Annotated in this window: 50 protein-coding genes and 1 pseudogene (1 of these 51 cut by a window edge); 24 read left to right on the top strand and 27 right to left on the bottom strand. The window is 53.9% G+C overall.

The window, feature by feature from the left end; all coding sequences use genetic code 11:
• The 3 genes from DK872_RS27630 to DK872_RS20080 all read right to left on the bottom strand — a co-directional run.
• On the bottom strand, positions 1–406 hold a 406-nt coding region (locus DK872_RS27630; protein ID WP_237656226.1), incomplete at its 3' end, for an iron-containing alcohol dehydrogenase.
• Positions 407–469: 63 nt separating this feature from the next.
• Positions 470–994, bottom strand: a complete 525-nt coding sequence (locus DK872_RS20075) for an NAD(P)H-dependent oxidoreductase (RefSeq protein WP_161518756.1) — start codon at positions 992–994, stop codon at positions 470–472.
• A 241-nt stretch (positions 995–1235) separates the two neighbouring features.
• Positions 1236–2333 carry an alpha/beta hydrolase gene (locus DK872_RS20080; RefSeq protein ID WP_035885729.1) on the bottom strand — a complete coding sequence of 366 codons (1098 nt, stop codon included), beginning with the start codon at positions 2331–2333 and terminating at the stop codon, positions 1236–1238.
• Positions 2334–2718: 385 nt separating this feature from the next.
• Here DK872_RS20080 and DK872_RS20085 point away from each other — a divergent pair, with 385 nt between their 5' ends.
• The 3 genes from DK872_RS20085 (at position 2719) to DK872_RS20095 (ending at position 6467) form a co-directional block, all read left to right on the top strand.
• Positions 2719–3633, top strand: coding sequence for an AraC family transcriptional regulator (locus tag DK872_RS20085; RefSeq protein WP_161518757.1), 915 nt, complete (start codon positions 2719–2721; stop codon positions 3631–3633).
• 299 nt (positions 3634–3932) lie between these two features.
• Positions 3933–5105 carry an NAD(P)-dependent alcohol dehydrogenase gene (locus DK872_RS20090; RefSeq protein ID WP_007375025.1) on the top strand — a complete coding sequence of 391 codons (1173 nt, stop codon included), beginning with the start codon at positions 3933–3935 and terminating at the stop codon, positions 5103–5105.
• 159 nt (positions 5106–5264) lie between these two features.
• On the top strand, positions 5265–6467 hold the full coding sequence (locus DK872_RS20095) for an MFS transporter (RefSeq protein ID WP_202626111.1): 1203 nt from the start codon (positions 5265–5267) through the stop codon (positions 6465–6467).
• 83 nt (positions 6468–6550) lie between these two features.
• On the opposite strand, the gene DK872_RS20100 is transcribed toward DK872_RS20095, so the two are convergent.
• Genes DK872_RS20100 through DK872_RS20110 form a run of 3 tightly spaced genes read right to left on the bottom strand, consistent with a single transcriptional unit; the run spans position 6551 to position 9278 of the window.
• On the bottom strand, positions 6551–7546 hold the full coding sequence (locus DK872_RS20100) for a DUF2891 domain-containing protein (protein ID WP_161518758.1): 996 nt from the start codon (positions 7544–7546) through the stop codon (positions 6551–6553).
• A 26-nt stretch (positions 7547–7572) separates the two neighbouring features.
• Complete coding sequence (locus tag DK872_RS20105; protein ID WP_007375022.1) at positions 7573–8559, bottom strand: DUF979 domain-containing protein; 987 nt, start codon at positions 8557–8559, stop codon at positions 7573–7575.
• Positions 8556–9278 carry a DUF969 domain-containing protein gene (locus tag DK872_RS20110; protein ID WP_007375021.1) on the bottom strand — a complete coding sequence of 241 codons (723 nt, stop codon included), beginning with the start codon at positions 9276–9278 and terminating at the stop codon, positions 8556–8558. The genes DK872_RS20105 and DK872_RS20110 overlap by 4 nt, the downstream gene beginning before the upstream one ends.
• Positions 9279–9531: 253 nt before the next feature.
• On the opposite strand from DK872_RS20110, the gene DK872_RS20115 reads away from it, so the two are divergent.
• A complete protein-coding gene (locus DK872_RS20115; protein ID WP_079517934.1) occupies positions 9532–10080 on the top strand; it encodes a winged helix DNA-binding protein in 549 nt (182 codons plus the stop codon).
• Between the two features lie 34 nt (positions 10081–10114).
• Here DK872_RS20115 and DK872_RS20120 read toward each other — a convergent pair whose 3' ends face one another.
• On the bottom strand, positions 10115–11071 hold the full coding sequence (locus DK872_RS20120; protein WP_007375018.1) for a D-2-hydroxyacid dehydrogenase family protein: 957 nt from the start codon (positions 11069–11071) through the stop codon (positions 10115–10117).
• A gap of 35 nt (positions 11072–11106) precedes the next feature.
• The gene (locus DK872_RS20125; protein WP_007375017.1) at positions 11107–12006 is read right to left on the bottom strand and encodes a LysR family transcriptional regulator; all 900 of its coding nucleotides are present in this window, start codon (positions 12004–12006) and stop codon (positions 11107–11109) included.
• 190 nt (positions 12007–12196) lie between these two features.
• On the opposite strand from DK872_RS20125, the gene DK872_RS20130 reads away from it, so the two are divergent.
• From DK872_RS20130 to DK872_RS20140, 3 genes are all read left to right on the top strand, one after another.
• Positions 12197–13174, top strand: a complete 978-nt coding sequence (locus tag DK872_RS20130; protein ID WP_007375016.1) for a nitronate monooxygenase family protein — start codon at positions 12197–12199, stop codon at positions 13172–13174.
• Between the two features lie 155 nt (positions 13175–13329).
• Entirely contained in the window at positions 13330–14364 is a 1035-nt protein-coding gene (locus DK872_RS20135) for a HoxN/HupN/NixA family nickel/cobalt transporter (protein ID WP_035885734.1), read from the top strand.
• A 24-nt stretch (positions 14365–14388) separates the two neighbouring features.
• Positions 14389–14790 (top strand): cell envelope integrity TolA C-terminal domain-containing protein, encoded by a 402-nt coding sequence (locus DK872_RS20140; protein WP_007375014.1) that lies wholly within the window; start codon positions 14389–14391, stop codon positions 14788–14790.
• Positions 14791–14843: 53 nt separating this feature from the next.
• Here the strand turns inward: DK872_RS20140 and DK872_RS20145 are convergent, their stop codons facing one another.
• The gene (locus tag DK872_RS20145; protein ID WP_071920780.1) at positions 14844–16307 is read right to left on the bottom strand and encodes an aspartate aminotransferase family protein; all 1464 of its coding nucleotides are present in this window, start codon (positions 16305–16307) and stop codon (positions 14844–14846) included.
• Positions 16308–16320: 13 nt separating this feature from the next.
• Positions 16321–17703, bottom strand: a complete 1383-nt coding sequence (locus DK872_RS20150) for a diaminobutyrate--2-oxoglutarate transaminase (protein ID WP_186298798.1) — start codon at positions 17701–17703, stop codon at positions 16321–16323.
• A 689-nt stretch (positions 17704–18392) separates the two neighbouring features.
• Between DK872_RS20150 and lysC the strand changes: the two genes are divergently transcribed.
• The 4 genes from lysC to DK872_RS20170 all read left to right on the top strand — a co-directional run bounded on the left by lysC (position 18393) and on the right by DK872_RS20170 (position 22462).
• Positions 18393–19754 carry a lysine-sensitive aspartokinase 3 gene (gene lysC, locus DK872_RS20155; RefSeq protein WP_007375011.1) on the top strand — a complete coding sequence of 454 codons (1362 nt, stop codon included), beginning with the start codon at positions 18393–18395 and terminating at the stop codon, positions 19752–19754.
• Positions 19755–19955: 201 nt separating this feature from the next.
• Positions 19956–20246, top strand: a complete 291-nt coding sequence (locus DK872_RS20160) for a VF530 family DNA-binding protein (protein ID WP_035885737.1) — start codon at positions 19956–19958, stop codon at positions 20244–20246.
• A gap of 4 nt (positions 20247–20250) precedes the next feature.
• Positions 20251–21549 (top strand): glycoside hydrolase family 10 protein, encoded by a 1299-nt coding sequence (locus DK872_RS20165; protein ID WP_035885738.1) that lies wholly within the window; start codon positions 20251–20253, stop codon positions 21547–21549.
• 40 nt (positions 21550–21589) lie between these two features.
• Positions 21590–22462, top strand: coding sequence for a hypothetical protein (locus DK872_RS20170; RefSeq protein ID WP_007375007.1), 873 nt, complete (start codon positions 21590–21592; stop codon positions 22460–22462).
• Between the two features lie 32 nt (positions 22463–22494).
• Here DK872_RS20170 and DK872_RS20175 read toward each other — a convergent pair whose 3' ends face one another.
• From DK872_RS20175 to yahO, 4 genes are all read right to left on the bottom strand, one after another.
• Positions 22495–23055 (bottom strand): RNA polymerase sigma factor, encoded by a 561-nt coding sequence (locus DK872_RS20175; protein WP_035885830.1) that lies wholly within the window; start codon positions 23053–23055, stop codon positions 22495–22497.
• Positions 23056–23060: 5 nt separating this feature from the next.
• Positions 23061–23510: a hypothetical protein gene (locus DK872_RS20180; RefSeq protein WP_035885741.1), complete on the bottom strand. Its 450-nt coding sequence runs from the start codon at positions 23508–23510 to the stop codon at positions 23061–23063.
• A gap of 110 nt (positions 23511–23620) precedes the next feature.
• The gene (locus DK872_RS20185) at positions 23621–24913 is read right to left on the bottom strand and encodes a hypothetical protein (RefSeq protein WP_071920778.1); all 1293 of its coding nucleotides are present in this window, start codon (positions 24911–24913) and stop codon (positions 23621–23623) included.
• 424 nt (positions 24914–25337) lie between these two features.
• Positions 25338–25613 (bottom strand): DUF1471 family periplasmic protein YahO, encoded by a 276-nt coding sequence (gene yahO / locus DK872_RS20190; protein WP_007374995.1) that lies wholly within the window; start codon positions 25611–25613, stop codon positions 25338–25340.
• Between the two features lie 219 nt (positions 25614–25832).
• On the opposite strand from yahO, the gene tehA reads away from it, so the two are divergent.
• Positions 25833–26786, top strand: a complete 954-nt coding sequence (tehA, locus tag DK872_RS20195) for a dicarboxylate transporter/tellurite-resistance protein TehA (RefSeq protein ID WP_007374994.1) — start codon at positions 25833–25835, stop codon at positions 26784–26786.
• 42 nt (positions 26787–26828) lie between these two features.
• On the opposite strand, the gene glgX is transcribed toward tehA, so the two are convergent.
• From glgX to bla, 5 genes and pseudogenes are all read right to left on the bottom strand, one after another.
• Entirely contained in the window at positions 26829–28895 is a 2067-nt protein-coding gene (glgX, locus tag DK872_RS20200) for a glycogen debranching protein GlgX (RefSeq protein WP_007374993.1), read from the bottom strand.
• A 54-nt stretch (positions 28896–28949) separates the two neighbouring features.
• Complete coding sequence (gene treY / locus DK872_RS20205) at positions 28950–31460, bottom strand: malto-oligosyltrehalose synthase (protein ID WP_161518759.1); 2511 nt, start codon at positions 31458–31460, stop codon at positions 28950–28952.
• On the bottom strand, positions 31457–33238 hold the full coding sequence (gene treZ / locus DK872_RS20210) for a malto-oligosyltrehalose trehalohydrolase (RefSeq protein ID WP_035885746.1): 1782 nt from the start codon (positions 33236–33238) through the stop codon (positions 31457–31459). Before treZ ends, treY begins: the two co-directional genes overlap by 4 nt.
• A gap of 117 nt (positions 33239–33355) precedes the next feature.
• Positions 33356–33439 (bottom strand): annotated as a pseudogene (locus DK872_RS20215) (formate dehydrogenase cytochrome b556 subunit); the annotation flags it as partial.
• A 17-nt stretch (positions 33440–33456) separates the two neighbouring features.
• Positions 33457–34326, bottom strand: coding sequence for a class A beta-lactamase (gene bla, locus DK872_RS20220; protein WP_007374990.1), 870 nt, complete (start codon positions 34324–34326; stop codon positions 33457–33459).
• Between the two features lie 44 nt (positions 34327–34370).
• Between bla and DK872_RS20225 the strand changes: the two genes are divergently transcribed.
• On the top strand, positions 34371–35315 hold the full coding sequence (locus tag DK872_RS20225) for a zinc-dependent alcohol dehydrogenase family protein (protein ID WP_161518760.1): 945 nt from the start codon (positions 34371–34373) through the stop codon (positions 35313–35315).
• A 1-nt stretch (position 35316) separates the two neighbouring features.
• Here DK872_RS20225 and DK872_RS20230 read toward each other — a convergent pair whose 3' ends face one another.
• The gene (locus DK872_RS20230) at positions 35317–36141 is read right to left on the bottom strand and encodes an SDR family oxidoreductase (RefSeq protein WP_007374988.1); all 825 of its coding nucleotides are present in this window, start codon (positions 36139–36141) and stop codon (positions 35317–35319) included.
• A 97-nt stretch (positions 36142–36238) separates the two neighbouring features.
• On the opposite strand from DK872_RS20230, the gene DK872_RS20235 reads away from it, so the two are divergent.
• Complete coding sequence (locus DK872_RS20235) at positions 36239–37129, top strand: LysR family transcriptional regulator (RefSeq protein WP_007374987.1); 891 nt, start codon at positions 36239–36241, stop codon at positions 37127–37129.
• Positions 37130–37142: 13 nt separating this feature from the next.
• Here DK872_RS20235 and DK872_RS20240 read toward each other — a convergent pair whose 3' ends face one another.
• Positions 37143–37679: a hypothetical protein gene (locus DK872_RS20240; protein WP_144135470.1), complete on the bottom strand. Its 537-nt coding sequence runs from the start codon at positions 37677–37679 to the stop codon at positions 37143–37145.
• A gap of 275 nt (positions 37680–37954) precedes the next feature.
• On the opposite strand from DK872_RS20240, the gene DK872_RS20245 reads away from it, so the two are divergent.
• A complete protein-coding gene (locus tag DK872_RS20245; RefSeq protein WP_161518761.1) occupies positions 37955–38683 on the top strand; it encodes a metallophosphoesterase in 729 nt (242 codons plus the stop codon).
• Between the two features lie 33 nt (positions 38684–38716).
• On the opposite strand, the gene DK872_RS20250 is transcribed toward DK872_RS20245, so the two are convergent.
• Entirely contained in the window at positions 38717–39880 is a 1164-nt protein-coding gene (locus tag DK872_RS20250; protein WP_071920770.1) for a DUF4365 domain-containing protein, read from the bottom strand.
• A 399-nt stretch (positions 39881–40279) separates the two neighbouring features.
• Here DK872_RS20250 and DK872_RS20255 point away from each other — a divergent pair, with 399 nt between their 5' ends.
• Positions 40280–41320, top strand: a complete 1041-nt coding sequence (locus DK872_RS20255; protein WP_079517951.1) for a 3-oxoacyl-ACP synthase III family protein — start codon at positions 40280–40282, stop codon at positions 41318–41320.
• 58 nt (positions 41321–41378) lie between these two features.
• Here DK872_RS20255 and DK872_RS20260 read toward each other — a convergent pair whose 3' ends face one another.
• Genes DK872_RS20260 through DK872_RS28045 form a run of 3 tightly spaced genes read right to left on the bottom strand, consistent with a single transcriptional unit; the run spans position 41379 to position 42956 of the window.
• The gene (locus tag DK872_RS20260; protein ID WP_035885749.1) at positions 41379–41876 is read right to left on the bottom strand and encodes a cupin domain-containing protein; all 498 of its coding nucleotides are present in this window, start codon (positions 41874–41876) and stop codon (positions 41379–41381) included.
• 27 nt (positions 41877–41903) lie between these two features.
• Positions 41904–42815: a LysR family transcriptional regulator gene (locus tag DK872_RS20265; RefSeq protein ID WP_072438760.1), complete on the bottom strand. Its 912-nt coding sequence runs from the start codon at positions 42813–42815 to the stop codon at positions 41904–41906.
• Positions 42816–42872: 57 nt separating this feature from the next.
• The gene (locus tag DK872_RS28045; RefSeq protein WP_369878865.1) at positions 42873–42956 is read right to left on the bottom strand and encodes a hypothetical protein; all 84 of its coding nucleotides are present in this window, start codon (positions 42954–42956) and stop codon (positions 42873–42875) included.
• Between the two features lie 355 nt (positions 42957–43311).
• On the opposite strand from DK872_RS28045, the gene DK872_RS20270 reads away from it, so the two are divergent.
• Both DK872_RS20270 and DK872_RS20275 read left to right on the top strand, forming a co-directional pair.
• A complete protein-coding gene (locus tag DK872_RS20270) occupies positions 43312–44631 on the top strand; it encodes an MFS transporter (RefSeq protein WP_007374980.1) in 1320 nt (439 codons plus the stop codon).
• A gap of 14 nt (positions 44632–44645) precedes the next feature.
• Positions 44646–46118, top strand: coding sequence for an amidase (locus DK872_RS20275; protein WP_107146142.1), 1473 nt, complete (start codon positions 44646–44648; stop codon positions 46116–46118).
• A gap of 131 nt (positions 46119–46249) precedes the next feature.
• Here DK872_RS20275 and DK872_RS20280 read toward each other — a convergent pair whose 3' ends face one another.
• Both DK872_RS20280 and nifJ read right to left on the bottom strand, forming a co-directional pair.
• Entirely contained in the window at positions 46250–47092 is an 843-nt protein-coding gene (locus DK872_RS20280; RefSeq protein ID WP_007374978.1) for a haloacid dehalogenase-like hydrolase, read from the bottom strand.
• 302 nt (positions 47093–47394) lie between these two features.
• A complete protein-coding gene (gene nifJ / locus DK872_RS20285; protein ID WP_072438754.1) occupies positions 47395–50907 on the bottom strand; it encodes a pyruvate:ferredoxin (flavodoxin) oxidoreductase in 3513 nt (1170 codons plus the stop codon).
• Positions 50908–51293: 386 nt separating this feature from the next.
• Between nifJ and nifH the strand changes: the two genes are divergently transcribed.
• The 6 genes from nifH to nifE form a co-directional block, all read left to right on the top strand.
• Entirely contained in the window at positions 51294–52175 is an 882-nt protein-coding gene (gene nifH / locus DK872_RS20290; protein WP_035885754.1) for a nitrogenase iron protein, read from the top strand.
• Positions 52176–52202: 27 nt separating this feature from the next.
• The gene (gene nifD, locus DK872_RS20295; RefSeq protein ID WP_007374973.1) at positions 52203–53651 is read left to right on the top strand and encodes a nitrogenase molybdenum-iron protein alpha chain; all 1449 of its coding nucleotides are present in this window, start codon (positions 52203–52205) and stop codon (positions 53649–53651) included.
• 55 nt (positions 53652–53706) lie between these two features.
• Positions 53707–55269 carry a nitrogenase molybdenum-iron protein subunit beta gene (gene nifK, locus DK872_RS20300; protein ID WP_007374972.1) on the top strand — a complete coding sequence of 521 codons (1563 nt, stop codon included), beginning with the start codon at positions 53707–53709 and terminating at the stop codon, positions 55267–55269.
• Between the two features lie 40 nt (positions 55270–55309).
• Entirely contained in the window at positions 55310–55528 is a 219-nt protein-coding gene (gene nifT / locus DK872_RS20305; RefSeq protein WP_007374971.1) for a putative nitrogen fixation protein NifT, read from the top strand.
• A gap of 11 nt (positions 55529–55539) precedes the next feature.
• The gene (locus DK872_RS20310; RefSeq protein WP_007374970.1) at positions 55540–56202 is read left to right on the top strand and encodes a NifB/NifX family molybdenum-iron cluster-binding protein; all 663 of its coding nucleotides are present in this window, start codon (positions 55540–55542) and stop codon (positions 56200–56202) included.
• Between the two features lie 156 nt (positions 56203–56358).
• Positions 56359–57671, top strand: partial view of a nitrogenase iron-molybdenum cofactor biosynthesis protein NifE gene (nifE, locus tag DK872_RS20315; protein WP_007374969.1) — the 5' portion only. 61 nt of this gene lie beyond the right edge of the window; 1313 of the gene's 1374 nt are visible here — the first part of the coding sequence; its start codon is at positions 56359–56361; the stop codon falls past the right edge of the window.

Consider the following 57671-nt stretch of genomic DNA (forward strand, 5'->3'; position numbering starts at 1 on the left):
TCAGTACACAACCTACCGGTAAAGCCCTTTTCACTACGCTCCCGTAACTTTTAACAATATCCCAGGCATCACCGTCATAGCACGCAGCCGCCGCGACAAATTTGGTGCCGTCAATAACTGATCCCCCACCCACTGCAAGCAGAAAATTGACACCTTTATCCTTAACAAGCGCAACAGCTTCCATCAACGTTTCATAATGTGGATTAGCCTGGACTCCTCCGAACTCATAAACCGTATAGTTTTTCAGCGAATCCCGTACCTTTTTCAGCGTGCCATTACGGTTAACACTCCCTCCGCCGTAAACAATCATTACGGTTTTATCACCCGGAATTTCATTACCAATTGAGGAAATCTGATCATGGCCAAAAATAATTTTGGCCGGGTTATGAAAAATAAAATTTTGCATAATTAGACCTTGTCAATACATGCGGATAAGTAAATAAAATCGCGTCTATTTCGCTTATAGCACTCAGGCAGATAAATGGCCGACTAACTCGCTACTCAAATGATTCATTCTTTCGGGAGAAACATTCACGGCATTATAAATCACCAGTGGCTGGAGATATTTCATTCCTACATATAGTGCAGAGGCTTTCATCGGAGCCAGTACGTCAGCCATGCTACTTTTAATAAGTCCGTCTGCTGAATACATTTGCTCCGCGGCACCGGCTGAAGTGACTACCATCATTTCCTTGTTCTTCAGTGCATGACCATCAGGACCAAATGCCCACCCATAACTCCAGACCTCGTTTAAATAAGATTTGAGATTGGGGGTAAGGTTAAACCAGTGTGTCGGATACATAAATATGACCCTGTCAACGCCATCATACGCATCTTGTTCTTCAGCAATATTAAATACGATGTCCCGTGTAGCATAAATAGCTTCGAGATCCCGGACAACAACATTCACCATCGATTCTGCTGTTTCTTTTAGCGCTTTAATAACATGGGAATATTCGGGATAAGGATGAGAAACAATCACTAAGGTTTTCATATTGATACCTTTTATCAATCAATCTTCAATTCATTAATTGATGACATAAAATTATCTATTACCCGCTATTAACTCATGATAAGTTAATAGCGGACTGAATATCCATACGGTAATACCTTCCCCCACATTTAACGCATGAATATTTTTAATGCGCTCTGCCATCTGAGTATCGTAGATTATAACAATGCAATGGCCTATATTTTCGGCCACCGCATCAGAGAACACCGGAAGGTATTATTGCTTATTTGTTAAGGTATTTATTAAAGAATGCTGTTATATCATTGAACGGGATTTTATCCATACGATCATACAAATCAACATGAGTGGCATCTTTAACAATCAGAAGCTCTTTTGGCTGATTCGCCGCTTCATATGCCGTTTTGGAGAAATAAAGCGAATGCGCTTTTTCACCATGAACAAACAGGACAGGACGCGGAGAGATTTCCTTAATATAGGTCATCAGGGGGAAATTCATGAAGGACATCGGTGTGGTCATTGACCATGAATTTCCTGAGTTGACCGCACGTGGGTGGTATCCACGCTTTGTCATGTAGTAGTCCGCATACTCCACCAGAAACTGCGCTTCGCCACCTTTGAGTTTATTGTAAGGAGGCTGATAGGCAGGTTTACCGTTTGCCGCATCTTCCCAGCGCTGAAGGCTCAGTTTCTCAAGCGTCTGCTCACGTTGTTCCGGGGTTACGCTGTCATTGTAGCCTTTCGACATAACCCGGCTCATATCATACATGGTGCTGGCAACAACGGCTTTTACGCGTTTATCAACGGCAACCGCGTTCAGTGCAATCCCGCCCATGCCACAGATACCGATTACACCGATACGTTCACGATCCACATAAGGTTGTAGCCCAATGAAATCGACCGCAGCCATAAAATCTTCGGTATTAATATCCGGCGAGGCTATATTGCGCGGTTCCCCGCTGCTTTCCCCGGTATAAGACGGATCAAAAGCCAGCGTCACGAATCCTCGCTCTGCTAACGTTTGCGCGTAAAGGCCAGAAGCCTGCTCTTTTACCGCGCCAAAAGGCCCAGAAATAACAATGGCAGCAAGTTTTTTGTTACCGCGATCTTTTGGAAGATACACATCTGCGGCCAGCGTAATGCCATAACGGTTTTTGAAAGTAACTTTTTGGTGATCCACTTTATCACTCCTTGGGAATGTTTTATCCCACGTCTGTACCAGACGTACTGGAGAAGCTGCTGTACCTGGCGCAGGCTGGGCGACCGCAGATTCTGCTGAAATCATGGCCAGCGCTCCGGCAAGGAGTGCGCCATTAAAAAAGCGCTTTGAAGATTTTATTGTCATGGTATTAAAACCTTTCATTCGTTGATAAGGAGGGCTATTTTTAAATCGCACGCATGAGTATTTCAGTCACAACATCCTGCGGATAAACACTGGTGATACCAAACGCCTTAATATTAATCTGGACGTTCTCTACGATGGCAGCGAGTTTTCTTCGGATTATCTTCCTTGCATTTGAATGCGTTCTTTTTCATCCCCGACTTAAATAGTGCAGTGTGATGAAATGGCTTACCGGTGAGGGTCTCATTCCGGTATTGCTATTTTGGATAGCTCTTAGGAAATGTGTTATTAAAATACTATGAGTTTTTTGCCTGATCCTATTAGCCTGTCGTGAAAGTGTATATTCCAGTTTTTTAAACTGATAAGTTAATGTCGTAAAGACGTGGCAAATGAGAGGCATTTCAAAATGGTTTTGGACAAATCGGTTGAAGATTTACTCGGGACGCTTTCCCGGGATATCGCGCAGCGCACGCCTAGTACCGGTGATTTCCCCACAGCAGTAGAAGGACTGGAATTATTCCGGCGGAACGAACCTGCTTCTCCAGTAAGCTGCCTGGTCCCTCCCAGTGTCGTTCTGGTGGTCGATGGTGCGAAAATCATGTGGATTGGGGGGGAGCCTTATAAATATGATGTGGAAAAATTCCTGATCACGTCTCTCGACTTGCCCGCAAGTTCAGAAGTGCTTAAAGCATCGTCATCCCGGCCCTGCGTCGGTATAGCCTATCAACTCGATCAGCGCGTATTGATGGAGTTAATTGCACAGGGAGGCCTGCCGCCAGCCAAAAAAAGAGACACCGGGGCAGGAGTCGGAATAGGTACCGTTACTGATGTTCTGTTAGAGCCTTTCTGCCGTCTGCTTTCATTGCTTGACGAGCCAGAAGCAATCCCGGTTCTTGGCCCACTTATTCAGCGGGAAATACATTACCGGCTTCTGATGAGTGACCAGTCCGATCATCTCAGGCAGATTGCGGCCGTAGACGGTAATGGCTACCGTATCGGCAAAGCTATTGACTGGTTAAAGACCAATATTGCATCGCCTTTACGTATCGAGGAACTTGCGAGTCGGGTGCAAATGAGTACGCCCTCTTTTCATCACCATTTCAGGCAACTTGCTGGAATGAGTCCACTCCGTTACCAGAAATGGCTGAGACTCAATGAGGCAAAACGACTGATGCTGAATGAGCACTATGATGTCACTACTGCAGCATTTGCTGTCGGTTATGAAAGCTTATCCCATTTCAGCCGTGAATATACGAGGATGTTTGGGTTATCCCCTAAAAGGGATATCACTGTTCTGAGAAAGTCAGTCAGTGAGCTTTAATATCCCACCGAACTATTGCCACGAACTGCATGTTTAACATAGCGCTATTGTCAGGCATATATGACAACAAAATTAAGCACTCATAGGATCGGACAAATAATTTGTCGTATTTGTGTATTTTATGCTACCGCAAGTATGTAAATTGCTCTTTAGTCAGATTATCCGAAGAAACCCACTAGCATCCTGCGGTAATTAAGAAAGGTTTCTCTGACTGACGTCAGTCCTTACCAGAATACATTCTGCCTCTCTTTCAGAAGCAGAAATCTAACCCGGTCAAACTTATGAGCAGGAGTATATTGATGGATGATAAAAAGAATCTCAGCCGTCGCGAGTTTGTTGTTCGTTCTGGTGCGGTAATTGGGGCAGGAGTATTGCTGAGCACTCCTCTTGGTTCACTTGCAGCAGACACAAATGGTTCGAGAGTAAGAACGCGCGGTTACGCGGCTTTTGACACCTCGGGGAAACTTGCACCCTGGTCCTTTGAACGCAGAGCCGTTGGCGACAACGATATTCTGATTGAGACAAAATATGCCAGCATTTGCCATTCTGATATTCATCAGATGAAAGGACACTGGGGTGTTCAAAAGTACCCTCAGGTTCCCGGACATGAAATTGTAGGCATTGTCGCTGCGGTTGGAAAGAATGTCACCCGGTTTAAAGTCGGTGATAGAGCAGGTGTTGGATGTATGGTTAACAGCACGCTGCCAAACTCACAGTTGATGAGCCTGGAGAATACAGAACAATACAGCCCGGCTACTGTATTTACATATGGTTTCCCTGAAAGTGATTCCCCGACGGGAATTTCTCAGGGCGGATATTCCACAAACATCGTGGTACGGGATCATTTCGCTGTCCATATTCCGGATAACATCAGCTTTCAGGAAGCAGCACCGTTGCTGTGCGCAGGAATAACCACATACTCCCCGCTCATGAAGGCAGGTATCGTCAAAAACATGAAGGTAGGAGTGGCAGGAATTGGTGGTCTGGGCCACATGGCCATAAAACTTGCTGTTTCCAAAGGAGCCGAGGTATACGCTTTTACAACCACACCGTCAAAAGCCGACGACATTCTTTCATTCGGGGCCAAAGAAGTTATTGTGGTCGATAGCCCGGAAAAATTCAAAGCTTATCAGGGAACGCTGGATTATATGATATCCACGATCCCCTATCAGTATGATGTCGCGGCCTACGCATCAGTCGTGAAGCCATACGGGACATTCACTCAGGTCGGGATGCCTGAAGGTTTTCAGATTACACTTAATGCACTTGGGCTTGCTGCATCAAGGGTTAATTTCAACGCGTCAATGATAGGCGGCATGAAAGAAACTCAGGAAGTGGTTAATTACTGTTCACAAAACAAAATATTGCCCACAATTCAGATTATTAAAGCTGATCAAATTAATGAGGCGTGGGATAACGTCTTTAATAAGAAAGCGCGATATCGCTATGTTATAGATGCATCGACAATTTAATATTAAATATTATTCAGAATAAGAAGTCCCTTCCCTTTCAACGTAAATTAATTTTATTTTGGATGTAGATATCCACCCTCGTTCGTAATGAAAATAACCCTCTTTTTTTCGGGGCCTGTGCCCCTTTTTTTTTGATGTTCTGCATTAAAGGTAGTCACAATGAAAACAAAACATTCAAAAATAAATCAACCAACTTTGAATGATGCTAATACCGTAAATGACTCTAACTGGAATGGCGTATTTGCTATTTCACTCTGCGTTTTTGCCCTGATTGCTTCAGAGTTCATGCCCGTCAGTCTGTTAACGCCGCTTGCCAGAGATTTAGGGATCACTGAAGGCACTGCCGGCCAGGGAATGACGATTTCAGGGATCTTTGCCGTCGTGACAAGTCTTACCGTACGCAGGCTCGCTGGAGGGCTGAACCGTAAGTTTCTTTTACTGGCATTAACCGCCCTGATGGGCATATCGGCCATGATCGTCGCTCTGGCGCCTAACTTTGCTGTCTATATGTTGGGCCGCGCGCTGATCGGTGTGGTGATTGGCGGCTTCTGGTCAATGTCTGTCGCCACAGCTGTAAGACTGGTACATATCAGCCACGTTCCGCGTGCGCTGGCCGTTTTCAATGGCGGAAATGCCCTGGCGACGGTAGTGGCCGCTCCACTTGGTAGCTATCTTACGGCTGTCATCAGCTGGCGAGGTGCATTTCTGTGCTTAGTGCCTGTAGCTATGGTCACGTTCGTCTGGCAATGGGTAAGCCTCCCCTCCATGGAAACTGGCAAGTCCCGTAATACTGGCTCAACCATTGCCTCGCTTTTACGGAAGAAAAATGTCGCAATGGGTATGTGCGCCGCCGGTATCTTTTTTATGGGGCAATTTACTCTTTTTACCTATGTCAGACCTTTCCTGGAGAATGTCACTAAAGTTAATTCAGGCTCAGTAACGCTGATATTGTTAATGATTGGAATAGCAGGAGTCGTGGGAACGACGGCGGTTGGGTTTGTGATCAAAAACCGCCTCTATCAGACACTCATTACAATACCGCTGGTTATGGCTTCAGTTGCAGTGATTCTTATCCCCATGGGTAACAACGTACTGGTAGTATGTGTTTTATTGGGGGTATGGGGTGTGCTGTCAACAGCTGCACCGGTAGGATGGTGGAGTTGGGTTGCTCATGCGACTGCATCTGATACTGAATCAGGTGGAGGTCTGATGGTTGCTACAGTCCAGTTTTCGATTGCGCTAGGTTCTACGTTGGGTGGGGTTTTGTTTGACCAGTTTGGTTTTCAGAGCACGTTCGGACTGAGCGCAGGGATACTCATCATCTCAGCAGTGTTGGCTCTGTGGGCATCGAAGCAAAAATAATGCGTTAAAACTTGAGATGCTGATGCAAACGTTTTTCAGCATCGGCTTGGGTGCAGCACTATCACGCTGCACCCACCTACCCTTTACTCCAGCGCCAGCAGCGCGAAACTGGCCAGCCAGTGGCCGCCGCTATAATGGCTTCCCACTACATGTTCTACGCTTGCCGCAAGATGGCGTTTCACAGCATCGTTCAACGCTTTTTGCCCGGCATGATTTTCCGGTAACGCCTGCGCGATATGTTTCATGCACCAGGCGCGGCTGAGATTTAGCCCGTCAAGATGGGCAATTTTCGGATCGGTACGGTCGCTGACTTCCGCCGGATTCATCAGCGCCGAAACCGACGCCACATCCGGTAAGAACGCATCGAACCAGGCCGGGAAATTGGCGGTGACTTTACTCATTAACAACGCTTCGGTCAGCGCGCCCGAAATATACTCATCGCCGCCTGGCTCATAGTGCGCAGGATAATCGGTATCTGCCAGATAATAGCGGTTTGCAGCATCCAGAATGGCCTGCTCAAGCGGCCGATCCGCAAGCGCACGGGCGTAATCCAGCGCCAGTGCCAGCGCAAACGCCGTGTTGTAATGCGTGCCAACACGGATGGGATACGTCAACTTGCTGAGATAATCCACCAACCTGTCGCGAATATCCTGGGTTAAAGGCTCCAGCACCTGATGCCAGCCTTGCGCATGCGGCAGTGATGAGTGCTTCAGTTCCTGAGCCAGCGCCAGCAGCCAGCCGTAGCCATAAGGGCGCTCAAACGAGGCGCGGAACGGCGCGTTAAAATAGGCCACTTCCTGCGCCACCTTCTCTTGTGTCAGGTGCTCATCAAAAAGCGCGGTGATCTCCGATTTGCACGCCAGATCCGGGTAAAGACGCACGCAGCGCAGCAACAGCCAGTAACCGTGTACCGCGGAGTGCCAGTCAAAGCAGCCGTAAAAGATGGGATGCAGTTCCCGTGGCGGCAAGACATCACCATCATCATTAAGCAAATGCATAATGTGATTCGGGTATTCCTGACGTAAATAGGTTAATGGCATGCGGGCAAAGGCTTCTGCCTGATGTTGAGTTAATTGCATAACTGCTCCTTAATTCGTTGCCGCGCTTAGCGAAACACGAGGAAATACATTAAGAACACGTTAACCACCAGCAGGGTTAACGCCGTCGGGATCTGAATCTTAATCACCTGGTATTTATCTTTCAGTTCCAGTAACGCGGCGGGAACGATATTAAAATTCGCCGCCATCGGCGTCATCAACGTGCCGCAATATCCCGCGTACATACCAATCGCCAGCAAGGGGGCCGGGTTTCCGTGATGCACATTAATCAGGAACGGCAAGGCGATACCGGCACTCAGCACAGGAAAAGCGGCGAAGGCATTACCCATAATCATGGTGAAGAGCGCCATGCCAATGCAGTAAATCACCACCAGCATGAAGCGGTTATCCGGATTCACAAACAGGCTCACCACCTTTTGCACCGATTGGCCCGTATCAGCCACCACAAATACGCCGCCCAGCATGGCGAGCATTTGCGGAAGGATCACCGCCCAGCCAATGGTATCCACCAGGCGCCGGGACTGGCGAATAGCATGCAGCGGCGTTCCGCGCGTCAGCCACCAGCCCGTCAGGATCGCGGCGACGCAGGCGACGCATAAAGCAGCCAGCGTGAGTTGTTTCTGGTCGAGCAGATAAACGCCGCCAACAGCAACCCCTTTCAGGAATAACGTCCCCACCACTGTCACTACCGGGATCATCAGCGCTGGCAAGAAAAGCCAGTTTTTCAGGCGATTCGAGGAGGCAATGCGTTCAGCCTCGGTAGACATTTTGTAATGCCCTTTTCCAACCAGGCCAAACCCTGCAAGCAGAGCGATGACAATAACGCCGCCGCCAATAATTCGGTAGGCCAGTGATTTACCCAGTTCCTGAACCATCAGATCGCCAAACAGAAAAATCCCGCCAAACAAAAACCAGAACAGCGCCGTCGTAAAGCGCTTAGGATTGCCGCGATCCCGTAATGTCATGATTACCAGCAGCATCACGACAAAACCAATCAGGTAATAAACGCGGTTAATGGTCATCAACGTCATCATTGAACGATCTCCTGCGCGCCCTGCTCTGCTTTCCATGCCATCACATCGCGACGGATGCTGGCATCCAGACGCAGCAAGCGCGTCATATGAATAATCAATGCCGAAAGCGCGGTGGGAATGGCCCATAAGCCGATATGCAGCGGTTCAATCCCTTCAATACCGTTCTCCTTCAGGAACGCATCGATCAGTAACACCGCGCCGAAGGCGATAAAGATATCTTCACCAAAGAAGACCGCAATGTTGTCGCACGCGGCGGCATGCGCTTTGATTTTGTCGCGGATATGTTGGGGTAATTCGCCGTATTCATTTAACGCGGCGCCTTCGGCCATTGGCGCCAGCAGTGGACGAACCGTTTGCGCATGCCCACCAAGCGACATCAAGCCCAGAGCCGCCGTTCCCTCACGCGCGACAAAATAGAGCATCAAAATCCGTGCCGATGTCGCGCTGGCAATCTTTGCCACCCAGGCCTGCGCTCGCTCTTTCAGACCGTAATACTCCAGCAGTCCGATAACCGGCAGGATCAAAATAAAGGTGGCCAGCGAGCGGCTATTGACGAACTTTTCGCCAAAGGTTTCCAGCAGCGTCCCGAAATCCATTCCGACTAACAATCCGGTAGTCAACCCTGCAACAACGACCACCAACAGCGGGTTGAAGCGCAGTGCAAAACCAATAACCACTATCGGTATGCCGATAAGTGGCAGCAGTGTAGAACCGTCCATAACGTTTACCCTATCTAAAGTGAGCGTTGCGCGCCGATGGCGATTTTTTTAATACTTCGTATTCAAACGAAGCGAGGTGCATTGCGGCGAGCGATGTTGTGTATTGCGACAGCCCTGCGGTGTTCACAGAACCGGTATGAAAAGCTATATCTGAACCGCAAAAACATGTAAACGATTTATCAATAAAATGTTCTTATTTTATCGCTTTCCGTTTACATTTTTGGCTAAGAGTCACACTCCAGTAAGGAACCTTATGAACTCAAAAAAGAGCGCCACATCAACGAATAGAGACGATATTGCGGATGGCCGTATCGTCTCTTCACGCCATCTGGTTTCCGAACGCTGCGCTGAATTATCGGAGCTGGAGTATGCATTGATCATGACCAGCAACGCCTTCAACAAATGGATGGTGCGCTGTATGACCGCAGCAGGTGAACCTGATATGGGGGCTTTTGATGTCTCACTTCTGCATCACGTGAATCATCGCAATCGCAAGAAAAAGCTGGCAGATATCTGTTTCGTCCTGAACGTAGAAGATACGCATGTGGTGACCTACGCCCTGAAAAAGCTGATCAAAGCAGGCTACGTGACGAGCGAAAAAGCCGGAAAGGAACTCTTTTTCTCCACGACCGATGAAGGAAAAGCGTTATGCATGAAATACCGCGATGTGCGTGAAGCCTGCCTGATCAGTATTCATGCGGAAAGCGGGATCCCGGGGCAATCCATTGGCGAAACGGCGCAACTTTTGCGCACCATCTCATCCCTTTACGACACGGCCGCCCGCACCGCCGCGTCGCTGTGAAACATTGCCCGCCTCTCCCCCGGAGAGGCCGTTTTCAGCGGTTTATCACCTGTGAGGTATCACCGGCAAAAAAACGCACCACGTTATCGAAGGCCGTTTTGAAATATAACTCATAGCTGGCTGTTTCCACGTAACCCAGATGCGGCGTACAGAGCACATTCGGCATTTCCAGGTAAGGGTTATGCGTATCGTATACAGGCTCTTGTTCGTAGACGTCCAGCGCGGCATATCCGGGGCGCCCCTGGCGCAGCGCGTGGTAAAGCGCGCCTTCGGCAACCAGTTCAGCACGGCTGGTATTGACGAATAACGCATCCGTTTTCATCAGTGCGAGGTCGGCGGAAGTGATATTGCCTTCCGTTTGCGCCACCAAACGTTGATGCACGGTGATCACATCGGAAGTTGCGAAAAACTGCTCGCGATTTTCCGGCACCTGCAACCCAGCGGCACGTGCCTCTTGCTGCGCACGCTCGCTTCCCCACACCTGAACCTGCATGTCAAATGCCTGCGCATAGCTGGCAATTCGCTTACCGATTTTGCCGTATCCAAGGATCCCTAAAACCTGTTTATTCACCGCCGATCCGATTTCCGTTTGCCAGCGCCCCTCTTTCATGGCATTCACCGAAGAAACGAATTTTCTTCTGGATGCCATAATCAAGAGCCACGTTAATTCAGCGGGTGCCACCGGAGAACCGACACCTTCGACAACAGCGACACCGGCCCGCGTGCAGGCGTCAATATCCACATTTCTTGCCAGCTTACCCGTTTGGCTAATTAACTTCAGATTCGGTGTGCGGCGCAAAAACGCCTCATCAACAACGGTTCTTTCCCGGATGAGGATTAATGCCTGGGCGTTGAATAACGCGCTCTCTGCCTGCGTCTCTTTGCTTAAATCGCCCAGCGCAGAACAATGGAATTTATCATTCTGCCGCAGAAAACTGAGCTGCTGCGTGGCAAGCTGATAGTCGTCCGGAATTAACACCTGAATAGCCATTCTGCCCTCTCAATGTTGAATGATGTACCAACCGCTCAGTGCAACACCTGCAGTAATAACCCCTCCAGCCACTGCGTAAATACGCGCACTTTCGGTGAGATATGGCGATGCGGATAGAGCATCGACAATTTTCGCGCGGGAACCGGATTTTGCGGCAAAACTTCGATCAGCCGTCCATCATCAATATGAGGACGTAAAAAGAAATCCATGCCCTGCAACAGCCCAACCCCGGCCAGACCTGCCGCCACGTACACTTCTGAATTATCCAGCACCAGCTTACCCGGAAGGTGAATTTCTTCTATTCCGGATGGCGTCTGAAATACCCACGGCATAATTTGCCGGTTGCTACTGTTAACCCAGTTCACGCCCTGATGATGCTGCAAATCCTCCAGCGTTTCCGGTATGCCATGTTCCGCCAGATAAACGGGGCTGGCGCAGGTGACCAGCCGGATATTACCCAGTTTCCGGGCAACATAATCCCCCTCCTCCAGCGCCCCCATGCGCAATACACAATCCAGACCATCACGCAGCATATCTTTACGGCGATCTGAACTGCTGAGAATAATTTCGATGCCGGGATAGCGACGATAAAAATCCGGCAGATTGGGCGCGACCAGCAAAGCGGCAATGGCAACCGGCATATCGACACGCAACGGCCCGCAGAGCGGGCGTCCCGCGGCAAACGATCCCAGCAAATCATCGGTTTGCTCCAGCAATGGCTTGCTGTTGCGATAAAACTCCTCGCCTTCTGGCGTCATATTGATGCGCCGCGTGGTCCGGTGCAACAGGCGCACGCCGCAGTGCTGTTCCAGTTGCTGTAAGGCTTTGGTCACAGCGGGACGGTGGATTTGCAGGTTTTCCGCCGCCTGCGAGAAACTGCCCGTCTCCACGATCGCAATAAAGATCCGCATTAATTCGTAGACATTGATTTGCATAGCCCGCTTCTTTACAGGAAGGAATACCTCTTATTGTTACTTATTTCGTAATAGTGATGAAGCGTATTGACCATTTTTAATAATAAATACGCCGCTTAGAATGGCGCTATTCCGGAACACAATCCGTCAGGGTACTGATCAACAGCGGATTATACCGGCCTGTCGCTATCTTTTTTTAAGGAAACAGACGATGCAAAATCACAGTGTCAGCAATATTCTCGGTATCGAAAAAAGCGTTATTCAGGGGCCGCTCTCATGGCTGACCGATGCCCGCCTGGTAGCGGCGGTCAGTAATGCCGGTGGTCTGGGCGTGCTGGGGCCAAACGCCGGCCTGACTGCGGAAACCGCCGTCTCGACGCCGGAAGCGACAGCTGAAAAAATGCGCGAAGAGATTCGCAAAACCAAAATGCTCACCGAGAAACCCTTCGGCGTTAATCTGATCCCGGCGATTGAAAATGACATCTGGACGCCGCCCATGCTGCAGGTAATAAAAGAAGAAGGCGTGCAGGCCGTGGTGTATACCGGCTACGGCAAAGACGTGGTGATCCCTGCACTGTTTGATGAACTGAAAGAAGCAGGCATTAAAATCATCTACCGGGATATCAATCCCACGCCTGAAAACAGTCGCCAGGCTGAAGAGGCCGGTGCCGATATTATCGTCGCGACAGGGTTTGATGAAGGCGGAACACTGCCGGGTACCGCGCTAGGCACTTTTTCCATCGTGCCGCTGATTGTCGATGCGGTGAAAAACGTTCCCGTGCTGGCTGCGGGGGGTATTACCGATAACCGCACTGCCCGCGCCGCTCATGCCCTTGGCGCGCAAGGGGTGTTTGCCGGTTCAGTGTTTATCAGCACCCATGAGAGCCGCGTACCGCAATCGGTGAAGGACAAAATCGTCGCGGCAAACGGGCTGGATATGCTGCTGTTTCGCACCCTTCCTGACTACTACCGTTCGCTGCCCGGAAAGCTGGCGGAAAAACTGGTGCAAATGGACAAAGCCGGAGCCAGCCGGGAAGAGATCGCCGCCGCGATGGGCGGCGTGAGCAGCTTACGCGTCGGTATGCTGGAAGGTAACAGCGACGAAGGTTATATCGCGCTCGGTACCGGGATCGGCAGCATCCGCAGCGTGAAAAGTGTCGCTGAAGTGGTGAATGAATTAAGCGTCTGACGCTTTCCCGCCGCTAACGGCGGCGCTCCTTTCGCCTGTTCCGTCATCGCCGGAATGGGCGAACCGCTGCCGGATAGATCGATATCAACATCCCCGCCCGCGCGATGCTACAAAATGTCCTGGCCGCATAACGACGCAACCCTTTGAGGCCTTAAATGTTTTCCGCTTTACTTGTCAGGAATCCACGCGCTTGCCTGTTGATCCTTATGTTGCTGCTGATGAATATCGCAGCCTGGGGTTGGGCATTTTTCACCTTTGGCGACAGCGCCTCGCTGATGGCGGCAAGCCTGCTGGCATGGTGCTACGGCTTACGCCATGCGGTGGATGCCGACCATATCGCTGCCATCGATAATGTCACGCGTAAAATGATGCAGCACGGGAAAAGATCGTGCAGCATCGGTACCTGGTTCTCGCTGGGGCACTCCACGATTGTTATTCTCGCCACCATTGCCATTGCGGCAACCGCCACGGCGTTTCGTCATCACATGGCGTGGCTGCATGAAACTGGCGGAATGATTGGCACCAGCGTATCGGCTTTTTTTCTGATCATTATCGCGCTGGTGAATTTACTTATTCTCAGTAATGTCTGGCGCGCTTTCCGGCAATTCAAAAGCGGTGATAAATCGCTTCCCGACGAAACAATTTCATCCGGCGGCGTAATGAGCTGGATCTTTCACCGGACATTCCGCCTGGTGTCGCAAAGCTGGCATATGTACCTTGTCGGTTTTTTATTCGGCCTGGGGTTTGATACCGCCACTGAAATTGGCGTACTGGGCATTTCCACCGCCGGTGCGTCAAATGGCATGTCGGTGTGGTCTATTCTGGTATTTCCGGCACTCTTTACCAGCGGCATGGCGTTAATCGATACGCTGGATAATATCCTGATGGTCGAAGCCTATGGCTGGGCATTCAGCAAACCGCAACGCAAACTCTATTACAATATGACCATCACCGGCACATCGGTTATTGTCGCGTTATTTATCGGCGGCAGCGAAGCGCTGGGGCTAATCGTGGATAAGCTTGATTTACATGGTAAATTCTGGGATATCATCGCCGTGATGAACGATAACCTGAGTAACGCCGGGTTTTTCGTGGTCGGATTGTTTATTCTCTGCTGGCTGCTTTCTGTGCTGAACTATCGGTGGAAAGGTTACGATGCGCTTTTTACGGATGAACAAACACCGCTGTAAACAGAAATAAAGGAAATAATAACAATGGAGAAGTTAATGATGCTGGCGCTGCTGGTCAGCGTTGCAACAGGATGCACGCCGCTTCACCCGACGGATTGCCTGAAAAAAAGTGCCTTAGAGTCCTGCGCTTATAATCGTTCCGGCAACGTTACCGATACGGATATTTATGGTCAACAAGCGGCCGGAATTAAAAATGCGCTGGATTCCGCCCTCGCCGATCGCCATGCATGGAAAGGCAAAACCTGTACTGTGCATCTCGATTTTAACTATGACGGTAAATTGCAAAATATGGTTATCAGAGGTGGTGATAAAGAGTATTGCGCAGCGCTGGAAGCGGCGGCGAAAAAAGCCGTCTTCCCGCCTTTCACCGATCAGAAAGTCTACGATGTGATGAGCTCCGCACGCTGGAATATGCAGGGCTACTAAAAAAGGATAAAAAAAAGCCGACAACATTGTCGGCTTTAATATTGCACTACATGTTAAGCGTTAAGCAGTTGCTCTCCGCAGGCTTTTACGCTTGCCAGCAGAACTTTAACATCCTGCAGACACACCGTCGGGTTCAGCAGCGTCAGCTTCAGGCAGGTAATGCCATCAGCTTCCGTTACCCCAACGTTCGCCGCCCCGGAGGCCAGCAACGCATCACCAATGCGCTGGTTCAGCAACGCAACGGCGGACATATCATCGTTTTGCGGGCGGAAGCGGAACAGCACACTGGCAAGCTGAGGTTGCATCACCAGTTCCAGCTGCGGCTCCTGCGCGACAAATTCCGCCACCTGCTGCGCCAGCGTTACGCCATTATCAATGATTTCGGCGTACTGCTTTTTACCCAGCGCTTCAAGGCCCATCCACAGTTTCAGCGCATCGAAACGGCGAGTGGTTTGCAGTGATTTCGAGACCAGGTTCGGTACACCATGCTCTTCGTCAAAGTCCGAGTTCAGATAAGCCGCCTGGTAACGCATCAGTTGATAGTGACGCGGATCTTTCAGCAAGAACGCGCCGCAGCTGATGGTCTGGAAGAACTGCTTGTGGAAATCGAGCGTTACGGAATCCGCTAACTCAAGGCCATCCAGGTAGTGACGGAATTTCTCAGACAGCAGCAACGCGCCGCCCCAGGCCGCATCCACGTGCATCCAGGTCTGGTATTCCGCCGCCAGTGCAGCAATCTCAGCTAACGGATCGATAGCCCCGGCGTCGGTCGTACCTGCGGTTGCAACAATCGCCAGAACCTGTTCGCCGTTCGCTTTCGCCTGCGCCAGCTTCGCCGCCAGATCGTTGAGATCCATGCGGGAGAACTCATCCGTCTTCACCAGCGTCACGGAGCGATAACCCAGCCCCATCAGCGCCATGTTTTTCTGCACGGAGAAGTGGGCATTTTCAGAGCATAATACTTTGATTTTGCTCAGATCGCCTGTTAAGCCATCCTGCTGAACAGAGTGGCCCTGGCGCGCAAAAAACGCATCGCGAGCCAGCATCAACCCCATCAGGTTGCTCTGGGTGCCGCCGCTGGTGAACACCCCGGCATCGCCCGGCTGGTAACCCACCTGGGTGCGCAGCCATTCAATCAGCTTGATCTCAATGATGGTGGCTGAAGGGCTTTGATCCCACGAATCCATGCTCTGGTTGGTGGCGTTGATCAGCACTTCCGCCGCCTGGCTGATCACCAGACTCGGGCAGTGCAGATGCGCAACACACTGCGGGTGATGCACAGAAAGACTGTCTTTCAGGAAGTACTCAACGGCGCGCTCAATCGCGGCCTGGTTGCCCAGGCCCTGAGAGGTAAATTCTAAATTGATGCGCTCACGCAGCTGCTCAACCGTTTTGCCCTGGTACATCTCAGGTTGTTTCAGCCACTGCACAACCGCTTTTGTGCTCTGCTCAATGGCGTCCTGATAGGCGGCAATACTTTGCGCAGAACCTGAAAGAATCGGATTTACATCAGACATTCAATTGCTCCGATTAAACAGGCTTAACGCCGGCTGCCAACAACGCGTTCTCAAACTTGTCGAGGAAGATTTCCAGCTCGTCATTGCTGATCAGCAGCGATGGCAGCAGACGCAGCACGCAACCGTTACGGCCGCCGCGCTCCAGAATCAGACCATTTTCGAAGCATTTTTTCTGCAGCAGCGCTGAAAGCTCGCCGTCTGCCGGGTAGCAACCCATGTGATCCTGCGCTTCGTTCGGCTTGACGATTTCAATACCAATCATCAGGCCCAGACCGCGCACGTGACCGATAACCGGGTAACGTTTTTGCAGCCCGGCCAGTTTGTCTTTCAGCCAGACGCCCTGCGCTGCCACTTTGTCGGCAATACGGTCGTCTTTCAGGATTTTCAGCGTCGTCAGACCGGTCGCCATCGCCAGCTGGTTGCCGCGGAACGTCCCGGTGTGGTGGCCCGGCGCCCATGCGTCGAACTGTTTTTTGATACCCAGTACGGCCAGCGGCAAACCGCCGCCAACAGCTTTAGACATCACAATGATATCCGGCTCAATACCGGCGTGTTCGAAGGCGAACAGTTTACCGGTACGGGCAAAGCCCGCCTGCACTTCGTCGATGATCAGGACAATGCCATGTTCCTGCGTTACTTTACGGATGCGCTGTAACCACTCGACCGGCGCCGGATTCACGCCGCCCTCGCCCTGCACGGCTTCGAGGATCACCGCAGCCGGTTTACGCACGCCGCTTTCAACGTCGTTGATCAGGTTTTCGAAGTAGTAGGTCAACGCTTTCACGCCAGCTTCGCCGCCGATACCCAGCGGGCAGCGGTATTCGTTCGGGTAAGGCATGAACTGCACTTCCGGCATCATGCCGTTAACCGCTTCTTTCGGCGACAGGTTGCCGGTGACCGCCAGCGCGCCGTGGGTCATACCATGATAACCGCCGGAGAAGCTGATCACGCCGGAACGGCCGGTCACTTTTTTCGCCAGTTTCAGCGCGGCTTCAACCGCATCCGCACCGGAAGGACCGGTGAATTGCAGGCAATACTCTTTGCCCTGGCCCGGCAGCAGCGACAGCAGATAAGCAGAGAACTCATCTTTTAACGGCGTGGTCAGATCCAGTGTATGTAACGGTAAGCCGCTGGTAATGACACTTTGGATGCTTTGCAGAACTTCAGGATGGTTATGACCCAGAGCCATGGTTCCTGCACCTGCGAGGCAGTCAAGATATTGATTATTTTCGACATCGGTGATCCAGACGCCCTGCGCTTTTGCAATTGCCAGAGGCAATTTACGCGGATAGCTCCTTACATTGGATTCAAACTCGGCTTGTCGTGCCAGGAAGGTTTCATTGTTCTGAGGTAATGAATTTGCATTCAAAGTATCAATACGGACTTTATCCGTCATCATATCACTCCTACAACCAGCGCGATGTTTCACCCTGATTGAATAATGGTTTATGGGATTTGCTCAAAAAAAAACGCGGCTAATATATGTTTTTTTAACGCCGGACTCAATCTTTTATTTTCAAGGGCACTTATCGATAATTACCTTTAAAATCAATAAGAAAAATAACATCTGCGCAGAATTTGCGTTACTTCAATTGTAAGCAATTCTGTTACAAATACCAAAGCGGAGCGCCAACAAAGGATAAAAGGCCTGGAATTATCGCTTTGCGCGCTGGCTTTTTATCCTGCAAAGCGCGGTATCGCCATTAATAATGGCGAAAATTAACGGCTAACGCGTTATTTTTCAGTTCTGGTGCATAAAGCGTAAGGAAAATATCGATTCAGCCGGGCAAATCACTTAATATGCCCGCTCCAAATTTCCCTGTGCGGCGAAACATTGTACAAAGCGCGGCGCACTGTAAACAGGAAGTCAACGATTTAAGCCATAAAGCGCATCACCCGATAACCCGTGACAGGCAATACCGGTTATCGACAACGGGAGCAAATCCTGGGTTGTCATCAGAAATGTTCGCGGGCGGACATTTCGTAAGGCAAATACCACCGGGCAGCCGGACTGGTTATTTCACCTTATGCCGAGAATGAAAATTTTCTTGCCATGAATTAATGGCGCCCTGATATGAGATTGTTATGACTCGCACTTTTCCACACATCGTCGTTGCTAAATTCGGCGGCACCAGTGTTGCTGACTTTGACGCGATGAGCCGTAGCGCCACCATCGTTCTTGCCGATAAAGATGTCCGTCTGGTTGTTCTGTCTGCGTCTGCGGGCGTGACCAATATTTTAGTCGAGCTTTCTGCCGGTCTGGAAAGCCGCGAACGCCTGGACAAAATCGAAACCCTGCGCACCATTCAGTACAACATTATCTCCCGCCTGAAACAGCAGGATGCTATTCGCCAGGAGATCGACCACCTTCTCGACAACATCAGTCGCCTGGCGGAAGAAGCCTGTACCGCCCGCTCGGCCGCGCTCAGCGATGCGCTGGTCAGCCACGGCGAATTGATGTCCAGCCTGCTGTTTGTCGAAGTGCTGCACGAGCGCGATGTCGAGACCGAATGGTTTGATGCCCGCAAAGTTATTCGCACCACTGACTGCTTTGGTTGCGCAGAACCGGTGCTGGATGCAACGGCAGAACGCGTTGAAAGGCGGCTGCGTCCGCGTATCGAGCAGGCATTAGTGGTCACGCAGGGGTTTATTGGCCGCGAGGCGAATGGTCAAACGACTACGCTGGGCCGCGGCGGCAGTGATTACACCGCCTCGCTGCTGGGTGAAGCGCTACACGCTGCGCGTGTGGATATCTGGACCGACGTCGCCGGGATCTACACGACCGATCCGCGTATCGTCTCCCAGGCGCAACGCATTGAGCAGCTCTCATTTTCCGAAGCCAGCGAAATGGCGACCTTTGGCGCAAAAGTGCTGCATCCGGCGACACTGCTGCCAGCAATGCGCAAAAATATCCCGGTCTTTGTCGGTTCAAGTAAACACCCTTCAGCCGGTGGCACGCTGGTCTGCCGCGAGGCCGAAAACCCGCCGCGCTATCGCGCGCTGGCCGTTCGCCGTCAGCAGACGCTGATGAAATTACACTGCGAGCAGGGGCAGCCCGCCTGCCACTTTTTAGCGGATACCTTCGCGCTGCTGGCGCGCCACGATGTGGCGGTCGATTCCATCACCACCTCAGAAACCAGTATCGCGCTGATCCTGAACGCCACCAGTGCCACCTCCGGTGAATCGAACCTGCTGACCACCTCTCTGCTCACCGAGTTGTCGTCGCATTGCCGCGTGGAAGTGGAAACCGGCCTTGCCTTAGTCAGCCTGATCGGTAATTCGCTGTCGCAGGCCGAAGGCGTTTGCCATGAGGTGTTCGCCGGGCTGGAAAATCATCCCGTGCGGCTGATTTGCCACGGCGCGTCGTGCCACAGTCTCGGTTTCCTGCTGCCCGCAGAGGCCGCAGACGACGCGGTAAAAGCCTTACACCGCCGTCTGTTTGAATAACGGCGATTGACAAGCTCCGCGCTTAAGCCCGGCGTAGTGCTGGCAGACAACCCGCTCTGCCAGCACGAAAAAGAAGACACGGCCTGTTCCACTGGCCGCCCGGACGAACGGATCGTCGGGCATTGCCGCTTTACACGCTTTCTTGTACCCTTCCACGCAACCTATCTCACCTGTTGAAAAGCAGAAATTACCGGACTTCACATGGCTGCTCACACGTCGAAAGATCCCCTGCATGGCGTCACTCTGGAGATGCAAATCAACGCGCTGGTCGCCCGTTACGGCTGGAACGAACTGGGTAAACGCATCAATATTAATTGCTTTAAAAACGAACCAAGCGTTAAATCCAGTCTCAAGTTTCTGCGCCGGACGCCCTGGGCGCGCGCAGAAGTCGAGGCGCTATATCTGGATTCCCTGGATGATGTCGCCCCGGTCAACAAGGATGAGCCCACCTTCAATCCGTGGACCCGCAGTCGAATCATCAATAAGAGCTAATAAGATGTCCCTTAAAAAGTCAGTCGTCCTTTTTGCTACTGCGCTTTTACTGGTCAGTTGTTCCTCCAAACCGCCTAAATCTCTTGTCACGCCGCTACCGCCGGTGGCGAAACAGCCGCTGCCTGCAACAGGAAAAAATTCACAGCCGGTACGCGGCGTCTGGCTGGCGACGGTTTCCCGCCTCGACTGGCCGCCGGTCAACTCGGTGAATGTCAGCAGCGCCGATACGCGCATTCGCATGCAGCAGCAGGCGCTGGTGCAAAAACTGGATAAACTCAAAAGCCTTGGCATAAATACCGTCTTTTTTCAGGTGAAGCCGGACGGCACCGCGCTGTGGCCCTCTAAAATTTTGCCGTGGTCCGACATGCTGACCGGTACGATTGGTCAGGATCCTGGCTACGATCCGTTGCAGTTTGTGATTGATGAAGCACACAAACGCGGCATGAAAGTGCATGCCTGGTTTAACCCGTACCGCGTGGCGGTTAACACGCAGCCTGCAACCATCGCAGCGCTTAACCGCACGCTCCCTTTGCACCCGGCCAGCGTCTTTGTGCTGCATCGCGACTGGATCCGCACCGCCGGTGACCGGCTGGTGCTCGATCCTGGCATTCCCGATGTGCGCGACTGGATCACCAGCATCGTGGCTGAAGTGGTTGCCCATTACCCTGTCGATGGCGTGCAGTTTGATGACTATTTCTATACCGAAACGCCCGGTTCGCAACTGAATGACAACCAGACCTTTCAGCAATATGGCCAGGGTTTTAGCGCCAAAGCGGACTGGCGGCGCAACAACACCCTGCTGCTGATTGAGCAGGTTTCCCGCACCATTAAACAACTGAAACCGGGCGTTGAATTTGGCGTCAGCCCTGCCGGGGTATGGCGCAACCGCTCTTTCGATGCGGCGGGTTCCGACACGCGCGGCGCGGCGGCTTACGATGAATCCTTCGCCGATACCCGTCGCTGGGTGCAGCAGGGGTTGCTGGATTATATCGCCCCGCAAATTTACTGGCCCTTCTCGCGCAGCGCTGCACGGTATGACGTACTGGCAAAATGGTGGGCCGACGTCGTCAAACCCACCCATACGCGCCTGTATATCGGTATCGCGCTGTATAAAGTGGGTGAACCGTCGAAGATGGAGCCGGACTGGATGGTCAACGGCGGTGTACCGGAGCTGAAAAAACAGCTCGATTTAAACGAATCGCTACCGCAGATTAGCGGCACGATTTTGTTCCGCGAAGATTACCTGAACCGGCCGCAGACGCAGCAAGCGGTCAACTATTTGCGGGAGCGCTGGGGGGAATAACCCCCGCTGGTTAAGAGGGTGAGTCACGAAGAGGCGTTGCATGCTGGATTTAATCAAAGAAAATAGTGTCCTGGTGTCAGTCATTTCATTATGCGTGGCCACCCTTTCGCTGACGCTGAATAAAAAGACCTCCCGCATGACCAGCTACAATTCGCGCGGGAACTATATTGTCTATTTCAGCAAGATCTCGGGGTTGAAAAAATTTTTCACCTCCTCTGGCTTCAGCGTAAAAATCTATAATTCCGCCTTATCCGATATTATCGAGCTCGATCATAAAATTCATATCACCCCGCTGCTCGGCGGTATCCGCCGGGCGCAGATTTTTGACGGCCTCGAAAACCGCAATAATCTCGGCATCAGCAAAACGATCTATCCGGCATTTAAACGCGCGCGGAAAATAAAATTTCCGCGCCGTTATGCCCACGATGATCTTTATAGCTTTCATAGCTCGCCGTTTTTCGCCTGGTTTTCAGCCAGCGGTAAACATGCGGCATCCGCCAACCCGGTAGACAGAAAACTCAACCGATACCATAGCTATATCGAAATTACGGATTACTCTGGCCACAGCGAAATCTGGTATTTCTCCTTTTCATTACACTTATCTAATCTCGATACCGATTTTGTAAAAAGCGACAACTGGAAACGGCTCAGGGCTGATGAATTGAGTCATTTTAAATATTATCGCTTTGCGGATTTCACGGTTCTTGCGCCTGTCGATCTGTATAAAAATCTTGCGACCGCTTTAACGCCGCAAAAACCTTTATCAGAAATTCGCGGTTGCAATGAGGAATATGAAAACTCAGACAGGCTCATGCAAAGCGGTTATGAATCATTAGAGTACGAACTGCAACAATATGAGCTGCGGGAGTATTACTATTTCCTCAGCAAGATAAAGCAGCACCTCAGTTTTTAAGCATTAACCGCACTTTCACGGCATTTCATGCTTCATGGCTCTTCCGTCAGCGCCTCGTAAACGCTGCGCAAGCGCGAGCGTAAATACAGCACGGCTTTGTGTTTGCGGGAAAGTAACGCCTGCTGGCTGGCACCACTCTCCTCCGCCAGTTCTTTATAGCTGTAGCCGTAAAGTTCTGTTTTCTCGAACACCTCGCGCTGTGCGGACGGCAGCTCGGCCAGCGCCTGCTCCAGTTCCTCCCACAGCAGCGTTTTCAGGTATTCCTCTTCCGGGGTTTGCGGCACACCGAACAACGTTTCCGCCAGTTCATCTTCGGCAACATCTCCCTCATCATCAGTGAAAAAACGGGATAACGGCAGTTCCCGTTTTTTGCGCGCCCGATCAGTCATTTCATTGCGCGCTGCGCGAAACAACCAGGCCGCGACATTCTCCACCGGCTGCTCCACCTGCATCAGTTGATATGTCACTTCCTGCAGGATATCGTCGGCATCGTCCCTAACCGCAGTGCGGCCACGGATAAAGGCTTTCAGCCGCGATCGGCAGGCATTAAGCGCTGCCATGAGCAGTGATTCTCCCGCCACACTGGCTTTCATTGTGTTCACTCTACGTCCGGTGTTTTCGGGCGGTTATCATCAGGCTGAGCGCGATCTTCCGCCTGCTCATCGCGATGTCCGCGCCAGCCACAGTGTCCACGATGTCCGTGACGACCAAAGCCGTCGCGACGATGGCGAATAAACTCTTCGCGCTGTTCCGGCGTCATCTGCATCCAGCGCTCATGCATACGGCGATGCGCCCGCGCCATGCCAAACATCCCCGGCCGAAAACCGAGTCCGCCGAACAAAATGCGGCACAGCACCAGCACGCCCAGCGCCTGCCAGAAGCCAATGCTTTTTACCCCGAGGATGGCGGGCAACAGCGCATTCCACAGCGACATTACCAGCAGCCCCAGTATGACGACCAGCGCCACACCGAAAATCACATGTTTCACCATGCGATGGTGGCCAAAACCGTGTCCACGAGTGTGCCCATGCATATCAAAATCTCTCATTATTTTATTACTCCATCAGATTAGCGAAGAAATGCTTGCGATGAAGTAGACGAATGAGCGGTAAAAATATTGCTAAAAAAATGGAAAAATGCGAAACAAAGGCACCGTATTCAGGCTGGAGACTTCAGCAAACTCCATTTTTCCTGCATTGCATCCAGGAACGCCCGACGGCTGGACATCTCATCGCGGTCGGCGATCGCCACAATTTCAGCCAGCATTCTTCTGCTCAGGATGCGGGCTGTGTTTTTATGCTGGTGTGAAATGGTGGTCATCTCACGGCCATGGACATACTCACTGCGTAAGTGATAAAGCGCATTCATCTCCTCCACGACAGAGAGATCCCCCAATAATCCCGCCAGGCGTTGCTTTAATTTAAGGCTCGTTGCGTGTCGTTCGCCCATACAGGCGTCAATAACGATCATATGAGCAAGGAATTCATCAATCCCATGTGAGAGAAACGCTTTTACAAAATGGTGCCTGGCCGCCTCATTGATTAAACCGTTATGCATCGCCAGCGGAATGTTATCGAGTTGCTGTTCCGCAAGCCAGGGCTGTAACCTGGCGTCATGCAAAAGCGGCAGCTCCAGCGGTATTTCGCGATCTATCACTTTGCCGTGACCATCCGAGAAAGCCTGATAATCCCAGGTCAGTATTTCCGCCCCGGGCAGCGCCGGTTGATCGGCGAAAATATCGTTTTCAACGGTATAAACCCAAGGGATCGTAAAGGCGCGCCATTCAATATTGATCTCTTCGCGCCACGATTCCCACGGCGCTAACAACAGCGCAAAAATGGCGTCCTCTACCGCCTTCGGATAGCGATACTCATAAGGCGTGATCGCGCCATAATCGTCTTTAAAGCCATCCTGTAGAAAACGGTAAGTCCGTGCAGGAATATCTCTATCAAGGTTCACTTCCTCGCGTATCACCAGCCAGGTAAAGCGCGTCAGACGATCGATATCGTCAGTTTTATGGGGATAGAGGCGGTTGAGCTGCGCGAAATTGACAAGTTGACGCAGCTCCGGCGGCGTAAACATGTTGATTTCCGCATGACTAAAGGTGGCAAGCTGAATATTCGCCGCACAATCCAGAGGACACAGGTAAATTTTGGTGGTCTTTTTCTTGTGTAATTCATGGTGCAATAAGCTGGCGGCTTCAGCCGGATCGCTAACTAAATATTGTTGTTCGGGGGTAAAAAAACATGGCGCCCCCAGCGTACGTAGTGCCCTAACAAAAGGAAATTGAGAAAATTGCCCTGCAATTATGGTGTCATAATGCTGGATGCAGTACTGGATTAATGCGCGAAATTCTGCACTTTCAGTCAGCATGTTCAGATCTGTTTGCGCAGGCAAAGACCAGACGCCAGCAACGGCTGTCACAAGCTCTGGCGGAGGGGATATTGTCATATTGGCTCTCCGTATCATCTCGCCAAAAAAGCTGACTTTTACAGGGTTAAGCAGATGACTCCTGAGTGCGCAGAGGAATTTATCATCCTGCAGCCTATTTCTTTTAAAAGCGTCTATTGATAATGTTTTTTTGCCAGCGGCATACGATGTTCTTTATTCCAGTCAAACGTATCGGAATAACACTGCCAGTAGCCATAATTAAATGTACCGCTCATTATAAATATCCTTATAATAATCGCTGTTCTGTGTTTTATAAAAATCAACGAGAATAATGCATCCCGAAACTTCCTTACTGCTTATGACAGATAAGTATTTTCTAAAGCATTGCTAAAATCAAGGAATTATGAGCGATACGAAATTTACCGAACAAGCAGAAACCGCGATAACGAAAAAAACTGGCATACCGGAGGATGTGGCAATGCGTTTATTTTTTCTTGTACACATCGGCGGTGGCATGGATCTTTTTCCTGGTCTGATCCGACGTGACAATATAGATATCACCGCCCTTTTCATCCGCCAGTTTGCTCAGCGCATGACGGGCGTCCATTGGCGACATCTCATCAGAGGTGGTAATTTCGCCAATCTTTTCATATTGCGAAGAAACTTTGTCAAAGTCTGCCTTTTCCATCAGTTTCGCGGCCCAGGCATTACTGGCTAATAATGTTAACGCGCTAATAATCACTAAACTTTTTTTGTTCATCACCGCATTCTCCAGATCGTTTATGAGATTGTTGTAAATAACAGAAAAGCACAGTCGATCATTTACTCTATAACAGTAGTCGAAGAATAAAAGATTACAATATAACCACTCAATGGACGTATTTAATCCACAGAGCCAGGTAAATAAATAAAACATGCATCTCAAATATCATATACAATACCCGGCAATTTATTGCGTGGTATTTTCAGGAGCCTGGTGATGAAAAATTCACACCTCAACCTTCCCGCCGGTTATTTTGGCATTGTGCTCGGTATTATCGGGCTGGGCTTTTCCTGGCGCTTTGCCGCCACGCTTTGGCCAGTCACGCTGTGGCCTGCAAATACGCTGATTATTCTGGCTATTGTTATCTGGGTACTGCTGACGCTGGCGTTTTTCACCCGCCTGTTGCACCACTCCGGCACGCTGCTTGAAGAGGTTACCCATCCATTAAAAAGCAGTTTTGTCAGCCTGCTGCCCGCCACCTCCATGCTGGTGGCGATCGGTCTGACGCCCTGGTGCTACTCGCTGGCACTGGCGCTTTTTCTGCCCGCCGTCGCCTGCCAGCTTGCCTATGCCGCCTGGCAAACGGCCGGATTATGGCGCGGCACCCATCCGAAAGAAGCCACCACGCCGGGGCTTTATCTGCCAACCGTCGCCAATAACTTTATCAGCGCCATGGCCTGCGGTGCGCTCGGTTTTAACGATGTCGGGATGCTGTTTCTCGGCGCCGGGCTCTTCTCCTGGCTGAGCCTTGAACCGGCGATCCTCAGCCGCCTGCGCAACCTGGATGAGATGTCCCCGGCGGTGCGTACCTCGCTCGGCATTCAGATGGCGCCCGCGTTTGTCGCCTGTAGCGCCTGGCTCAGCGTCAACGGCGGCCAGGTGGATGTGTTCGCAAAACTGCTGTTCGGTTACGGGCTGCTGCAAATGCTGTTTATGATCCGCCTGATCCCCTGGTACAGCGCCCAGCCGTTTAATCCGTCGTTCTGGAGTTTCTCCTTCGGCGTGGCGTCGCTTGCCACCACCTCTATCCGGCTGGGACATGCCGCGCCCGGCGGCGCACTCTACTGGATGTCATTCCCGCTGTTTATTGCCGCCAATCTGGTAATTGGTCTGCTGATTGTCAAAACGTTTTCCCTGCTGCTGCAAGGAAAACTGCTCGTTCGAAGCTAAACGGTTGGGCGTCAGCCGGTTATGCAGCTGACGCCCTGAGGTTTAAGGCCGTCGGAACAGCACAATGCTGCGGCCATCGAGTTCAAAATCCTTCTCGCGCGTGATCACCACACCGGGTTTGACCTTCTCAGAGGTTGACAGCTCCAGCACCCAGCCGCCTTCGCCAAACTGCGGAATACGAAACGGCACCGTCCCTTCGAACGGGTTGAAGAGCATCAGTACGTCGTGCCAGATCCCTTCCTGGCCCTGCAAATCGGCGCGTCCGATATGCACGCCCAGCGTCGTTCCCTCTTCCCACTGCTCCGGTTGCTGGAAACCACCGCCGGCATTAAACCAGGCAATCTCCATCCCGTCGCGCCAGTTTTCCCGCCGCAGCAGCGGCTGTGACGCGCGCAGCGCAATCAGCTGGCGGGTAAATTCACGCAGCGCCTCGCCCTCGCCCTGAATCTCATCCCAGTGGATCCAGGAAATTTCGCTATCCTGGCAGTAGCCATTGTTATTCCCCTGCTGGGTACGGCCAAACTCATCGCCCGCGAGGATCATTGGCGTACCGTGCGAGAACAGCAGCGTGGTGAGGAAGTTCCGCTGCTGGCGGGCGCGCACCGCAAGAATGCCTTCATCGTCCGTTGGCCCTTCCGCGCCATAATTGTATGACCGGTTGTCGTTATGCCCGTCGTTATTGTCTTCGCCGTTGGCCTCATTGTGTTTGTCGTTATACGACACCAAATCACGCAGCGTGAAACCATCATGCGCAGTAATAAAGTTGACGCTTGCCCATGGGCGACGACCACGCTGATCGTACAAATCACCGGAGCCGAGCAGACGCGCGGCGAAATCCGTCGAGACATTATCGCCCTTCCAGTATTCGCGCAGCGTATCGCGGTATTTGTCGTTCCACTCCGCCCATCCCGGCGGGAAACCGCCGACCTGATAACCGCCAGGGCCGATATCCCACGGCTCGCCGATCAGTTTCAGCTTCGACAATACCGGGTCCTGCGTCATGGCATCGAAAAATCCGCCGCGCTGATCGAACCCTTCCGGTTCGCGACCGAGAATAGTGCCAAGATCGAAACGAAAACCGTCGATATGCATCGATTCCGCCCAGTAACGCAGGGAATCCATCACCATCTGCAACACGCGCGGGTGCGAAGTATTCACCGTATTGCCGGTACCGGTATCGTTGATGTAGTAACGGTGTTGATCGGGCAACGTGCGGTAGTAAGAGAAGTTATCGATACCTTTGAAAGAGAGCGTCGGGCCAAGCTCGTTGCCTTCTGCCGTATGGTTATAAACCACATCGAGGATCACTTCGATCCCGGCATCGTGAAACGCCCGCACCATCTCGCGGAAACCCTGAATACCACGCGGGCCGTAATAGCGCGAAGCTGGCGCAAAGAAACCGAGCGTGTTGTAGCCCCAGAAATTGCGCAACCCTTTATCCAGCAAATGCTGATCGTCCGGGAACCAGTGCACTGGCAGCAGTTCAACGCTGGTAATGCCGAGGCTGCGGATATAATCAACCGTCGCCTTATGCCCCATACCTTCAAAGGTGCCGCGCAGTTCCGCAGGCAGCGCCGGGTTAAGCTGGGTAAAGCCTTTGACATGAGTTTCGTAGATCACCGTGCGCGGCCAGGCAATAGTCGGGCGGTTCTGATCCTGCCAGTCAAATTCCTGTGTATCGATAACCCGGCATTTTGGCGTAAAGGGAGCGCTGTCCTGTTCGTCGAAGGTCAGATCTTTATCTTCATGGTGGAGATCATAGGCAAAGTGCGCCGCATTCCACTCAATATTACCGACCAGCTCACGCGCGTAAGGATCAATCAGCAGTTTATTCGGGTTGAAACGGTGACCATTTTCCGGATCGAACGGGCCATAGACGCGATAGCCATACAGCGCGCCCGGTTGCAGGCCGGGCACATAACCGTGCCAGATCTCATGCGTGTTTTCCGGTAGCGTCAGCCTGGCAATCTCCTCCTTGCCAGTGGCATCGTACAAACAGAGTTCTACGCGTTCGGCGTGCGCCGAAAAAAGCGCGAAGTTAACCCCCTCGCCATCGAAATTTGCCCCCAGTTGCTGGCCGTGCCCTGCCGTAATGTAAAAATCAGACATGGTTCCCTCTCTGTTTAAACAGTGTTACCTGATATCACAATGCTGCATACCGCTTTACGCACTCACCAGCGCCGCGAATGTGTAGCCGCCAATAGAACGCAGATGGACGCTGTCACTCAGGGCGAACTCTTCTCCGCTGAGAAGATCGCGCCAGCGACGGTTCGCCAGCCCCGCAGGCAGCGACACCACCGCGCCGCTCAGGCTGCCCTCCAGCGCGCCGAACAGCAGGCGCGGCGCCAGCACAATTAACGCTGCGTCGTTATCCTGGCGGGCAAAAGCAATGATGTTGTCCGCCTGCGGGCCGGAGGTGGTCAGCGGCAGATAGTCGCCGCGCTGAAAAAGCCGGGGTTTCTGCTGGCGTAACTGCAACAACCGGGCGATAAAAAACTGTTTCAGTTGCCCGCTGTTCCAGCTCTCCTGCGAGTGCGGATCGGCCTGCTCTTCATCGCTCAGCAGCCGTTCCAGCTCCGCATAGTCCGGCTCCAGCCGGTTATCCGGGTCGACCAGGCTGAAGTTCAGCGCTTCGCTGCCCTGGTAGATATCCGGCACGCCCGGAGCGGCCAGTTTAATTAAGGTCTGTGTCAGGCTGTTGACCAGCCCGGCGCGAATAAACGGTTGTAAAGCGGCGGTGAAATCCTGCAAGAACGCCTGATTTTCCGGGGAAAGCAGATGGCGGGCATAATCGAGCACTGCGTTTTCATAAGCGTCGTTGGTTTCGATCCAGTCAGTGCGCTGCTTCGCTTCGCGCAGCGCTTTCTCCAGAAACTCAATAAACCGCGACTCCAGCGCCTGTAACCCCTGCGCATCATCCGCCTGTAATGTCGCTGGCCAGACGCCCGCCAGCGCCTGATAGATCATCCAGGCCACTGCCGGTCTTGGTGCCGGGCCATCGTCGAGCAGCACCACTTTTTCGCGGTTGAGATGACGCCAGCGCGTCACGCAATCCGCCCACTGTTGCGGCGCTTCGGTCAGCGTATAGAGCCGGGCGCGGGCATCTTCTCCGCGTTTGGTATCGTGCGTGGAGGTGGCTGACAGCGCATCCGGCTGCTGTTCCAGCCGCGTCTGCATCTCGCGGTGAAAACGCTGCAATGAGAAGGTGCGCGGCAACGGTTCTGCACCCACTTCATTGAGCGCCAGATCCATGTTCTGGCGAAAGAACAGCGTATCCTCCACTGCTTTCGCCATCAGCGGCCCGGTCAGTTGCTGGAAACGGGTACGAAAATGCGCCGCCTGATGCAGCATGCTTTTTGCCACGTCGCCATGCAGAATGCGGGTGATAAAATCCAGTGCGTCCGCCTCCGGCGCATGTTCGCTCCCCCTGACCCAGGCGACCACTTTCGCCAGCCGCTCAGCGTCGGCTGGCGTCAGGCCTTGCGCAGTGCCATAGGTGCGATAAACCGGAAAAGCGATCAGCAATTCCCGCAGCGCCTGGCGTACCGCTTTGGCTTGCGGCACCGGAATTTCAGCGTGACCAATCTCTACCGCCAGCCGCACCAGCGTGTTGAACTCGCCAGCGAAATTGCGATCGACCATTAACCGCTTTGCGGCCCGTAACTCCGCGTGCATATCGACGGCTTTGCCCGTCACCTGATGCCAGGCTTTACGCAAATCGTCGAGTTGCTCATCGTCCACCAGCACATCCGACAGCGCGGCGATAAACTCATAGCCGGTCGTACCGGAAACCGGCCAGTCGGCGGGCAGTTGCTCCCCTTTACCGAGAATTTTTTCCACCGTGATATAGCACTCCGGCCCGGTTTTCTGGCGCAAACGGCGCAGATATCCCAGCGGATCGGCCAACCCGTCAACGTGATCGACGCGCAGACCGTCAACGACACCGCTGTTCACCAGTTCGAGAATCAGACGATGGCTGTCGTCAAATACCGCCTCATCTTCAACCCGCACGCCAACCAGCCCGGTTATCTCAAAAAAGCGCCGGTACGACAAATCGCTTGCCGCCGTGCGCCAGCAGGTTAAACGCCACGGCTGAAGCTCATGCAGCGCAATCAGATCGCGGCTGTCACGAAGCGCCAGCACTTCTGTTTCGCGCCCCTGCCAGCTTTCCGCCACCAGCGGGTAAACATTGTCGAAATAGACAAAAACGGGATGACCAGTTTGTGGATCGGCCTGAACGGTAAGTTCGCCCTTTTCCACTACCGTGGCGAAATCGTCGCCGAGGAAAGGCAATGTCAGTGGCCGCGACCAGTCAATATCGAAATGGCGCGCGTACCGGCTGCTCTGCCCTTGTGCGATGACATCGCGCCACCACGGGTTTTCCAGCGAGGCGGCCATATGATTGGGCACGATATCGAGAATTAACCCCATCCCGGCGCCCTTCAGCGCCGCCGCCATGCGCATAAACGCATCGCGACCGCCCAGCGCTGGATCGATCTCGTTGGCGTCGGTCACGTCGTAGCCGTGCGTCGAACCGCGGGTGGCGGTAAAAATCGGCGAAGCGTAAAGATGGCTGATCCCCAGCCGTTTGAGATAGGGAATGCGGGCTATTGCCCGTTCAAAGGTCATGCCATTACGAAACTGAATACGGTACGTTGCGGTGGGCGTGCTCATGCTTCTCTCCCTGCAAGACGAACTATAATGGCATTCGGCGCTAATTCAGATTGCGCCTGCGGCAAGGCAAACAGTGTGTTACCGGGCATCGCTGGCAGCGGTTGCGGCGTGTCGCCCAGATTCAGCGCCAGCGAGAGCGTTCCCTGCGGGAAACGCCAGCAGACGGCGAGAAAACCGGGCGCGGTAGCCAGCACCTCCCCCTGATGGCCGCCCGCTTTTGCCAGCAGCGGCACAATATGCTGCTGACGCAGCGCCAGCAGTTGCTTTGTCAGCGCCAGCCACGCTTTGCCCTCGGCGCTGTGCACTGTTTGCCAGTTCAGCTTCGAGCGGGCAAACGTTGTCGGGTCATTCGGATCGGGCACCGTTTCGCCGTGTCCGGCATGGCCCGCGAACTCCTTTGCCCGGCCTTCGCGCACGGCCTGCGCCAGATCGCCATGGAAATCAGTGAAAAAGAGGAACGGCTGCGTTTCGCCATACTCTTCGCCCATAAACAGCAGCGGAATATGCGGCGACAGCAGCAGCATCGCCAGCAGCGCGCGGGTGCGATCCGCTCCCGCCAGGCTCAGCAACCTTTCGCCCTGTGCCCGGTTGCCGACCTGATCGTGGTTCTGAATAAAATCGACAAACGCCGTAGGTGGCTGCCCGCGGCTGTCAACACCGCGCGCTTCTCCGCTCTGCGGCGAGACTTCGCCCTGATAAGCGAACCCTTCCGTCAGCGCCCGCGCCAGCAGTTGCTCGGGGTGATCGGCAAAATCCTGATAGTAAGCGTGCGTTTCGCCGGTGGCTAACACATGGGCGACGTTATGCACATCGTCGTTCCACTCGCCGCTAAACAGCGGAATCTCGCCCGCGCTGCCGCGCGGATGCAGGGCAATAATGTTGCGGCAATCTTCGGTGGTGAGGTGCACGGCGCGATCCGGGATTGCTGCACGAATGCGTTCGGCAATATCCACCAGCAGATGCTGCTCTGCGCTGTCCTCGATTTGATCGATGGCATCAAAGCGCAGCCCATCGAGGTGAAACTCTGTCAGCCAGTAGAGCGGCGCTTCCGCGATATAGCGCCTTACGGCGTCCACTTCATAGGCAATGCCCGCGCCCCATGGCGTTTCGCGTTCCGGGTGGAAAAAATCCGGCGACAGCAGCGGCAGATAGTTGCCTTCCGGGCCGAAGTGGTTGAGCACAATATCGAGCACCACCGCAAGGCCATAGCCGTGCGCGGCATCGACAAACGCTTTGAAATCATCCGGCGAACCGTAGGCCGCATGCGGCGCGTAGAGCAAGACGCCGTCATAACCCCAGCCGCGATCGCCGCCAAACTGCGCAACCGGCATCACTTCAATCACCGTGATGCCCAGCTCCGCCAGGTACGGCAGTTTTTCAATGGCCGCCTGAAAGGTGCCCTGTGGGGTGAAGGTGCCGATATGCAGTTCGTAGTAAACCGCCTCTTCCCAGCGGCGACCCTGCCAGTGCGCATGTTGCCAGCGGTAGTGGGCGGGATCGATCACCAGCGACGGGCCATTCACATCCCCCTGCTGCGCACGCGAGGCGGGATCGGGGATGGCTCTGCCGTCTTCCAGCACATATTGATAAGGTGTTCCGGGCGCAAGACCGGGAACTGTGGTTTCAAACCAGCCTTTGCCGACTGACTGCATCGCGATATCGTTAGCAGGAAGCCGCAGCGTGATACTCTGCTGGCCTGTTGCCCACAAACGGAAGCGCACCGTGCCTTCGCCGATGTCGTCGGCGCCCCAGCTTTTCGCAAAAGATTTCGACTCCATGCCTTCTCCTCTCCACGATGTCACGAGAAACAATCATAGACGATATTCGGAAAAGCCAGCGGAGCGGCGGTCAGGGAGAGTGTGGCCGGAGAACGGATTACCTCCGGCCAGGCGGGATTACGGCTGTGGTTTCCTCTCAGCGGCCTCTACTTCGCGATACCAGCGCGGGTGATGTTTCTTCGCCCAGCGACGGCTCACTTTATTCCGCTGTCGGCGGATTATTTGATCGCGGAAAATATCGCTTTTCCGAGACTGGCAATGGCCGCATTACTCTGTTTTAACGTTGCCTTTGTGTTTGTTATATAAATAACTACGATACGGGGAGTGTTATTTTCCGGCCACACCACGCTGATAATAGAACGCGAACCAAAATCCCCGGCGCCGGTTTTATCGGCAATGGTCCACCCGGCAGGCAGCGTTGAACGCAATAACGTATCGGCGACCTTATCCTCACGCATCCACTGAATTAACTGCGCGCGTGAACCGGGCTTCAATGCCGTTCCCAGCGTCAGTTTTTGCAGCGTGCGGCTGACGGCCAGCGGCGTAGTGGTATCGCGTAAATCGCCAGGTATCGCACTGTTCAGTTCAGGTTCAAAACGGTCCAGCCGCGTGACACTGTCACCTAACGTTTGCAGATAACGGGTGATGGACGCCGGGCCGCCGAGCTTTTGCGCCAGCAGATTCGCCGCCGTGTTGTCGCTGTAGCTGACCGCCGCGCTGCACAGTTGCTGCCAGTTGATGCGTGCCGGGGCGACAAACTTCTCCGTCACCGGCGAGTACGCCACCAGCGCCGAACGCGGGAATTGCGTGGTGTCCGTCAGCGCCAGCTCGCCGTTATCCACCTTGCTGAGTAATGTGCCGCACAGCAACGCTTTGTAAGTGCTGTTCAGTGGAAAACGCTCATCTCCACGGTAGCTCGCCGTTTTGCCGCTGGTGGTATCCACCACGGCCACGCCGATGCGCGCGCCAAGCTGCTGCTCCTGCAAACGTACAACCTCAGCCAGCCGGGCAGAGTCCATGGCAGCGGCATGCACCGACGGCAAGCAAACCAACAGCAGAGAACAAATTGATTTCGGTGAGAAAAACATAGATATAATCCCTGACTATGCGAAGCGATACATTGAATGAAGAGATGAATAATACAGCATTACGCTACCGCGCGTTCGGAGAACCCTTAACCACGCTGTACGCCGAAACCACCCCGCTACAGCCCTGCGCGCCGGGCATGCTTCGCGTCAGAATGTTACTGGCGCCGGTCAATGCCTCGGATCTGATCCCGATTACCGGAGCCTACAGCCACCGCATTATCCTGCCCGCGATTGCCGGGTATGAAGGCGTCGGCGTGGTCAGCGAAACCACGCCAGAAACCGCGCATTTACAGGGAAAACGCGTGCTGCCCTTACTCGGCCAGGGCACCTGGCAGCAGTATGTTGACTGCCCGGCGGAACTGGCCGTGCCGGTTCCCGATGATATCGACGATGCCCTTGCCGCCCGCGCGTATATTAATCCACTGGCCGCGCAGATGATGCTGACGCACTACCCACCGCAGGGCCAGCATGTGATAGTGACCGCCGCCGGTTCCGAATGCGCAGGCTACCTCGCGCAGTGGGCCAGACAAAGTGGAGCGAAAAGCGTGACCGGGATTTATCGCTCCGCCATTCACGCCAGCAGGCTGGCCGCAGGCGGCGTGATCCCGCTTTCTGAAACGGACAGCGCCGCCATTCGCCAGGCGGCGGCGAAAACGGGTGTAGTGTATGACGCCACCGGCGGCGATTTGGCCGGGCTGTTATTGCAGGCGTTGCCGACCGACGCGCAGTTTATCAGCTACGGCCTGCTCTCCGGGCAACCGTTCGGCATCCAGCGCCGCCTGCCGGTGGTGCACTGGTTTCACATCCGTAACCATCTCGACTCGCTTTCCGCCAGCGCGTGGCAGCAGACGTTTAGAGATATCTGGACGCGGCTGCGCAAAAATCCGCCCGCTGATGTCACGCTGTTCCCGTTTGCCGACTGGCAACAGGCAATCGCGTTTTATCACCAGCCGGGCCGGATAACGAAACCGCTGTTGTCGATGCGCTGATTTATGTGCGATCTGCGGAGTACGCCAGCGCACGCTGGCCTTCAATTTCACGCAGCCGTGCGCCCAGCGTCGCCACTAAATGATCGTAAGCAATACTGCCGAGCGGCACCCGCAGCGGCGGGTTTTGCTGGTCGGCGACGGCGATAATCGCCTCTACCGTACGATCCGCATCGCCGGTAATGGCGAAATCACCGTTGGCAATGCCGCGCCGCACATCGCCTGCGGGTGTGGCATCATAAATCGCCAGCGGCCGGGCATGATCGAGGCCACCGCCAAAACCGGTTTGCGTCGGGCCGGGTTCGGCAATCACCACATCAATCGCAAAAGGTTTAACCTCCTGCGCCAGCGACTCAAGAAACCCTTCAATGCCCCATTTACTGGCGTGATAGAGGCTGAAATTGGGATAGGCCACCTGCCCGCCTTCTGATGAAACCTGCACAATTCGCCCGCCGCCCTGCGCCCGCAGCCACGGCAGCACCGCGCGCACCAGCTGAATTGAGCCGGTCAGATTGGTGGCGATTTGCCGTTCGATCTGCGCATCGCTGACCTCTTCCGCCGCGCCAAACAACCCGTAACCGGCATTGCTCACCACCCGTTCAATTCTGCCGAGCGTGCTGAAGGCGCGCTCGATTTCCCCGCGCATCGCGGCGGTATCTGTCATGTCAAAACGGCAAAGATGCAACTGCCCGCCATACTGCGCCTGAAGATCGCTCAGCGCATCAGCACGACGAACGCAGGCCACAACGCGGTCTCCGCGCGCCAGTAATTTTTGCGTCATCGATAAACCCAGCCCGGAAGACGCGCCGGTAATCAGCCATGTCAACATAGTGACCTCCTGAAGTGAGTGAATCTGTAGCCTACACCGTCGTCAGTGCTAGAATAAGGCTCACCAATCGACATGAAGTGGTGCAAAAAATTCAACAATGAAAAATGTCAGCCTTAGCGATTTGAAAGCGTTTCTCCTTGTGGCCCGTTTGCAGAGTTTTCAGCAGGCAGCGGGCGAGCTGGGCGTTTCACGCTCGGCGCTCAGCCATGCCATGCGCGCGCTGGAAACCCGGCTGGGCGTCCGCTTGTTGCACCGCACGACCCGCAGCGTGTCGCTTACCCAGCAAGGCGCGGCTTTTCTGCAACGGCTCGATCCGTTGCTGAATGCGCTGGACGATGTGCTCGACAGCACCCGTTTTCAGCCGCAGGAGCTGCACGGTACGCTGCGCATCAACGCCAATGAAGGCGGCGCGCGCTGGCTGTTACAGCATGTGGTGAGGGATTTTTTACGCGCGCATCCGCAGGTGGAGCTGGATCTGGTCACCGATGGCCGTCTGGTGGATATCGTTGCCGCCGGTTTCGACGCCGGAGTCCGGCTGGCGGAAGCGGTGCCGCGCGACATGATTGCCGTGCCGTTTGGCGGCGACATCCGCTTTATCACCATTGCTGCGCCCGGTTACCTTGAACAGGCAGGAACGCCGCAAACGCCGGAAGCGTTATTGCAGCACCGCTGCATCGCGCAGCGTCTGCCGGGCGGCAAACGCTATCGTTGGGAATTTATGCGCGACGATAAGCCGCTAACGCTGAATGTGCCCGGCACGCTGTGTCTGGACAACAGTGCGCTGATGGTGGAAGCGGTCGTGCTGGGGCTGGGCATCGCCTATGTGCCGGAACCGTATGCCCGCCAGGCGCTCAACGACGGGCTGGCGGTGCAGGTTCTTGAAGCGTGGTGCCCGCCGATTGCGGGGTTGTGCCTTTACTACGCCAGCCACCGGCACGTTCCGGCGACGCTCAGGGCGTTTATAGCCGCAATACGTGCCGTGGCGTAATCGCTTTTTTGAATTAACCGAAGGAGTGTCCACCAATATTGAGTATTTTCACAATCCGCTCTTTTTCCTGAATCATAAAAAAAACACGGTCTTCGTCACTTAAGCGGATACTGAAGAGCTGGATACTTTTTTTCTGTTTGACCTGTTTATAACAAAATTTACTGCCCATCAATTTAGCGGCATCTCGCGGATGGTTTCCGGCACGAATAAGCCGTCGCCACATATAATAGTTTTTCATATACAGCGGCTCAACGTGAATATGTTTGTTGAGACGGTATTTGTTCCTTGGCTCTGTTTCATCAACTATCCATTTTTTAATTTCACTGATCGTGTCTGATTTACTGACATGTTTTCGGTAATATTTAACAGAGCCGGATAATGAGGATTGTCGCGAAGATGACGGTGCTGTATATACTGAATGTGAAAAACTCGTTATTGATTCAGCATTGTTTTCATCGGCAGTAAAATACTCGTCTTCGCTGGCGGTAAAGTACTCCGAATCTGAAATAATGATCTCCAGATCGTCATCATTTAACTCAATCAAATACATATAAACCTCGGTACATTCCATTGTTAAAGGCGTTGCAACCAGATCTGCAACCTTAAGTATATTCTGAGCAAATACTAGCAATGGGGAGCAAAACCGGGCAAGGCGTTAATAATATTAAGACGCCGGAAAATGCGTTATCTCTCTTATTAAAATAAAAAAGATCGCTAAGCATCGCTCTCCGGGTGCATCTGCTACACCTGTATTCGCAAATTTCGTGCGTTTACCCGCGCCTGCCTGCCATACTTCGGGCTGCACAGAACCACACCGGAGGAGAGATGCTGATTGCTCAGCTCAGTGATATTCACGCCGCGCCCGATAACGATAACCTCGCGCGACTGCATAATGCCATTGACTGGCTGCTCGCCCTGCAACCTGATTTGCTGGTGGTGAGCGGGGATTTAACCGATGATGGCTGGCACGAAGGCTATCTGGCGATTGCCGCAGAACTGCAACGGTTGTACTGCCGCACACACATTATCCCCGGCAATGCCGACGATAAAGCGGTGATGTGCGCCAGCCTGCCCGCCTTTATCCATCATCACGCCGCTGACGCAATGCACTTTTGCCAGCAGCTTGACGGCGTGGCGGTCATTGGCCTGGATGTGACCGTCGCGGGCGAAATCCGGGGCGATATCCGCCCGCATCTGCCGTGGCTGAAAAGCGCTCTCGCCGCCAGCCCGCAACCGGCGCTGCTGTTTTTGCATCAGCACCTGTTCCCCAGCGGCATCGCACCGCTTGATGGCGCGATGTGCGATGGCGCAGAGGAACTGCGCCAGTTGCTTCACACCCTGCCGTTCCCGCCGCTGGCGCTGTGCAGCGGGCACGTTCACCGCCCGATGAGCGCTACCTTTGCCGGGATTCCGGCTTATATTTGCGGCTCCATCTGCCCGGCAAACCCGCTGATGCTGGATGCGCAACGCCTGCCGCCAGTGGGCGATCCGCCGGCACTGATGATCCATCAGATCCGCGAGCGCCGCCTAGTAAGCCATTTTGTTAGCGTTTAGCGCCTGACCGCCGTCTCCGCAAACCGACAGCGGTCAGGCCAGCCCCACCTGCCATCCCTGCAAATCGCCTGCCGCTGAGGAAAAGAAGGTTTCCGGGCTGATAGCGTTGTTGCGAAAATGACTCACCAGCGCTGAGATCACTGCCGGGAGAACGCGTTGGTATGTGAGATCGTGCCCCATTTCCGCCAGTATCGCGCCATAAAACCAAAAGGGGTTGTCCGGCAACGTCACTTTTTCCGCTGAAGCTGGCGCGTTGCGAACGGGCGAGAATTTTTTATAAAGCGCCAGCTCCTGATCCGCATCGAGATAGATCCGCGCGACCGGCGTGTTGACGCCATTACCCGGATAAGCATCCAGCGCCATGCCAGCCGGGCGATGACGTCCAAGACGTTGATAAATATGGTAATCAACAAAAGCTTTCAACGCTGTTGCTACCGGCTCCCAGTGACCTGAACTGATAAAACCCAGCCGGGTTAACCCTTCGGTAAATAGCAGCTCAATCCCGGACGATAACGCCTCTCGCTGCATGGTGAACCAGTCCATCGCCTGTTCATACTCATTGCGCTTCTGCCGCTGTTCAACCGTCAGATTGCCGCTGGCGTAAAGTCCATTGAGTTCATTCAGGCAAAAATCTTCGACGGTAAAACCGATATCGATATGAACATCACGTTTGCGGCTGTAAGCGAGCGAAATTTCTGAACATAAAACGGCAATCTCGTCATCCGGCAGATCGATGGCGTAGCTATCGTTTAACGGCAGGATAAACGTGTCAGTGCTTTTGACGTCCATGCTCCTTTGTCGGGCAATCTTTTCAAGCTCGCCGCCAGTGTTATCCAGCGTTTTACTCTTCAGTACCTGGATATACGCCCCATTTGACGTCGGACGAGTGACCTGTTGGGTTATCCATTCCCAGTAGCATTGGTTTGTTTCGGGATCGCACAGAATCAGAATCACCGGCAACGAGTGTTCCCGCCAATAATTGATGTGCGGGGCTTTACAGTAAAAAGCCCAGCCATCGTCATTGGGGAATCTGAAATGAGAAGGACCGCACTTGATTTGCACGGCCAGCAGCTTACCTGACGCATACTTTACGCCATTTTCTGACGTCACGATTTCTATCTGGCCATCAATACCATAATCACGCGCGGTGGTTTCCCGAAATATATGCCCCAGCTTGAGCACCTTTTCTCTGACCATAAGAACACCCCGTTCTCCGGTTTCGTCAGTGGGTGGGACCTTCGGTAGTTCCATGCTGAACCTCATTTAATTTTACGGACATTTTATGTTTGACAGCTTACGCCTTCCCGTCGCCGCATACATCTATCAGATTCTGTAGCCCTGTTATTGACACACTTGCAAATATTACCGTTGCGAAAATACTGATGAGAAAGCGCCGTTATTTGTTGACGTATACGCCCTTGCCATTTTGTTACTCACCATGCCAATAATCTTTTTAGGATTTTTTCAGGAAATAATATATTGCATTACCACTGAAATATTATAAAAAGAAAAGCGCCACTTTACGATTACTTTAATTACTGGCGGGATAAAGGAATAAATATCCCGTTCATCTTTACCCTACGGAGGAATAATTTAATGAGCAACCATCCAAAATATACCTGCTCACCCGGTCACACACGTATTATCAGTACCGGTGTTTATCTCCCGGAAGGCCGGATAAGTTCCCGGGAGCTGATGGAACAACTCGATTCACCACAGCGCTTCGGCCTGAATCGCAACTGGCTGGCGCGGCTGACCGGCGTGCGGGAGCGCTGCGTCGCCGATGATCATCTGCAACCCTCCGATCTGGCCGTGCGTGCCGCTCGTGATGCGCTGGCGCGTGCCGAAATCAAATTAGCCGATATTGACGCGTTGATTTTTGCCGGTGTATTTCGCGATTTCCACGAACCGGCAACCGCACATATTGTGGCGCATAAACTGGGCGCAAATATTCCCACCGCGTTTGATGTCAGTAATGCCTGTCACAGTTTTGAAGATGCTCTGCATATTATGGATGCGCTCATTGCGGCGGGCCAGGTTAAATACGGCTTAATTGTCACCGGTGAAACCAGCTATCGCATGCGGCATGAAGCAATAAACAGGTTGCAACAAACCACGGACCGCGAACTTTTTATGGAGCTTTGCGCAGGGTTAAATGTCGGTGATTGCGGTGCGGCAATGATCGTCGGGGCGAAAAAAGATCCGCATGTCGGCTTTATGGGATTTATGAAAGAATCCCGCTCGCACTATTATCACTACAGCACCAGCGGCCCGGCCTGTTCCGATCATTTATTAAAGGTGTGGATGACGCCGCTGGTGGACGAAGCCATCAGCATGGGCGAAGCGATGTTTCCGGCGTTTATGGATCACCTCGGCTGGAGCCGCAACGAAATTAAAGCCTGCGTTTCACACCAGGCCTCGACCTCGCAAATCCAGAGAATGGCCGGTTATATGGATGTGGACCCGGCCCTGTTTGTGGAAACCATCAGCACCATGGGCAACCTGATCAGCGGCAACGCAACCGTTGGGCTGCACATACTGGCAGAGCGCCAGCAGCTTAAACCGGGTGACAAACTGGTTCTCGTCGGTGGCGGCAGCGGCATTGTTGGCAGCCATATGGGGCTAATCTGGGGATAATCGAATACACAGAAGTGCCGTTACATCGTGCGCCGGGGCAAAGCCTCCGGCGTTCGTTTTACTTTTCCCCTTCCCAGTAATCCACGCCCTCACCGCGAAAATCAACCCGGCGAAAATCTTCCTTGCCGTTGATGCGCGCTCTGGCAAGGAATTTATCAGCGTCGGGGTATTCACAAATTTCCGGGCTTTCCATGGTGCTGATCGAGATATAGCGTAACGGTTGATCGGACGTGTTGATAATCTGATGCGGCCATGCCTTTCCCGGTGGAATACAGATCACATCGCCCTCTTCAATTGCCCGCTCCTCATCGCCAATACGCAGTGTTCCACGCCCGTTCAGCACGATAAACATCTCTTCCTGCGCATGATGCAGATGAAACGGGCAGCAGCGTTTACCCGGCGGCAATGTATCGATTGACGCGCCGAGCTTGCTGGCGGCGGTGCCTTTGGTCAGCGAACCGCCCAGGGATTCATACAGCGGCGGGCGAACAAAATGCTCCATCTCAAGGGTATTAAAGTTGCGGATGACAAACGGTATGGCGGTCTTCGCACTCATAAGCAGTTCCTGAAATAACGTGACATCTCAGTATTGGAACGACCCATTCTGCCTGTCAATTTGTTCAGCCAGCATTTGATGGAAGATACGCGTCGCCATCGACAACGTGCGCTGGCGCGGCAGGCAGAGATCCACTTTCACTGTGCCCATCAGCGGGTCCGCCAGCGGCACGGCGACAAAATCCTCGTGCCCGGTGGTGTCATTAACGTTCAGTTGCGGCAGGATCAACAGCGCCAGCCCTTGCCGCGCCAGCGCTTTCTGTACTTCCAGCGAACTGGCGATATAACACAAATCAAAATGCAGATTCTCGCGCCGGGCGGCGGATTCGAGCAGTTGCCGCACCGCATAGTTGGCAGGTGGAATAGCCAGCGGATGACGGGCAAGATCGGTGAGCGTCAGCAGGCTTTTCTTCGCCAGCGGATGATGTGCCGCCATCAACACTTTGTGCTGCAACGCGCAGTAGTGCGTCACCTGCAGCTCCGCGCTAACCGGCATATAAAACGCCAGCGCCACATCGGCATGACCGCTGATTAACTGTTCGGCGACATGCGGCGCACTGCCAATATCAATGTCAAACGAAACCGCAGGGTAACGCTGGCGGAAGGTGCAGATAACCGGCGCGATAAACGCAGCGAACAGGCTCTCTGCCGCGCAGATACGCACCGTGCCGGACACCACACTTTGCGTACTGGAGATGCGCTCTTTTACCGCATCCAGTTCGCGTAAGGTGGCATCCACGGCCTGGGCGAGAAACTCCCCTTCCCGCGTCAGTTTGATACCGCGCGGCGTGCGCTCGATCAGCGGTGCGCCATAGTGGTGTTCCAGAATATCGATTTGCCGCGTGACGGCGCCCGGCGCGACAAACAATTTATCAGCGGCATCACGCAACGAACTGGATTTCGCTACCTGGCTAAAATAGCGCAGCGCGCGTAATTGCATATTTCTCCACCCTGTATTGCCGTTATTAACCCTTTTGTCACCTTATTACGCCGGTGTTCAGATTGACAAATCAGCGGGGCAATCCTTTATTTTTCCTCGCTGCTGCACTGTAAACAGGCACGACGAACAATAATCGTGCAAAAACGGGATTGGTTTTTATCTTGCAGGGAGAAAAAACCGTTTAATAATCATCATGATGATATATCTTTTGCGAAAAATATTTGCGCACTGCTAACGAAATGAAAGCACAGTTTAAGTGCAGAGCCAGGAAAGTTATTTTCTGCCAGTCAATAAAGATCGCCGGATAAAAACAAAAATATCAGATAATTCAAAAAATTAGACAAAGTAATACTATTTTCTTATTTATATTCCCCGCCCTCCAGTGAGCACATTTTTTACGCACTGCTCCTGCACAATTGTGATAGTGAACATTATCTGTGCTTGTTATATCTCAGCCATGTTGTTAATTCGTCTCAACCCCTGAGGAAGACTGTTTATGGCAAACGAAATAAATCCCGCAGCCACACCGCCAAAAGCGACGCGTAAAGAAGTGATCGCCGTTGTCCTAGGCGCCGCCGTCGAATTTTTTGATTTCAGCGCTTACGCCACCTTTGCAGTGATGATCGGCCATGTTTTCTTTCCTTCGGATAATCCATTTACCAGTTTGTTATTGTCCGTTTCAGTATTTGGCATCGGCTTTATTGTCCGGCCGCTGGGGGCCATTTTTATTGGCAGCTACGCCGATCGCGTTGGGCGCAAACCGGCAATGTTATTAACCATGGTATTTATGACCATCGGCACCGGCGGCTTAGTCTTCCTGCCGGGATATGAAACCATTGGCATGGCCGCACCGGTTTTACTGGTACTGGTGCGTATGTTGCAGGGGCTGGCCTGGGGCGGCGAAGCTGGCCCGGCAACCACGTTTATTATGGAAGCCGCGCCCGCCGGCAAACGTGCCTTCTACACCAGTTGGCAGATTGTCGCCCAAGGTCTGGCAGGCATCAGCGCGGGGGTGATTGGCTATACGCTCACGGTATTGCTGTCACCGCACGACCTCGCCGCCTGGGGCTGGCGCGTGCCGTTCGCTTTCGGACTGTTGATCCTGCCTATCGCCATCTACCTGCGCCGCAATCTGCGCGAGACTTATCAGTCTGACAACAGCGAAGCCAGCCACTCCACCGGCAGTCTGCTCGGTGAAGTGGTGAAGAACTATCGCGGGCTGGTGCTGACCGGGATTTTTATCCTCTCCGGCAGCACCATCACGCAATATTTTCTCAACTATATGACCACTTACGCGCTCAACGAACTGGCATTTACGCCGGGCAGCGCCATGGCGTCCACGATTCTGATAGGCGTCTGCGTGGTGGTCTTTTCGCTGGTCGGCGGCTGGATGGCGGATCGCGTTGGCAGAAAGATGACCATCATTGCTCCACGTCTGATCCTGCTGCTGTTGTTGCTGCCAGGGCTTGAGATCATCAACACCTGGCGCAGCGAAATGGTGTTTTATAGCGTGATCACCGTCTTTGCCGCCCTGCAATGTATCAGCGGTTCCGGCGTACTCGTCGTGCTGTGCGAAAACTTCCCGAAATATGTGCGTTCCACCGGCTTTTCTATCGCCTTTGCCTTTGGCATTACGCTGTTTGGCGGCACCGCGCAGATTGTCTTTTCATGGCTGATCAAAGTGACCGGCAACCCGGTTTCTCCTGGTTACTACCTGATTGCCGCCAATATTCTCTGTCTGGCCGCCACCGTCATGCTGAAAGAGCGTAAAGCTCCGCAGCCTTTGCTGGCGCGCCGTCGCACCACCGTTCAGTAATCAAGGAGGAAGCCATGAAAACCGTCATGAACTGGCAAGAATGGGCAGCGCACGATGCCACTGCGCTGGCAGAACGGGTGCAGCAAGGTGAGATCAGCGCTACCGAACTGGCGCAGCAGGCGCAGGCCGCCGTCAGCCTGATCAACCCGCAAATCGGTTCCGTGGTGGAACTGTTTGATGATGCGATCGCCGCGCCACAGACCGACGGCACGCGGCTCGACGGCCCATTTCGCGGCGTGCCGTTTCTGATGAAAGATCTCGGCCCCGGCGTGAAAAACCGCCTACAGGAGCAAGGTTCGAAATTTATGCAGGGCAACCGTCCGGCGGAAGATGCGTTTCTCACCACGCAAATCCGCGCCGCAGGGTTGAACATTATGGGCCGCACCACTACGCCGGAGTTTGGCGTTTGCGGCTCGGTGGAAAACCCGGAAGTTTATGTGACCCGCAATCCCTGGGATCCGGCCTATACCACCTTCGGATCGTCGGCCGGTTCTTGCGCCTCAGTCGCGGCCGGGATTGTGCCGCTGGCGCATGCCACAGACGGCGGCGGCTCGATTCGCATCCCGGCGGGTTCCCACGGGTTGATTGGGTTAAAAAGTTCGCGCGGCGTGTTATCCATCGCCCCGGCGCTCTCCGATATCACCGGGTTTGTTTCCACGCAGGGTTGCGTCAGCCGCAGCGTTCGCGACACGGCGCGGTTTATCGACAGTTGCCGTGGCGGCGCACCGGGCGAGTTTATGCCCTACTGGGAAAGTAAACAGCCCTACAGCGAGATGATTAAGCATGATCCTGCACCGCTGCGTATTGCCGTCTCCCACGAGTGGGGCAACTACCGTTCCGATGCGCATTTTGTCAGCGAGCTGGAGCGCACCGTGCGTTTGCTGGAAGAACTGGGCCACCACGTTGAATGGGTGACGCCGCAGGTTGATTTCGCGCAGGCGTTTGAGGCGCAAACCACCTGCTATATCAGTAACTTTGCGCAGTTTATTCAGCGTCTGCTGGAGAAAAAAGGGCTGAGTTCGCCGCCGGAGGATCTGGTGGAGCCGATCAACATTCGTCTCTGGCAGAAAGGCATTGATATGTCCTACAGCGAACGCTGGAAAATGCAGGATGCCTTTAACACCGTATCGCGCGATCTGGGGCGTTTTTTCCAGCAGTGGGACATGATCCTGACGCCGACATTCTCCAAACCGACGCCGCTGCTGGGCGAGAAAAAATACCTGACGTTGAGCGATAACCCGGATGTGATGGACTGGTTCTACAACCTGTGGGATATCTTCTCTTACACCCCGCTCGCCAGCCTGACCGGCACCGCCGGGATCTCGATCCCGCTCGCCTGGCAGCAATCCGGCATTCCGCTGGGCATGCATTTTCAAACCCGCCAGGCCAACGATGGCCAGTTGCTACAGCTCGCCGCCCAAATTGAACGCGCGCTCGGCGGCAGCTTTATCCGCAACAATGTGCCGCAGGTGCATGTAAGCCGGTGAAAAAGGCCTGGCCGATTGACCATCACTCATGCCCGGTAGCGTGACGCTTACCGGGCCGACAAATATTGCAACCAGCCTCAGGTCTGGAACTGGTTCAGAACGCCCTGACGGCGCAGCGCGCATTAAATTGATTATTTACTCAACGACTCTTTGCTAGCGTATTTACGCTTAAACAATTGCAGCAGCCCTTTCACCGTGACATCTAACTGGCTACCCTCTTCATAAATGGCAGGCACGACATAATTGGCGCGTTCCTCTGCTATCAATTTTTCAACTTTTCCCTGCGTTTTTGTTGTCTTCCATTTATCCGGGTCAAAAACGGCAAGTGAGACACCGCCCTGATAGCGGACCATTTTCATTGACGGAATATCCGTATCGCCATCGCCAAAATAAATCATTCGCTGAAACGGTATCTCTCGCAGTTCAGGCTCGATAAATCTGTTTACCGCTTCATTATCCCAGGAATTATCAATCCCTTTGTTTATGCGAAAAAGAAACTGTGTTTTTGTCGTGTAATTAATCGCCTGAGCGGGCCAGATAGCTACAGTGCCATTGGCGGAATAGTGATATTTACAGGCGAAAATCATGCGAAATTTGTCACCTATTGCCGTTCCGCGAATCATCGCATCAAGTCCGCTGGAGATAATGTAATGGCAGAGTTCCAGCCCATTGTCATCCGCATATTTGTTAATCCGGTCAAACCAATCAGCAACCCCAGGATATAGCGGAATGGATTTACCATGTTTTTTGAGATTATTGACGCTCAGCTCTTGTGGATTTGTCTGTGATGCTTTTTCAACTAACAACCCAAGATAAGAAAGAATTTCATCGCCATCATTTTCTGCTGCGCGTTGTTTTACCTCCTGCCAGAACGCGCCAACATCATTGATCCCTAAAGCAGGCATAAGACCGTGCTGCGCACAATCTCCGTCTGCCAAAGTGCCATCAAAGTCATAAACCAATGCACATTTCATAATATATTCCTTATAACCCAATGAAAGTACAGTTCATCTATTTTTGCCTCATCCTGATGGTCTTTAAACTCCGGCGGGAAAAGAGATTTAAGGCAATTCAGGACACAAAATAATATCTGATAACCATAGAACAAAGCATAATTGTGGACTACAGAATAGCAGCGGATGATTAGTTTTAATATTCTCGTCATGGTGCAGATATACCGGAACACAAAAAAATAACGCCATGCGCGAATACGCATGGCGTCTCTCCGTGGTCCGAATACCCGGTAAACGCAACATTACCGGGTAAAATTTACCGTTTACTCCCCCGCCATTCGCTGATACTGCGCGAAACGCTGCTTCGCGTCCTGCTCGGTTTGCTCGAAGAGTTGATCCGCCAGTTCCGGCGCGGTGCGGCCCAGCGAGGCGTAACGTACTTCGCCCATCAGGAAGTCGCGGAAGCTCTCTTCGGGTTCGTCGGAGTCGAGAATAAACGGATTCTTGCCCTTCGCCATCAGTTGCGGGTTATAGCGCCACAGATGCCAGTAACCGGAATCCACCGCGCGTTTTGCTTCGCGCATACTGCATCCCATCCCGGCCTTCAGACCGTGGTTGATACAGGCCGCATAAGCGATGACCAGCGACGGGCCAGGCCACGCCTCTGCTTCGGCAATGGCCCGCAGCGTCTGGGCTTTATCCGCGCCCATCGCCACCTGCGCGACATACACATTGCCGTAGCTCACCGCCATCATGCCGAGATCCTTTTTGCGCGTCCGTTTGCCTTCGGCGGCAAACTTGGCAATCGCCGCAACCGGCGTCGATTTCGACGACTGACCACCGGTGTTGGAGTACACCTCGGTATCAAACACCAGGATATTCACATCCTCGCCGGAGGCCAGCACATGATCGAGGCCGCCAAAACCAATGTCATACGCCCAACCGTCGCCGCCAAAAATCCACTGCGAACGTTTAGCGAAATAGTCGCGATTCTGGTACATGCGGTTCAGCAGCGGATCGTCGCCCTTCTCCTGCGCCAGCAGCGCGCTCAGTTGCTCGCCGCGCTCGCGCGTGCCTTCACCGCGATCTTTACTCTCCAGCCATTGCCGCAACGCCTGCTGTAACGCCTCGCTGTGCGGCGCAGCCAGTGCATCCATCGCATCACTGGCGAGTTGTTCACGTACCGCGCGCCCGCCAAGCATCATCCCCAGGCCAAACTCGGCGTTATCTTCAAACAACGAGTTAGCCCACGCCGGGCCTTGCCCTTTATGGTTGGTGGTCCACGGAATTGACGGCGCGCTGGCCCCCCAGATCGACGAACACCCCGTGGCATTCGCGATCATCATGCGATCGCCGAACAGCTGCGTCACCAGCCGCGCATACGGGGTTTCGCCGCAGCCTGCGCAGGCACCGGAAAACTCCAGCAGCGGGGTTTCAAACTGGCTGCCTTTGACCGTGGTTTTGTTGAACGGATTGCTTTTCGGCGAGAGCGCCAGCGCATAATCCCACACCGGTTGCATCGCTAACTGGCTCTCCAGCGGCTGCATCGTAAGGGCTTTCCCCTTCGCCGGGCAGATATCGGCACAGTTGCCGCAGCCGGAACAATCGAGCGGCGAAATGGCCAGATGATAGTCGTAATCCTTCGCCCCCTGCGCCGCTTTACTCAACAACGCTACCGGCGCCGCATCGCGCTCTTCCTGATTCAGCAGCGCCGGACGAACGGCGGCATGCGGGCAGATAAAGGCGCACTGATTGCACTGGGTACAGCCTTCGGGGTTCCACACCGGCACCTGCAAAGCAATGCCGCGTTTCTCCCACGCTGCGGTTCCCGTCGGGAATGTCCCGTCCTCCATACCGACAAAGGCGCTGACTGGCAGTTTGTCGCCATTCTGCCGGTTCATCGGTTCCAGAATGTCGCGGATAAAATCCGGCATCATCCGCGTATCTTCCACCGCGTCATCTTCCAGCGTCGCCCAGCGTTCCGGCACCATCACTTCCTGGATAGCTTCCATCCCCAGATCAATGGCGGCATTGTTCATATCCACCACTTTTTGCCCTTTACTGCCGTAGGATTTCTCGACTGCCTGCTTCAGGTAATCGGACGCCGCTTGCGGATCAATAATCCCCGCCAGTTTGAAGAATGCCGACTGCATCAGCATGTTAAAGCGCCCGCCCAGCCCCAGCTTACGGGCAATATCCACCGCATTGAGGGTGTAAAAACGGATCCCCTGGCGGGCGATATAACGCTTCATACTGTTTGGCAGCCGCGCCTCCAGCTCTTCACCAAACCAGGTACAGTTCAGCAGGAATGTGCCGCCAGGGTTCAGCCCCTCCAGCAGATCGTACTTGTCGACGTAGGATTGCTGCGAGCAGGCGATAAAATCCGCGCGGTGGATCAGGTATGGCGAGGTAATCGGCCGTTCGCCAAAACGCAGGTGCGAAACGGTAATGCCGCCGGATTTTTTCGAATCGTAGGCAAAGTAGGCCTGCGCATACATCGGCGTTTTATCACCGATGATCTTGATGGCGCTCTTGTTGGCGCTGACCGTACCGTCGGAACCCAGCCCCCAGAATTTACAGGCGGTGATCCCCTCGCGGGAAACGTGGACCTCATGAGAAGGCACCGGCAGCGACGTGTGCGTGACATCGTCGAAAATCCCCACCGTAAAACCATCTTTCGGCAGCGGTTTTTTCAGGTTCTCAAACACCGAGACAATATGCCCCGGCAGCACATCTTTACCGCCCAGCGCATAGCGCCCGCCGACAATCAGCGGCGCGTCATGCTGGTGATAAAACGCATTTTTCACATCCAGGCACAGCGGTTCCGCCTGCGCGCCCGGCTCTTTGGTGCGATCGAGTACCGCGATGCGTTTGACGCTTTTCGGGATTTTGGCGAAGAAGTGCGACAGCGAAAAAGGCCGGAACAGATGCACCGTCACCAGGCCCACTTTTTCACCGCTGTCGATTAGCGCATCCACCACTTCGGAAATGGTGTCGCATACCGAACCCATCGCCACAATGATCTGTTCGGCATCGTCTGCGCCGTAGTAATCAAACAGGTGGTATTCGCGGCCGGTCAGACGATAGATCTCCGCCATATAGTTTTCGACGATCTCCGGCAGCGCATCGTAGTAGCGGTTGGCGGCTTCCCGCTCCTGAAAATAGATATCGGGGTTTTGCGCGGTACCGCGGATCACCGGGTGATCCGGGTTCAGGGCATTACGGCGAAAGCGGTTCAGCGCGTCAGTATCCAGCAACGGCGCCAGATCGTCATACTCCAGCACTTCAATTTTCTGGATCTCGTGAGAAGTACGAAAACCATCAAAGAAGTTAATAAAAGGTACGCGGCCTTTAATGGCGGAGAGGTGCGCTACCGCCGAGAGATCCATCACCTGCTGAACGTTGCTCTCCGCCAGCATCGCACAGCCGCTCTGGCGAACCGCCATCACATCCTGATGATCGCCGAAAATGTTCAGCGAGTTGGTTGCCAGCGCGCGGGCGCTGACGTGAAACACGCCGGGCAGCAGCTCACCGGCGATTTTGTACAGATTGGGGATCATTAACAGCAGCCCCTGCGAAGCGGTATAGGTGGTGGTCAGCGCCCCGGCCTGCAACGCACCGTGTACGGCACCGGCTGCACCCGCTTCTGACTGCATCTCCATTAAACGCACCGGCTGGCCAAACAGGTTTTTCTTGCCGTCAGCCGCCCACTGATCGACGTTTTCCGCCATCGGCGTTGAGGGGGTAATGGGGTAAATCGCGGCGACATCAGTAAAGGCATACGAAATCCATGCCGCTGCCGCGTTGCCATCCATTGTTTTCATCTTTCCGGACATTGCTCATTCCTCGACTGTAAGAGGTCATCTCCCTGACGCCGTTGCACAGCCTGTGCCAGCTCATTTATCCCTTTATAAACAATGCATTAAAGCTAACCGCAACAAAATGGTTGCATGAAACAAGACAGTGGACGCGACATCCTGTTGAACTGCCGACAAAGTGTCGCACGCCGTGGGTTGTACCCCGACGTACAGAAACGATGTGCGGAATTGTTCTGTTTCGAACAATTGGTAAGGCGATTGTTTACTCTTTGTCCCTCCTCTTGCGACAGCGAAAACATCAATGCTTTTAAAATCAATAAATTAAATAAAATGGCACGGCTGGTATGTTCCCTGCACAACAGAGTGAGGCAATCGCCACTCACACAACCAACAGGAGAAACACCATGACCATGCGTCAATGCGCCATTTACGGCAAAGGTGGTATCGGTAAATCCACCACCACGCAAAACCTGGTCGCCGCTCTGGCGGAGATGGGCAAGAAAGTAATGATCGTCGGCTGCGACCCGAAAGCAGACTCCACCCGTCTGATCCTGCACGCGAAAGCGCAGAACACCATTATGGAGATGGCGGCTGAAGTCGGCTCCGTGGAAGACCTGGAACTGGAAGATGTGCTGCAAATCGGTTACGGCGACGTGCGCTGTGCTGAATCCGGCGGCCCGGAACCAGGCGTTGGCTGTGCCGGTCGCGGGGTGATTACCGCCATCAACTTCCTGGAAGAAGAAGGCGCCTATGTTCCCGACCTCGATTTCGTCTTTTACGACGTGCTGGGCGACGTGGTGTGCGGTGGGTTCGCCATGCCGATTCGCGAAAACAAAGCGCAAGAGATCTACATCGTCTGCTCCGGCGAAATGATGGCGATGTACGCTGCCAACAACATCTCTAAAGGCATCGTGAAATACGCCAAATCCGGCAAAGTGCGCCTTGGCGGGCTGATCTGTAACTCCCGTCAGACCGACCGTGAAGATGAGCTGATCATGGCGCTGGCGGAAAAACTCGGCACCCAGATGATCCACTTCGTTCCGCGCGACAACATTGTACAGCGCGCTGAAATCCGCCGTATGACGGTGATTGAGTACGATCCGAAGTGCAACCAGGCCAACGAATACCGCTCGCTGGCGAACAAGATCGTCAACAACACCAAAATGGTGGTGCCAACGCCCATCACCATGGACGAACTGGAAGAGTTGTTGATGGAGTTCGGCATTATGGATGTGGAAGACGCCAGCATTATCGGTAAAACCGCCGCAGAAGAAAACGCGGTTTGATGCACGCCCGCCAACAGGAAGACAACTATGAGCAATGCAACAGGCGAACGTAATCTGGAGATCATCCAGGAAGTGCTGGAGATCTTTCCGGAAAAAACGCGCAAAGAACGCAGAAAGCACATGATGGTGAGCGACCCGGAGATGGAAAGCGTCGGGAAATGCATCATCTCCAACCGTAAGTCGCAGCCCGGCGTGATGACCGTGCGCGGTTGCTCTTACGCCGGTTCTAAAGGGGTGGTATTCGGGCCGATCAAAGATATGGCCCATATTTCCCACGGCCCGATCGGCTGCGGTCAGTATTCCCGCGCCGGGCGGCGTAACTACTACACCGGCGTCAGCGGTGTTGATAGCTTCGGTACGCTCAACTTCACCTCCGATTTTCAGGAGCGCGATATCGTGTTTGGCGGCGATAAAAAGCTGGCCAAACTGATTGAAGAGATGGAGACGCTGTTCCCGCTGACCAAAGGGATCTCCATTCAGTCCGAATGCCCGGTCGGCCTGATTGGCGACGACATTGAAGCCGTTGCCAACGCCAGCCGCAAAGCCATCAATAAACCGGTCATTCCGGTGCGCTGCGAAGGCTTTCGCGGCGTTTCCCAGTCACTCGGTCACCACATTGCCAACGACGTGATCCGCGACTGGGTACTGGATAACCGCGAAGGCAAGCCGTTTGAGGCCGGTCCTTATGACGTGGCGATCATCGGCGATTACAACATCGGCGGCGATGCCTGGGCTTCGCGCATTTTGCTCGAAGAGATGGGCCTGCGCGTGGTAGCGCAGTGGTCCGGCGACGGCACGCTGGTTGAGATGGAGAACACGCCGTTCGTCAAACTCAACCTTGTGCACTGCTACCGCTCGATGAACTACATCTCCCGCCATATGGAGGAGAAACACGGTATTCCGTGGATGGAGTACAACTTCTTCGGCCCGACCAAAGTCGCCGAGTCGTTGCGCAAAATCGCCGATATGTTTGATGACACCATTCGCGCCAACGCTGAAGCAGTGATCGCCAAATATCAGGCGCAGAACGACGCCATCATCGCCAAATACCGTCCGCGTCTGGAAGGCCGCAAAGTGCTGCTGTATATGGGCGGTTTACGTCCTCGCCATGTGATTGGCGCTTATGAAGATCTGGGGATGGAAATTATCGCCGCGGGTTATGAATTCGCCCATAACGATGACTACGACCGCACCCTGCCGGATCTGAAAGAAGGCACCTTGCTGTTCGACGATGCCAGCAGTTATGAACTGGAAGCCTTTGTTAAAGCGCTGAAGCCGGATCTGATCGGCTCCGGTATTAAAGAGAAGTACATCTTCCAGAAAATGGGCGTGCCGTTTCGTCAGATGCACTCCTGGGATTACTCCGGCCCCTATCACGGTTATGACGGCTTTGCCATCTTCGCCCGCGATATGGATATGACGATCAACAACCCCGCGTGGGGCCAGTTGACCGCGCCGTGGCTGAAATCCGCCTGATTTTAATCCTGCTATCCCGTCTGTTCACCGATTTGTGGCGCGGGAGGAGAACACCATGAGCCAAAGTGCTGAGAAAATTCAAAACTGTCATCCGCTGTTTGAACAGGATGCGTACCAGATGCTGTTTAAAGATAAACGGCAACTGGAAGAGGCCCACGATCCGGCGCGCGTGCAGGAGGTCTTTCAATGGACCACCACCGCAGAGTATGAAGCGCTTAACTTTCAACGCGAAGCACTAACCATCGATCCGGCCAAGGCCTGCCAGCCGCTGGGCGCGGTACTGTGCTCGCTGGGCTTTGCCAATACCCTGCCGTATGTTCACGGCTCCCAGGGGTGCGTGGCCTATTTCCGCACCTATTTTAACCGTCACTTTAAAGAGCCGATTGCCTGTGTTTCTGACTCGATGACGGAAGATGCGGCAGTATTCGGCGGCAACAACAACCTGAACACCGGGTTACAGAACGCCAGCGCTCTTTACAAGCCGGAAATCATTGCCGTCTCCACCACCTGTATGGCGGAGGTCATCGGCGACGACCTGCAGGCGTTTATTGCTAACGCCAAAAAAGACGGCTTTATCGACGCGGCGATCCCGGTGCCTTACGCGCATACGCCGAGCTTTATCGGCAGCCATGTCACCGGCTGGGACAATATGTTTGAGGGCTTTGCCCGTACCTTTACCGCCGATTACAGCGGGCAGCCGGGCAAGTTACCGCGTATCAATCTGGTCAGCGGATTTGAAACCTATCTCGGCAATTTCCGCGTGCTGAAACGCATGATGGAGCAAATGGAGGTGCCGTGTAGTCTGCTCTCCGATCCCTCCGAAGTGCTGGATACCCCGGCAGACGGGCATTACCACATGTACGCTGGCGGCACGACACAGCAGGAGATGCGCGAAGCGCCTGACGCTATCGACACCCTGCTGCTGCAACCCTGGCAACTGGTGAAAACCAAAAAAGTGGTGCAGGAAAGCTGGAACCAGCCCGCGACCGAAGTGCAAATCCCGATGGGGCTGGCCGGAACCGACGAGCTGCTGATGACGGTAAGCCAGTTAACCGGCAAAGCCATTCCGGATAGCTTAGCGCTGGAACGCGGTCGGCTGGTGGACATGATGCTCGACTCCCACACCTGGCTACACGGCAAGAAATTCGGCCTGTTCGGCGACCCGGATTTTGTCATGGGGCTGACCCGCTTCCTGCTGGAACTGGGCTGCGAACCGACGGTGATTCTGTGCCATAACGGCAGCAAACGCTGGCAGAAAGCGATGAAGAAAATGCTTGAAGCCTCGCCATACGGTAAAGAGAGCGAAGTCTTTATCAACTGCGATCTGTGGCATTTCCGTTCGCTGATGTTTACCCGTCAGCCGGACTTCATGATCGGCAACTCCTACGCCAAGTTTATCCAGCGCGATACGCTGGCGAAGGGTGAGCAGTTTGAAGTGCCGCTGATCCGCCTCGGGTTCCCGCTGTTCGATCGCCACCATCTGCACCGCCAGACCACCTGGGGTTACGAAGGGGCCATGAGTATCCTCACCACGCTGGTTAATGCGGTGCTGGAGAAAGTCGACAGAGAGACCATCAAGCTCGGCAAAACCGACTACAGCTTCGATCTTATCCGTTAACCATCACAGCCCCGCCTTGCGCGGGGCTCAGGGAGGCACTATGCCGGTCGTTACTATTCGCCAGCGCGGCGCGGATCTCTACTGCTATATCGCCAAACAGGATCTGGAAGCGAAAATCCTGGACGTTGAGCACGACACCCCGGAACGCTGGGGCGGTGCGATTTCTCTTGAGGGCGGTCGCCGCTATTACGTCAATCTGCAACCGGGACGGCCCTCATTTCCCATTAGCCTGCGCGCCACCCGCGACGCCCTGGTATAAGGAGATGCGCTATGTCCGACAACGATACCCTTTTCTGGCGAATGCTGGCACTGTTCCAGGCGCTGCCGGAACTGCAACCCGCGCAAATCATGGCGTGGCTGACCGGCGACTGCGATGAGGCGCTGACGCCGGAGTTGCTGGCCTCGCTGGATCAACGCCATCTGGAGCAGCGCTTTCCTCACGAGGACGCATTAATGTCCGCCGGGCGCTGGGCACGGGTAAACGCGTGCCTGAAAGGCGATCTGCCCACCCACTTGCGCGTGCTCGACCACACGGCGCGTCGCCCGCAGCTGATTGTCGCCTTCTGCTCGCAGGATGGGCTGGCAATCAACGGTCATTTCGGCCAGGGGCGGCTGTTTTTTATTTATGCCTTTGATGATCAGGGTGGCTGGCTGTATGACTTACGTCGTTACGCCGCCAGCCCGCAGGACAAAGAGCCCAACGAGAGCCGCGCGCAACTGCTCGGCGATTGCCATCTGCTGTTTTGCGAAGCGATTGGCGGCCCCGCCGCTGCCCGCCTGATCCGCCACAATATCCATCCGATGAAAGTCACCCCAGGCCAGACCATTACCTCGCAGTGCGACGCCATTAAAACGCTACTCAACGGGCAACTGCCGCCGTGGCTGGCAAAACGCCTTGAGCGCGCCAACCCACTGGAAGAACGGGTGTTCTGAATCAATCCCCTTCGGGGGATTTTTTTTGCGTGAACATTGCGCCAATTGTCTGCTTTGTTGCAAAACCGACACTTTTTTTCTCTTAAAAATCAATCACTCATTACTGGCTCGCGAATTGCACCTTCTGCTACAACCCAACCAGATGATGAGGTGAAGATGAAGGGGAACGAGATCCTGGCTTTGCTCGATGAACCTGCCTGCGAGCACAACCACAAACAGAAATCCGGCTGCAGCGCGCCGAAACCCGGCGCGACGGCGGGCGGTTGCGCCTTTGACGGTGCGCAGATCACCCTGCTGCCACTCTCCGATGTTGCCCACCTGGTGCACGGCCCCATTGGTTGTACCGGTAGCTCATGGGATAACCGTGGCAGCTTCAGTTCTGGCCCGACGATCAACCGGCTGGGTTTTACCACCGATCTGAGCGAACAGGATGTAATCATGGGGCGCGGCGAACGCCGCCTGTTCCATGCCGTGCGCCATATCGTCAACCGCTACCATCCGGCCGCCGTCTTTATCTATAACACCTGCGTACCGGCGATGGAGGGCGACGATATCGAAGCCGTCTGCCAGGCGGCAGAAACCGCCACCGGCGTACCGGTGATTGCCGTTGATGTCGCCGGGTTTTACGGCAGCAAAAATCTCGGCAACCGGCTGGCCGGTGAAGTGATGGTGAAAAAGGTCATTGGCGGGCGTGAGCCCGCGCCGTGGCCGGAAGATACCCCTTTTGCCCCGGCGCACCGCCACGATATCGGGCTGATTGGCGAATTCAATATTGCCGGGGAGTTCTGGCACATTCAGCCGCTGCTTGATGAGCTGGGTATTCGCGTGCTCGGCAGCCTCTCCGGCGACGGGCGCTTCAGTGAGATCCAGACGCTACACCGGGCGCAGGTCAACATGCTGGTCTGCTCCAGGGCGCTGATCAATGTCGCCCGCTCGCTGGAGCAGCGCTACGGCACGCCGTGGTTTGAAGGCAGTTTTTATGGTGTTCGCGCCACGTCCGACGCTCTGCGTCAACTGGCGGCGCTGACCGGAGACCGCGATCTGATGCAGCGTACCGAACAGCTTATTGCCCGTGAAGAACAACGAACAGAGCAGGCGCTGGCCCCGCTGCGTGAACGCCTGCGCGGGCGCAAAGCGCTGCTCTATACCGGCGGCGTGAAATCCTGGTCGGTGGTCTCGGCGCTTCAGGATCTGGGCATGGAAGTGGTGGCGACCGGTACGCGCAAATCCACCGAAGAGGATAAACAGCGCATCCGCGAACTGATGGGGACCGACGCGCTGATGCTTGATGAAGGCAACGCCCGCTCGCTGCTGGACGTGGTTTACCGCTACCAGGCGGACATGATGATCGCCGGGGGACGCAATATGTATACCGCCTACAAAGCGCGGCTGCCGTTCCTCGATATCAATCAGGAGCGCGAGCACGCCTTTGCCGGTTACCGCGGCATTGTCACGCTGGCCGAACAGCT

It is taken from the genome of Kosakonia sp. MH5 (assembly GCF_009935945.1).
In the GTDB taxonomy this organism is placed as follows: Bacteria; Pseudomonadota; Gammaproteobacteria; order Enterobacterales; family Enterobacteriaceae; genus Kosakonia; species Kosakonia radicincitans.

Coding starts and splice junctions, on each gene's coding strand:
- DK872_RS20120 (WP_007375018.1), bottom strand. CDS start 11,071: ATGGCTATTCAGGTGTTAATTCCGGACGACTATCAGCTTGCCACGCAG.
- DK872_RS20235 (WP_007374987.1), top strand. CDS start 36,239: ATGAAAAATGTCAGCCTTAGCGATTTGAAAGCGTTTCTCCTTGTGGCC.
- DK872_RS20275 (WP_107146142.1), top strand. CDS start 44,646: ATGAAAACCGTCATGAACTGGCAAGAATGGGCAGCGCACGATGCCACT.
- DK872_RS20260 (WP_035885749.1), bottom strand. CDS start 41,876: ATGAGTGCGAAGACCGCCATACCGTTTGTCATCCGCAACTTTAATACC.
- DK872_RS20150 (WP_186298798.1), bottom strand. CDS start 17,703: ATGACGGATAAAGTCCGTATTGATACTTTGAATGCAAATTCATTACCT.
- DK872_RS20085 (WP_161518757.1), top strand. CDS start 2,719: ATGGTTTTGGACAAATCGGTTGAAGATTTACTCGGGACGCTTTCCCGG.
- DK872_RS20080 (WP_035885729.1), bottom strand. CDS start 2,333: ATGAAAGGTTTTAATACCATGACAATAAAATCTTCAAAGCGCTTTTTT.
- lysC (WP_007375011.1), top strand. CDS start 18,393: ATGACTCGCACTTTTCCACACATCGTCGTTGCTAAATTCGGCGGCACC.
- DK872_RS20225 (WP_161518760.1), top strand. CDS start 34,371: ATGAATAATACAGCATTACGCTACCGCGCGTTCGGAGAACCCTTAACC.
- treZ (WP_035885746.1), bottom strand. CDS start 33,238: ATGGAGTCGAAATCTTTTGCGAAAAGCTGGGGCGCCGACGACATCGGC.
- DK872_RS20310 (WP_007374970.1), top strand. CDS start 55,540: ATGTCCGACAACGATACCCTTTTCTGGCGAATGCTGGCACTGTTCCAG.
- DK872_RS20230 (WP_007374988.1), bottom strand. CDS start 36,141: ATGTTGACATGGCTGATTACCGGCGCGTCTTCCGGGCTGGGTTTATCG.
- yahO (WP_007374995.1), bottom strand. CDS start 25,613: ATGAACAAAAAAAGTTTAGTGATTATTAGCGCGTTAACATTATTAGCC.
- nifD (WP_007374973.1), top strand. CDS start 52,203: ATGAGCAATGCAACAGGCGAACGTAATCTGGAGATCATCCAGGAAGTG.
- nifT (WP_007374971.1), top strand. CDS start 55,310: ATGCCGGTCGTTACTATTCGCCAGCGCGGCGCGGATCTCTACTGCTAT.
- DK872_RS20125 (WP_007375017.1), bottom strand. CDS start 12,006: ATGCAAATCAATGTCTACGAATTAATGCGGATCTTTATTGCGATCGTG.
- DK872_RS20105 (WP_007375022.1), bottom strand. CDS start 8,559: ATGATGACGTTGATGACCATTAACCGCGTTTATTACCTGATTGGTTTT.
- DK872_RS20185 (WP_071920778.1), bottom strand. CDS start 24,913: ATGACAATATCCCCTCCGCCAGAGCTTGTGACAGCCGTTGCTGGCGTC.
- DK872_RS20180 (WP_035885741.1), bottom strand. CDS start 23,510: ATGAGAGATTTTGATATGCATGGGCACACTCGTGGACACGGTTTTGGC.
- DK872_RS20130 (WP_007375016.1), top strand. CDS start 12,197: ATGCAAAATCACAGTGTCAGCAATATTCTCGGTATCGAAAAAAGCGTT.
- DK872_RS20075 (WP_161518756.1), bottom strand. CDS start 994: ATGAAAACCTTAGTGATTGTTTCTCATCCTTATCCCGAATATTCCCAT.
- DK872_RS20115 (WP_079517934.1), top strand. CDS start 9,532: ATGAACTCAAAAAAGAGCGCCACATCAACGAATAGAGACGATATTGCG.
- DK872_RS20175 (WP_035885830.1), bottom strand. CDS start 23,055: ATGAAAGCCAGTGTGGCGGGAGAATCACTGCTCATGGCAGCGCTTAAT.
- DK872_RS20265 (WP_072438760.1), bottom strand. CDS start 42,815: ATGCAATTACGCGCGCTGCGCTATTTTAGCCAGGTAGCGAAATCCAGT.
- DK872_RS20135 (WP_035885734.1), top strand. CDS start 13,330: ATGTTTTCCGCTTTACTTGTCAGGAATCCACGCGCTTGCCTGTTGATC.
- DK872_RS20090 (WP_007375025.1), top strand. CDS start 3,933: ATGGATGATAAAAAGAATCTCAGCCGTCGCGAGTTTGTTGTTCGTTCT.
- DK872_RS20110 (WP_007375021.1), bottom strand. CDS start 9,278: ATGGACGGTTCTACACTGCTGCCACTTATCGGCATACCGATAGTGGTT.
- DK872_RS20140 (WP_007375014.1), top strand. CDS start 14,389: ATGGAGAAGTTAATGATGCTGGCGCTGCTGGTCAGCGTTGCAACAGGA.
- nifJ (WP_072438754.1), bottom strand. CDS start 50,907: ATGTCCGGAAAGATGAAAACAATGGATGGCAACGCGGCAGCGGCATGG.
- DK872_RS20245 (WP_161518761.1), top strand. CDS start 37,955: ATGCTGATTGCTCAGCTCAGTGATATTCACGCCGCGCCCGATAACGAT.
- nifH (WP_035885754.1), top strand. CDS start 51,294: ATGACCATGCGTCAATGCGCCATTTACGGCAAAGGTGGTATCGGTAAA.
- DK872_RS20250 (WP_071920770.1), bottom strand. CDS start 39,880: ATGGTCAGAGAAAAGGTGCTCAAGCTGGGGCATATATTTCGGGAAACC.
- DK872_RS20145 (WP_071920780.1), bottom strand. CDS start 16,307: ATGTCTGATGTAAATCCGATTCTTTCAGGTTCTGCGCAAAGTATTGCC.
- DK872_RS20270 (WP_007374980.1), top strand. CDS start 43,312: ATGGCAAACGAAATAAATCCCGCAGCCACACCGCCAAAAGCGACGCGT.
- DK872_RS20170 (WP_007375007.1), top strand. CDS start 21,590: ATGCTGGATTTAATCAAAGAAAATAGTGTCCTGGTGTCAGTCATTTCA.
- DK872_RS20100 (WP_161518758.1), bottom strand. CDS start 7,546: ATGCAATTAACTCAACATCAGGCAGAAGCCTTTGCCCGCATGCCATTA.
- glgX (WP_007374993.1), bottom strand. CDS start 28,895: ATGTCTGATTTTTACATTACGGCAGGGCACGGCCAGCAACTGGGGGCA.
- DK872_RS20255 (WP_079517951.1), top strand. CDS start 40,280: ATGAGCAACCATCCAAAATATACCTGCTCACCCGGTCACACACGTATT.
- DK872_RS20280 (WP_007374978.1), bottom strand. CDS start 47,092: ATGAAATGTGCATTGGTTTATGACTTTGATGGCACTTTGGCAGACGGA.
- DK872_RS20165 (WP_035885738.1), top strand. CDS start 20,251: ATGTCCCTTAAAAAGTCAGTCGTCCTTTTTGCTACTGCGCTTTTACTG.
- bla (WP_007374990.1), bottom strand. CDS start 34,326: ATGTTTTTCTCACCGAAATCAATTTGTTCTCTGCTGTTGGTTTGCTTG.
- DK872_RS20095 (WP_202626111.1), top strand. CDS start 5,265: ATGAAAACAAAACATTCAAAAATAAATCAACCAACTTTGAATGATGCT.
- treY (WP_161518759.1), bottom strand. CDS start 31,460: ATGAGCACGCCCACCGCAACGTACCGTATTCAGTTTCGTAATGGCATG.
- DK872_RS20240 (WP_144135470.1), bottom strand. CDS start 37,679: ATGTATTTGATTGAGTTAAATGATGACGATCTGGAGATCATTATTTCA.
- nifK (WP_007374972.1), top strand. CDS start 53,707: ATGAGCCAAAGTGCTGAGAAAATTCAAAACTGTCATCCGCTGTTTGAA.
- DK872_RS20160 (WP_035885737.1), top strand. CDS start 19,956: ATGGCTGCTCACACGTCGAAAGATCCCCTGCATGGCGTCACTCTGGAG.
- tehA (WP_007374994.1), top strand. CDS start 25,833: ATGAAAAATTCACACCTCAACCTTCCCGCCGGTTATTTTGGCATTGTG.